This window comes from Bacteroides fluxus YIT 12057 (assembly GCF_000195635.1).
Lineage (GTDB): Bacteria > Bacteroidota > Bacteroidia > Bacteroidales > Bacteroidaceae > Bacteroides > Bacteroides fluxus.
In genome coordinates this window covers 38,015-94,310 of record NZ_GL882619.1, presented here as the reverse complement: position 1 = coordinate 94,310, position 56,296 = coordinate 38,015, and the positions used below count along the sequence as shown (strand labels likewise).

At 45.2% G+C, this 56,296-nt stretch carries 56 protein-coding genes, 2 tRNA genes, 3 pseudogenes and 1 riboswitch (1 of these 62 only partly in view); of the genes and pseudogenes, 30 read left to right on the top strand and 31 right to left on the bottom strand.

Annotated features, from left to right (window positions below; translation table 11 throughout):
• The 5 genes from HMPREF9446_RS04935 to HMPREF9446_RS04915 all read left to right on the top strand — a co-directional run.
• Positions 1-798, top strand: partial view of a LysR substrate-binding domain-containing protein gene (locus HMPREF9446_RS04935; RefSeq protein WP_009124331.1) — the 3' portion only. Its footprint begins 99 nt before the window's first position; 798 of the gene's 897 nt are visible here — the last part of the coding sequence; its start codon lies off the left edge, out of view; the stop codon is at positions 796-798.
• An 88-nt stretch (positions 799-886) separates the two neighbouring features.
• Positions 887-1,909: a YeiH family protein gene (locus HMPREF9446_RS04930; protein WP_039968601.1), complete on the top strand. Its 1,023-nt coding sequence runs from the start codon at positions 887-889 to the stop codon at positions 1,907-1,909.
• A 129-nt stretch (positions 1,910-2,038) separates the two neighbouring features.
• Positions 2,039-2,554 (top strand): RNA polymerase sigma factor, encoded by a 516-nt coding sequence (locus HMPREF9446_RS04925; RefSeq protein ID WP_009124329.1) that lies wholly within the window; start codon positions 2,039-2,041, stop codon positions 2,552-2,554.
• Positions 2,535-3,062: a hypothetical protein gene (locus tag HMPREF9446_RS04920; protein WP_009124328.1), complete on the top strand. Its 528-nt coding sequence runs from the start codon at positions 2,535-2,537 to the stop codon at positions 3,060-3,062. Before HMPREF9446_RS04925 ends, HMPREF9446_RS04920 begins: the two co-directional genes overlap by 20 nt.
• A gap of 6 nt (positions 3,063-3,068) precedes the next feature.
• Positions 3,069-3,779, top strand: a complete 711-nt coding sequence (locus HMPREF9446_RS04915; protein ID WP_009124327.1) for a DUF4252 domain-containing protein — start codon at positions 3,069-3,071, stop codon at positions 3,777-3,779.
• A 91-nt stretch (positions 3,780-3,870) separates the two neighbouring features.
• Here HMPREF9446_RS04915 and recA read toward each other — a convergent pair whose 3' ends face one another.
• The 3 genes from recA to HMPREF9446_RS04900 all read right to left on the bottom strand — a co-directional run bounded on the left by recA (position 3,871) and on the right by HMPREF9446_RS04900 (position 6,731).
• The gene (gene recA, locus HMPREF9446_RS04910; protein WP_009124326.1) at positions 3,871-4,908 is read right to left on the bottom strand and encodes a recombinase RecA; all 1,038 of its coding nucleotides are present in this window, start codon (positions 4,906-4,908) and stop codon (positions 3,871-3,873) included.
• 108 nt (positions 4,909-5,016) lie between these two features.
• Positions 5,017-5,463, bottom strand: coding sequence for a thioredoxin-dependent thiol peroxidase (gene bcp / locus HMPREF9446_RS04905; protein ID WP_009124325.1), 447 nt, complete (start codon positions 5,461-5,463; stop codon positions 5,017-5,019).
• 74 nt (positions 5,464-5,537) lie between these two features.
• The gene (locus tag HMPREF9446_RS04900; RefSeq protein ID WP_009124324.1) at positions 5,538-6,731 is read right to left on the bottom strand and encodes a saccharopine dehydrogenase family protein; all 1,194 of its coding nucleotides are present in this window, start codon (positions 6,729-6,731) and stop codon (positions 5,538-5,540) included.
• A gap of 192 nt (positions 6,732-6,923) precedes the next feature.
• Between HMPREF9446_RS04900 and HMPREF9446_RS04895 the strand changes: the two genes are divergently transcribed.
• Positions 6,924-7,715: an META domain-containing protein gene (locus tag HMPREF9446_RS04895; RefSeq protein WP_009124323.1), complete on the top strand. Its 792-nt coding sequence runs from the start codon at positions 6,924-6,926 to the stop codon at positions 7,713-7,715.
• A 209-nt stretch (positions 7,716-7,924) separates the two neighbouring features.
• Here HMPREF9446_RS04895 and HMPREF9446_RS04890 read toward each other — a convergent pair whose 3' ends face one another.
• Together HMPREF9446_RS04890 and HMPREF9446_RS04885 are read right to left on the bottom strand one after the other, a co-directional pair.
• On the bottom strand, positions 7,925-8,500 hold the full coding sequence (locus HMPREF9446_RS04890; protein WP_039968580.1) for a Crp/Fnr family transcriptional regulator: 576 nt from the start codon (positions 8,498-8,500) through the stop codon (positions 7,925-7,927).
• Positions 8,463-9,878 carry an MATE family efflux transporter gene (locus HMPREF9446_RS04885; protein ID WP_009124321.1) on the bottom strand — a complete coding sequence of 472 codons (1,416 nt, stop codon included), beginning with the start codon at positions 9,876-9,878 and terminating at the stop codon, positions 8,463-8,465. The genes HMPREF9446_RS04890 and HMPREF9446_RS04885 overlap by 38 nt, the downstream gene beginning before the upstream one ends.
• 444 nt (positions 9,879-10,322) lie before the next feature.
• Between HMPREF9446_RS04885 and dnaK the strand changes: the two genes are divergently transcribed.
• Positions 10,323-12,242, top strand: a complete 1,920-nt coding sequence (gene dnaK, locus HMPREF9446_RS04880; RefSeq protein WP_009124320.1) for a molecular chaperone DnaK — start codon at positions 10,323-10,325, stop codon at positions 12,240-12,242.
• Positions 12,243-12,455: 213 nt separating this feature from the next.
• Positions 12,456-12,563 (top strand): annotated as a pseudogene (locus HMPREF9446_RS19045) (DNA-binding protein); the annotation flags it as partial.
• A gap of 6 nt (positions 12,564-12,569) precedes the next feature.
• On the opposite strand, the gene HMPREF9446_RS04875 reads toward HMPREF9446_RS19045, so the two are convergent.
• From HMPREF9446_RS04875 to HMPREF9446_RS04865, 3 genes are all read right to left on the bottom strand, one after another.
• Complete coding sequence (locus HMPREF9446_RS04875; protein WP_009124319.1) at positions 12,570-13,088, bottom strand: very short patch repair endonuclease; 519 nt, start codon at positions 13,086-13,088, stop codon at positions 12,570-12,572.
• Positions 13,089-13,307: 219 nt separating this feature from the next.
• On the bottom strand, positions 13,308-14,885 hold the full coding sequence (locus tag HMPREF9446_RS04870) for an ATP-binding protein (protein ID WP_009124317.1): 1,578 nt from the start codon (positions 14,883-14,885) through the stop codon (positions 13,308-13,310).
• 134 nt (positions 14,886-15,019) lie between these two features.
• The gene (locus HMPREF9446_RS04865) at positions 15,020-16,252 is read right to left on the bottom strand and encodes a Cof-type HAD-IIB family hydrolase (protein WP_009124316.1); all 1,233 of its coding nucleotides are present in this window, start codon (positions 16,250-16,252) and stop codon (positions 15,020-15,022) included.
• A 101-nt stretch (positions 16,253-16,353) separates the two neighbouring features.
• Positions 16,354-16,559, top strand: a riboswitch (cobalamin riboswitch).
• Positions 16,560-16,621: 62 nt separating this feature from the next.
• On the opposite strand from HMPREF9446_RS04865, the gene HMPREF9446_RS04860 reads away from it, so the two are divergent.
• The 6 genes from HMPREF9446_RS04860 (at position 16,622) to HMPREF9446_RS04835 (ending at position 23,960) form a co-directional block, all read left to right on the top strand.
• Positions 16,622-18,640 carry a TonB-dependent receptor plug domain-containing protein gene (locus tag HMPREF9446_RS04860; RefSeq protein WP_009124315.1) on the top strand — a complete coding sequence of 673 codons (2,019 nt, stop codon included), beginning with the start codon at positions 16,622-16,624 and terminating at the stop codon, positions 18,638-18,640.
• A gap of 13 nt (positions 18,641-18,653) precedes the next feature.
• On the top strand, positions 18,654-19,751 hold the full coding sequence (locus HMPREF9446_RS04855) for a YncE family protein (protein WP_009124314.1): 1,098 nt from the start codon (positions 18,654-18,656) through the stop codon (positions 19,749-19,751).
• A gap of 40 nt (positions 19,752-19,791) precedes the next feature.
• Positions 19,792-20,916: an ABC transporter substrate-binding protein gene (locus tag HMPREF9446_RS04850; RefSeq protein WP_009124313.1), complete on the top strand. Its 1,125-nt coding sequence runs from the start codon at positions 19,792-19,794 to the stop codon at positions 20,914-20,916.
• Between the two features lie 29 nt (positions 20,917-20,945).
• Positions 20,946-21,974: an iron ABC transporter permease gene (locus tag HMPREF9446_RS04845; RefSeq protein ID WP_039968599.1), complete on the top strand. Its 1,029-nt coding sequence runs from the start codon at positions 20,946-20,948 to the stop codon at positions 21,972-21,974.
• Between the two features lie 138 nt (positions 21,975-22,112).
• A complete protein-coding gene (locus HMPREF9446_RS04840; RefSeq protein WP_009124311.1) occupies positions 22,113-22,289 on the top strand; it encodes a DUF4250 domain-containing protein in 177 nt (58 codons plus the stop codon).
• Between the two features lie 72 nt (positions 22,290-22,361).
• Positions 22,362-23,960 (top strand): ClC family H(+)/Cl(-) exchange transporter, encoded by a 1,599-nt coding sequence (locus HMPREF9446_RS04835; RefSeq protein WP_009124310.1) that lies wholly within the window; start codon positions 22,362-22,364, stop codon positions 23,958-23,960.
• On the opposite strand, the gene HMPREF9446_RS04830 is transcribed toward HMPREF9446_RS04835, so the two are convergent.
• Positions 23,957-25,324, bottom strand: coding sequence for a TrpB-like pyridoxal phosphate-dependent enzyme (locus HMPREF9446_RS04830; protein WP_009124309.1), 1,368 nt, complete (start codon positions 25,322-25,324; stop codon positions 23,957-23,959). The genes HMPREF9446_RS04835 and HMPREF9446_RS04830 overlap by 4 nt on opposite strands.
• 133 nt (positions 25,325-25,457) lie before the next feature.
• Between HMPREF9446_RS04830 and HMPREF9446_RS04825 the strand changes: the two genes are divergently transcribed.
• The 13 genes from HMPREF9446_RS04825 to HMPREF9446_RS04770 all read left to right on the top strand — a co-directional run bounded on the left by HMPREF9446_RS04825 (position 25,458) and on the right by HMPREF9446_RS04770 (position 36,702).
• On the top strand, positions 25,458-27,287 hold the full coding sequence (locus tag HMPREF9446_RS04825) for a TrkH family potassium uptake protein (protein ID WP_009124308.1): 1,830 nt from the start codon (positions 25,458-25,460) through the stop codon (positions 27,285-27,287).
• A 6-nt stretch (positions 27,288-27,293) separates the two neighbouring features.
• A complete protein-coding gene (locus tag HMPREF9446_RS04820; protein WP_009124307.1) occupies positions 27,294-27,980 on the top strand; it encodes a potassium channel family protein in 687 nt (228 codons plus the stop codon).
• Positions 27,981-28,410: 430 nt separating this feature from the next.
• Positions 28,411-29,031, top strand: a complete 621-nt coding sequence (locus tag HMPREF9446_RS04815) for an HU family DNA-binding protein (RefSeq protein WP_039968597.1) — start codon at positions 28,411-28,413, stop codon at positions 29,029-29,031.
• An 84-nt stretch (positions 29,032-29,115) separates the two neighbouring features.
• The gene (locus tag HMPREF9446_RS04810) at positions 29,116-29,994 is read left to right on the top strand and encodes a formylglycine-generating enzyme family protein (RefSeq protein ID WP_009124304.1); all 879 of its coding nucleotides are present in this window, start codon (positions 29,116-29,118) and stop codon (positions 29,992-29,994) included.
• Between the two features lie 17 nt (positions 29,995-30,011).
• Complete coding sequence (locus HMPREF9446_RS04805) at positions 30,012-31,172, top strand: 6-bladed beta-propeller (RefSeq protein WP_009124303.1); 1,161 nt, start codon at positions 30,012-30,014, stop codon at positions 31,170-31,172.
• Positions 31,173-31,464: 292 nt separating this feature from the next.
• Positions 31,465-31,935: an HU family DNA-binding protein gene (locus HMPREF9446_RS04800; protein WP_009124301.1), complete on the top strand. Its 471-nt coding sequence runs from the start codon at positions 31,465-31,467 to the stop codon at positions 31,933-31,935.
• 122 nt (positions 31,936-32,057) lie between these two features.
• Positions 32,058-32,285: a DUF4248 domain-containing protein gene (locus HMPREF9446_RS18155; RefSeq protein WP_009124300.1), complete on the top strand. Its 228-nt coding sequence runs from the start codon at positions 32,058-32,060 to the stop codon at positions 32,283-32,285.
• A 137-nt stretch (positions 32,286-32,422) separates the two neighbouring features.
• Complete coding sequence (locus HMPREF9446_RS04795; protein WP_039968577.1) at positions 32,423-32,890, top strand: DUF4890 domain-containing protein; 468 nt, start codon at positions 32,423-32,425, stop codon at positions 32,888-32,890.
• Between the two features lie 160 nt (positions 32,891-33,050).
• Positions 33,051-33,596, top strand: a complete 546-nt coding sequence (locus HMPREF9446_RS04790; protein ID WP_039968596.1) for a DUF4738 domain-containing protein — start codon at positions 33,051-33,053, stop codon at positions 33,594-33,596.
• 60 nt (positions 33,597-33,656) lie between these two features.
• Positions 33,657-34,334 carry a response regulator transcription factor gene (locus HMPREF9446_RS04785; protein ID WP_009124297.1) on the top strand — a complete coding sequence of 226 codons (678 nt, stop codon included), beginning with the start codon at positions 33,657-33,659 and terminating at the stop codon, positions 34,332-34,334.
• Complete coding sequence (locus HMPREF9446_RS04780; protein ID WP_009124296.1) at positions 34,331-35,620, top strand: sensor histidine kinase; 1,290 nt, start codon at positions 34,331-34,333, stop codon at positions 35,618-35,620. Before HMPREF9446_RS04785 ends, HMPREF9446_RS04780 begins: the two co-directional genes overlap by 4 nt.
• A 96-nt stretch (positions 35,621-35,716) precedes the next feature.
• Complete coding sequence (locus HMPREF9446_RS04775) at positions 35,717-36,157, top strand: PepSY-like domain-containing protein (RefSeq protein ID WP_039968594.1); 441 nt, start codon at positions 35,717-35,719, stop codon at positions 36,155-36,157.
• Between the two features lie 47 nt (positions 36,158-36,204).
• On the top strand, positions 36,205-36,702 hold the full coding sequence (locus tag HMPREF9446_RS04770) for a PepSY-like domain-containing protein (RefSeq protein ID WP_009124294.1): 498 nt from the start codon (positions 36,205-36,207) through the stop codon (positions 36,700-36,702).
• Positions 36,703-36,811: 109 nt separating this feature from the next.
• On the opposite strand, the gene HMPREF9446_RS04765 is transcribed toward HMPREF9446_RS04770, so the two are convergent.
• Positions 36,812-38,023, bottom strand: a complete 1,212-nt coding sequence (locus HMPREF9446_RS04765) for an L-serine ammonia-lyase (protein ID WP_039968575.1) — start codon at positions 38,021-38,023, stop codon at positions 36,812-36,814.
• 78 nt (positions 38,024-38,101) lie between these two features.
• Positions 38,102-40,633 carry an endonuclease MutS2 gene (locus HMPREF9446_RS04760; protein WP_009124292.1) on the bottom strand — a complete coding sequence of 844 codons (2,532 nt, stop codon included), beginning with the start codon at positions 40,631-40,633 and terminating at the stop codon, positions 38,102-38,104.
• Positions 40,634-40,767: 134 nt separating this feature from the next.
• Here HMPREF9446_RS04760 and HMPREF9446_RS04755 point away from each other — a divergent pair.
• From HMPREF9446_RS04755 to HMPREF9446_RS04745, 3 genes are all read left to right on the top strand, one after another.
• Positions 40,768-40,852 (top strand) — tRNA-Ser (locus HMPREF9446_RS04755).
• 305 nt (positions 40,853-41,157) lie between these two features.
• A complete protein-coding gene (locus HMPREF9446_RS04750) occupies positions 41,158-41,481 on the top strand; it encodes a thioredoxin family protein (protein ID WP_009124291.1) in 324 nt (107 codons plus the stop codon).
• A 157-nt stretch (positions 41,482-41,638) separates the two neighbouring features.
• A tRNA-Ser gene (locus HMPREF9446_RS04745) sits at positions 41,639-41,726 on the top strand.
• Between the two features lie 138 nt (positions 41,727-41,864).
• Here HMPREF9446_RS04745 and HMPREF9446_RS18950 read toward each other — a convergent pair.
• From HMPREF9446_RS18950 to HMPREF9446_RS04655, 20 genes and pseudogenes are all read right to left on the bottom strand, one after another.
• On the bottom strand, positions 41,865-42,011 hold the full coding sequence (locus HMPREF9446_RS18950; RefSeq protein WP_164511711.1) for a hypothetical protein: 147 nt from the start codon (positions 42,009-42,011) through the stop codon (positions 41,865-41,867).
• Positions 42,012-42,029: 18 nt separating this feature from the next.
• Positions 42,030-42,230, bottom strand: coding sequence for a 4-oxalocrotonate tautomerase DmpI (gene dmpI, locus HMPREF9446_RS04740; protein ID WP_009124289.1), 201 nt, complete (start codon positions 42,228-42,230; stop codon positions 42,030-42,032).
• A 29-nt stretch (positions 42,231-42,259) separates the two neighbouring features.
• On the bottom strand, positions 42,260-42,613 hold the full coding sequence (locus HMPREF9446_RS04735; RefSeq protein WP_009124288.1) for a nuclear transport factor 2 family protein: 354 nt from the start codon (positions 42,611-42,613) through the stop codon (positions 42,260-42,262).
• A gap of 14 nt (positions 42,614-42,627) precedes the next feature.
• Positions 42,628-43,485, bottom strand: coding sequence for a GNAT family N-acetyltransferase (locus HMPREF9446_RS04730; protein ID WP_009124287.1), 858 nt, complete (start codon positions 43,483-43,485; stop codon positions 42,628-42,630).
• A gap of 28 nt (positions 43,486-43,513) precedes the next feature.
• Entirely contained in the window at positions 43,514-44,080 is a 567-nt protein-coding gene (locus HMPREF9446_RS04725; protein ID WP_009124286.1) for a flavodoxin family protein, read from the bottom strand.
• Entirely contained in the window at positions 44,077-44,589 is a 513-nt protein-coding gene (locus HMPREF9446_RS04720; RefSeq protein ID WP_117596893.1) for a GNAT family N-acetyltransferase, read from the bottom strand. Before HMPREF9446_RS04720 ends, HMPREF9446_RS04725 begins: the two co-directional genes overlap by 4 nt.
• Positions 44,590-44,591: 2 nt before the next feature.
• The gene (locus HMPREF9446_RS18625) at positions 44,592-44,879 is read right to left on the bottom strand and encodes a YciI family protein (RefSeq protein ID WP_035457600.1); all 288 of its coding nucleotides are present in this window, start codon (positions 44,877-44,879) and stop codon (positions 44,592-44,594) included.
• A 24-nt stretch (positions 44,880-44,903) separates the two neighbouring features.
• Positions 44,904-45,155: pseudogene (locus tag HMPREF9446_RS19040) on the bottom strand (zinc ribbon domain-containing protein); the annotation flags it as partial.
• Between the two features lie 303 nt (positions 45,156-45,458).
• A complete protein-coding gene (locus HMPREF9446_RS04705; RefSeq protein ID WP_009124283.1) occupies positions 45,459-46,862 on the bottom strand; it encodes a hypothetical protein in 1,404 nt (467 codons plus the stop codon).
• Positions 46,863-47,068: 206 nt separating this feature from the next.
• The gene (locus HMPREF9446_RS04700) at positions 47,069-48,025 is read right to left on the bottom strand and encodes a toprim domain-containing protein (RefSeq protein WP_039968574.1); all 957 of its coding nucleotides are present in this window, start codon (positions 48,023-48,025) and stop codon (positions 47,069-47,071) included.
• Between the two features lie 212 nt (positions 48,026-48,237).
• Positions 48,238-49,320, bottom strand: a complete 1,083-nt coding sequence (locus HMPREF9446_RS04695) for an AAA family ATPase (RefSeq protein WP_009124281.1) — start codon at positions 49,318-49,320, stop codon at positions 48,238-48,240.
• Between the two features lie 8 nt (positions 49,321-49,328).
• Complete coding sequence (locus HMPREF9446_RS04690; RefSeq protein WP_008664960.1) at positions 49,329-49,637, bottom strand: DUF3853 family protein; 309 nt, start codon at positions 49,635-49,637, stop codon at positions 49,329-49,331.
• Positions 49,638-49,860: 223 nt separating this feature from the next.
• On the bottom strand, positions 49,861-50,886 hold the full coding sequence (locus tag HMPREF9446_RS04685) for a hypothetical protein (RefSeq protein WP_009124280.1): 1,026 nt from the start codon (positions 50,884-50,886) through the stop codon (positions 49,861-49,863).
• Between the two features lie 11 nt (positions 50,887-50,897).
• Positions 50,898-52,187 carry a PDDEXK nuclease domain-containing protein gene (locus HMPREF9446_RS04680; RefSeq protein WP_009124279.1) on the bottom strand — a complete coding sequence of 430 codons (1,290 nt, stop codon included), beginning with the start codon at positions 52,185-52,187 and terminating at the stop codon, positions 50,898-50,900.
• 65 nt (positions 52,188-52,252) lie between these two features.
• Positions 52,253-53,536 carry a site-specific integrase gene (locus tag HMPREF9446_RS04675; protein ID WP_009124278.1) on the bottom strand — a complete coding sequence of 428 codons (1,284 nt, stop codon included), beginning with the start codon at positions 53,534-53,536 and terminating at the stop codon, positions 52,253-52,255.
• A 270-nt stretch (positions 53,537-53,806) separates the two neighbouring features.
• The gene (arsB, locus tag HMPREF9446_RS04670; protein ID WP_009124277.1) at positions 53,807-54,853 is read right to left on the bottom strand and encodes an ACR3 family arsenite efflux transporter; all 1,047 of its coding nucleotides are present in this window, start codon (positions 54,851-54,853) and stop codon (positions 53,807-53,809) included.
• A 12-nt stretch (positions 54,854-54,865) separates the two neighbouring features.
• Positions 54,866-55,294, bottom strand: coding sequence for an arsenate reductase ArsC (locus HMPREF9446_RS04665; RefSeq protein ID WP_039968570.1), 429 nt, complete (start codon positions 55,292-55,294; stop codon positions 54,866-54,868).
• Between the two features lie 4 nt (positions 55,295-55,298).
• Complete coding sequence (locus HMPREF9446_RS04660) at positions 55,299-55,607, bottom strand: arsenic metallochaperone ArsD family protein (protein ID WP_009124275.1); 309 nt, start codon at positions 55,605-55,607, stop codon at positions 55,299-55,301.
• 34 nt (positions 55,608-55,641) lie between these two features.
• A pseudogene (locus HMPREF9446_RS18140) lies at positions 55,642-55,782 on the bottom strand (aromatic aminobenezylarsenical efflux permease ArsG family transporter); the annotation flags it as partial.
• Positions 55,783-55,846: 64 nt separating this feature from the next.
• On the bottom strand, positions 55,847-56,173 hold the full coding sequence (locus tag HMPREF9446_RS04655; protein ID WP_005800946.1) for an ArsR/SmtB family transcription factor: 327 nt from the start codon (positions 56,171-56,173) through the stop codon (positions 55,847-55,849).
• Positions 56,174-56,296 lie beyond the last annotated feature (123 nt).

Genomic DNA, 56,296 nt, shown 5'->3' with positions numbered 1-56,296 from the left:
AAGCATGTACAGGAATTGGAGACTGCCTATCAGACGCGTCTGTTCGACCGCCAGGGAAGTAAAATCAGCCTGACGGAATCGGGCAAGCTGCTGTTGGAACATTGTGAACGGATTTTGGAAGACTATAAACGGTTGGAGTATGAGATGCACCTGCTGCACAATGAATATACCGGTGAACTGAAATTGGGTGCCAGTACAACCATTGCGCAGTATGTGCTTCCTGCGATGTTGGGCGGTTTCATAGGAAAGTTTCCGGAAGTCAGCCTGTCATTGATGAACGGCAACTCGCGCGAGATAGAAGTTGCCCTGCAGGAACACCGCATAGATTTGGGATTGGTGGAAGGCGTATTCCGCTTGCCGAATCTTAAATATACCACTTTTCTTGAAGATGAGCTTGTGGCTGTAATCCGTACTAATTCCAAGTTGCCGGTGGGAGAAGAAATCACACCGGAGGAGTTGTTGGATTTGCCTTTGGTGCTCCGTGAAAGAGGGTCCGGTACGCTGGATGTTTTTGAAAGAGCGTTGCAACAGCATAATATAAAGTTATCGTCATTGAAGGTCTTGATGTATCTGGGCAGTACGGAAAGCATAAAGCTCTTTTTGGAACATACGGATTGTCTGGGAATCGTTTCTGTGCGCTCTATCGGCCGTGAGCTCTATTCAGGGCAACTGCGTGTTGTCGAAATAAAAAGCATGCCCATGCAGCGCGAGTTTAGTTTTGCACAACCGCAAGGACAGGAGAGTGGTTTGGCGCAGGTATTCATGCAGTTTGCCATACATCATAATCATAAGTTATAGCTTATAAGTAGAAACGATTGGTGTGTTTGGGAAAAGAAGCCTAACTTTGCACCCGGAAAAATAAGAACAAACTTAAAAAATGAAAAGTATGGCTTCAAATCGAGTATTGGCAAAGAGTATCAACTTGCCTTTTCTGCAGGACAATAAAAAGATTATCTATGTTTCTCTCCTCACTCTTCTCTCATTCTTCTTGTTTCTGGACTACATTCCCGGCATGCATGCCTATTCTGCATGGGTTACCCCTCCGGTAGCTTTGTTTTTAGGACTGGCTTTTGCGTTGCTGTGCGGGCAGGCCCATCCCAAATTCAATAAAAAGACTTCCAAATATCTGTTGCAGTATTCTGTTGTGGGCTTGGGGTTCGGCATGAATCTGCAGGCTTCTTTGGCTTCCGGTAAGGAAGGGATGGAATTTACTGTTATTTCCGTGGTAGGCACATTGCTTGTCGGTTGGGTGATTGGCCGTAAGTTCTTGAAAGTAGATCGTGATACATCTTACCTCATCAGTTCCGGTACTGCCATTTGCGGGGGGAGTGCCATTGCAGCCGTCGGACCGGTATTGAAGGCAAAGGACAGTGAAATGTCAGTGGCATTGGGCACTATCTTCATCTTGAATGCCATTGCACTGTTCATCTTCCCGATGATCGGGCACGCCTTGAACATGAGCCAGCATGAGTTCGGGACATGGGCGGCCATTGCCATCCATGATACCAGTTCGGTGGTAGGCGCAGGTGCCGCTTACGGGGAAGAAGCGCTGAAGGTGGCAACCACCATCAAACTGACGCGTGCGTTATGGATCATACCTTTGGCATTTATTACTTCGTTCATATTCAAGAGCAAGGGACAGAAGATTAGCATTCCCTGGTTCATTTTCTTCTTTGTATTGGCCATGATTTTCAACACTTATGTATTGAGTACAACCGAAATGGGCATGCAAGTCGGGGCGGGTATCAATGACTTTGCACGCAAGACACTGACTATTACGTTGTTCTTTATCGGTGCTTCCTTGTCGCGCGATGTGTTGAAAGCAGTGGGCATCAAACCTTTGGTGCAAGGTGTGCTGCTGTGGGTGGTAATCAGCCTGAGTACATTGGCCTATATTTATTGGTTCTAAAGCAAGTACACACCCCGTGATTGCCGGGGTGTTTTTTTATATCTCCATTTTTCTTTCCGTACTGTAACAAAATCCTTCCGGTTTACGTCTAAGGGTATAAAAGAATCATTGAGTATCATTTAAAAGCCCATGGATGCTGAAAGTTTTAAAAAAGAGTTTCTACCCTATCATCATAAGCTGTATTGCATAGCCTATAGGTTATTGGAGAATGCCGCTGATGCTGAAGACTTGGTGCAGGAGGCTTATCTGAAGCTATGGGATAAAAGGGAAGGACTGGCAGTGATCAGCAATCCGGAAGCTTTCAGTGTTATTCTGGTGAAAAATATGTGCTTTGATTTGCTCCGTTCCGGAAAATATGCTTTGAGCAAGCAGCTTGTGGAACTGACGGAAGTGCATACGGTTTCTCCGGCAGATAATCTGGAGATACGTGATGAGGTACAACAAGTGAAGAACATCATTGCCCGCTTGCCCGAACAGCAACAACGTATTGTAACACTAAGGGACGTGAAAGGGTGTTCTTATGAAGAAATAGAACATGCCACCGGATTGAATGCCACCAATGTCCGTGTGTTGTTGTCCCGGGCTAGAAAGAGAATACGTGAGGAATTTAATAAATGGAGTAACTATGAAAGTCGAAGAATTTGAAAAATTGCTTGCCGGTTTTTATGAAGGAAATACGGATGAGCAGGAAGAAGAGCTGTTGAAGGAAGCTTTCAGGACAGATGAAGTGCCCGGACACTTGCTGACGGACAAGAGACTTTTCCAGAGTCTTTTGGAGCAGGAAGTGAATGTGGAGAATGCTCCTGCCGGATTGGAAAGTAAACTGAGTCGGCTGATTGATGAAAAGGCCGCAGAGGAGCAGATGTTTTTTCATCGCAATAAAGTGAAACGCAACTGGCACTGGATAGGAGGGATTGCAGCTACTGTCTTGCTTCTGATAGGAATCGGCTATGCCATTCCAAATATAGGAGAAGATAAGTGCCCGCCTGCGCTGCAGGATACCTTTTCTGACCCGGAGGCTGCTTATAGGGCATTACAGGCCACATTGATAGAAGTTTCTACCCATCTTAACAAGGGAATTGAGCAGGTAGAGGCAACCAGGTTGGATGTGTTGACGGTGAATCGGGAAATTAGGAATGAAATTCAAAGATAATCTGATATGAAGACAAGTAGAATGATTTTAGCCGGCATATTATTGTTGTTGCCGTTACTCTGCCAGGCGCAGAAGAATTTGTTTAATAAGTACAATGATTTGAAGGGGGTATCTTCGGTGTATATATCCAAGGCAATGATTGAGACGAATCCTAACTTGTTTACAAAGGATATTTATATAGGCAAGGTATCGGGACAGTTGAACTCGGTCCAGGTACTATCTACAATGGATAATAATGTAAAGAAAGATATGCGCAAGGATCTCCGTTCTTTGGTGCAGTCTTCCAGATATGAACTGCTGATGAAGCAGAAAGGTACTGTGTCCAGCTCTGAGTTTTATATCAGCCGTAAAGGGGATAAGGTGAAAGAGCTGATTATGATTATTGACGGTGCCGCTACCTTGAAATTCGTATATCTGGAAGGTGAAATGACTTTGAAGGATATCCAGAGAATCATGATGTACCAGGATTCCAGCTGGAATGGGAACAATGTGAATATACAGTTTCCGGATATAAACTGGGCGGAGATAGAGAAGCTGAAAAACCGCGATTGGCTTGGAGAATTGAAGCATCCGCAAGAACTGGCATTGAAAGGACTGGAAAATGTAGCCAAGCTGAAAGACAACAAGTTCCTGAAAGAACAAATGGATGCCGATACATGGAAACGTTTTGAAAAAAGCATGGAGGCTTTGGAAGAACGTTTGGAAAAAATGGAATAGGAAGCACCTTTTAGGGAAACTTGAGGTGTCAAAACTCAAATTATAAGTTCATACTTTCAAAATTTGAGTTTTGACATCCTCAAGTTTTTTGTTACTTGTCTTTTCTCAATTCTTCAAAGATAAGTCCTTCCAGTTCTTCTGCCAACTCCGGATTGTCGAGAATTACTTGTTTGGCAGCATCGCGTCCCTGGGCTATTTTCGTGTCGTTGTAGCTGAACCATGAACCGCTTTTCTTGATGATGCCCAAATCTGCGCCCAGGTCAATGATTTCGCCTGCGCGGGAAATGCCTTCACCGAACATGATGTCAAATTCTGCTCTGCGGAAAGGAGGGGCCACTTTGTTTTTAACCACCTTCACTTTGGTTTGCTTGCCTATCACCTCATCACCGTTCTTGATGGCCTGGCTTCCACGGATATCAAGACGTACGGAAGCATAGAATTTCAGTGCATTACCTCCGGTGGTTGTTTCCGGATTGCCGAACATCACACCGATCTTCTCACGCAACTGGTTGATGAAGATGCAAGTAGTGCGGGTTTTGCTGACTGCGGAAGTTAGCTTACGCAGGGCTTGTGACATGAGTCGGGCCTGCAATCCCACCTTGTTGTCCCCCATATCACCTTCGATTTCCGCTTTCGGTGTCAAGGCTGCTACAGAGTCCACCACGATGATATCGATGGCCGAAGAACGTATCAGCTGTTCTGCAATTTCCAAGGCCTGCTCACCATTGTCCGGTTGTGAAATCAACAGGTTATCCACATCCACACCTAGTTTGGCTGCATAGAAGCGGTCGAAGGCGTGTTCGGCATCGATGAATGCGGCGATGCCGCCCGCTTTCTGCGCTTCGGCAATGGCATGGATTGCTAAAGTTGTTTTACCGGAAGATTCAGGACCGTAGATTTCGATGATACGGCCACGCGGGTAACCGCCTACGCCCAATGCCACATTCAGTCCGATAGAGCCGGTAGGGATCACTTCAACTTGTTCAACACTTTCGTCGCCCATCTTCATGATAGAACCCTTGCCAAAGCTCTTTTCTATCTTGTCCATGGCAGCTTGTAGAGCTTTCAGCTTTTCACTTGATGCCATGTTGGTTCCATTTTCAAAATTAAGTTCGTCTTTTTTTGCCATCCTTTTATTTACAATTTAAATTACTTTTTTTTGTCTTATGATGTCATTTACGGTTCTGATTCAGCAACCGTCCGTCGATTATCGAATCATAAAATCGTCCCATCGGCATCATAAGATTTGTGCGGCGTGGTCTTTGGTTTTTACCTCCTTAGGCGCGATGATACGTTCAATCATTCCTTCCTCGTTGATGATGAAGGTCGTGCGGAAAGTCCCCATATACTTACGTCCGTACATGCTTTTTTCGCCCCATACGCCAAACTGTTCGACCAGCTTCTTGTCCGTATCTGCAATCAAGGTAAAGGGCAGATTGTTTTTCTCAATAAATTTCTGGTGAGACTTCTCGTTATCCACGCTTACGCCGATCACTTCGTATCCGGCCTTACGCAATTCGGCATAGTTGTCACGCAGGTTACAAGCCTGTGCGGTACAACCGGAAGTCATGTCTTTGGGATAGAAGTATAGAACGATCTTCTTTCCTTTATAGTCACTCAGGCGTATTTCTTCCCCTTTCTCGTTGATACCCAAGACTTCGGGTGCTTTATCTCCTATATTCACTTTGTTAATGTTTAATGATTAATGCGAACTACTTTAACTACTGATTCGCATGATTAATGTTTAGTGATTAATCCCTAAACTTCCAGATCTCCGTCAATAACTTCATGCCAAGGCAGCCCCTGCTTGTTCAGTTGCTCCATGAACGGATCGGGATTGAATTCTTCCACATTCCATACGCCCGGTTTCTTCCACAGGCCTTTGAGGAACATCATGGCACCGATCATGGCAGGAACGCCGGTGGTATAACTAACTCCCTGCATGCCGGTTTCTTTATAGGCCTCCTGGTGGCTACAGTTATTATATACATAATAAGTACGTTCTTTTCCGTCTTTCAGTCCACGGATACGGCAGCCGATGGAAGTTTCTCCTTCGTAGTTTTCTCCGAGGTCTTGCGGATTGGGAAGCACAGCTTTCAAGAATTGCAGCGGAACGATCTTCATGCCGTTGTATTCCACTTCGTCAATGCGTGCCATACCGATATTCTGGATAACGCGCAAGTGGGTGAGATACTCCTGTCCGAATGTCATCCAGAAACGTGCACGCTTGATGGTGGGGAAATTCTTTACCAAAGACTCCAGCTCTTCATGATAAAGCAGGTAAGAATCACGGGGACCGATGTTGGGATAAGTCAAGTCTTTATGGATTTCCAACGGTTGGGTGGTGACCCATTGCCCATTTTCGTAATAACGTCCGTTCTGGGTGATTTCACGGATATTGATTTCCGGATTGAAGTTGGTGGCAAATGCTTTGTGGTGATTACCGGCATTGCAATCCACAATATCCAGATATTGTATCTCGTCAAAATGATGCTTGGCTGCGTATGCTGTGTAAATGCCGCTTACGCCCGGATCGAAACCGCAACCCAGAATGGCGGTAAGCCCCGCATCTTCGAAACGTTTTTTGTAAGCCCATTGCCAGCTGTATTCAAAATGAGCTACATCTTTGGGTTCATAATTTGCGGTATCCAGATAGTTCACGCCGGTCTTCAGGCAAGCCTCCATAATGGTGAGGTCCTGATAAGGCAGGGCTACGTTTATAACGATTTCGGGTTTGAAACTATTGAAGAGTGCCACCAGTTCGTCCACGCTGTCTGCATCTACCTGGGCGGTTTTGATGTTAGGGTTACCAATCGCTTTTACAACGGCGTCACATTTGGACTTTGTGCGGCTGGCAATCATGATTTCGGTAAATACGTCAGGATTTTGAGCCACTTTGTGCGCAACAACGGTACCTACACCGCCTGCACCGATAATAAGAACTTTACCCATTTCTTCTAATTACATTATTATATTAGGTTCATAAAAAATACGGAGAGCAAATATAAGGGTTAATTCTCAGATAAACATTAAAATCCTGCTAAATACTTTGGAGAAGTACTTCTATTTTTAAACAAACTCTTGACATTTGGGTTCTTTTGCCTATATTTGTCCCGAAAAAATTAACTTAAACAACAAAGGACAATGAAAAAAATGTTTGTTTCTCTTTGTATGGCAGGTACGTTGATGGGCTTGTCATCCTGTGGTTCAACTAAAAATGCCGCTACCCTTTCATCCATTGGCGGCGAGTGGAACATCATCGAAATAAATGGTACGGCTGTAGTTCCTGCACCGGGTCAGGAGTTCCCTTTTATCGGTTTTGACACAAAGAACGGGACGGTCTATGGCAATAGCGGATGCAACCGTATGACAGGTTCGTTTGACGTGAATGCCAAACCCGGCACAATCTCCCTCGGCGCTATAGGCAGCACGCGTATGGCATGTCCGGACATGACTGTGGAGCAGAATGTGTTGTCGGCTTTGGCGCAAGTAAAGAAGTATAAGAAGTTGGGGAAGGACAACATGGCTTTGTGCGGTTCTTCCAATCGTCCTGTCATTGTGCTGCAAAAGAAAGAGGCTACGGTTAAGTTGGCTGATCTGGCAGGAAAGTGGATGATAAGTGAAGCTGGCGGTGAAGCCATTCCCGAAGGAATGGAAAAGCAGCCGTTCATTGAATTCAACATTTCGGAAAAGAGATTGCATGGTAACGCCGGATGCAACATCATCAACGGTGCCGTGCAGGTGGATGATGAAAATCCGACGGCCGTTTCTTTCCCTCAAGTGATCAGCACGATGATGGCTTGCCCCGACATGGAAGTGGAAAGCCGCGTACTGAAGGCTTTGAACGCTGCCAAGTCTTTCGGTAAGCTGGCAGGTGGCGGCATCGGTTTCTATGATGCGGATAATAACCTGGTGATGGTATTGGTGAAGAAGTGACCGGGACGTGTTACAATAGTAAAAAGAGGGTGTCAAAACTGAAATGACCACTCCCCGAAGTTACAGCTTATAACTATAACACTTAAAAGGGTCGTATCAAGCTCTGTATTGAGTAATGATACGGCCCTTTCTTTGGTCTTTTAATATGCTCGGATTCCAAATGATAAGTTCATTGTTTCAAAATCTGGGTTTTGACACCGCCTTTTCTGTCACTTTTTCTTTAGTCCCGCCCTGATACGGCTCAAAGATTGCGGAGTGATGTATAAATAGGATGCCAAATGTTTGAGGGGCACATCTTGCAGCAGTTCCGGATTTTCCTCCATCAGTGTCAAATACCGTTCTTTGGCGGTAGGGGGAGTACCATAGGCCACCGAAGAAATGTCAACGGACAAAATCTCGCGCTCGAAAATCTTTCTGCCGAAATTGGCCATGTCTATAGATTGCGAATATAACATTTCCAAATCAGCTTTGGATATGCAGTAGGCCACGCTGTCGTTCACGGATTCAATGTTGATTTGTGAAGCTTCTCCGTCAACATACCCCCATGAAGAAAAGGCAACGTCCCCCGGGCCGGCAAACCATAGGGAATTCTCCGTACCGTCTTTCAGAAAATAAGCCCGCCATATACCTTTTTTCAGAAGATGGAAATTGGTGTTTCGTTCCCCTTCCTTAATGATAAGCTCTCCTTTAGAGAAGCGAACTTCTGTCATGTTCGACAGAAGTTCGAATAGATTTTTCTCCGGTAATTTATATTTCTTGCAGAAATTCCTGATCATCTTTTCCATGTTGCAAAGATAGGACTTTTTTGGGGCGCTTCTTTTTGCTGAAACAATAAATAATGCCTATAAGAAGTGTTGTTAACAGTTCCGCCAACGGCGTGGCAAGCCAGATTCCCGGATTTCCCAATAATAAAGGTAATCCGAAGAAACAGGCCGTCAGCAGGATGAAGCCGCGCAGCAGAGTAATGAAAGTGGCATACTTGGCACGTTCTACGCTTTGGAAGTATCCGATGGATACGATGTTGATGGCAAAGAACACGAAGCCGGTGGCATACAACGGCAGGCCTTTTGCGGCTATTTCATAGGCAGGATAACTGCGGTCTATGAACATGGCTACAATTTCCCGGCTGCAGAATATCGTGACCAGAGCGAAGCATACCCCGCAGCCGATGGCGGTCTTCAGTGCCAGCAGGTATGCGCGGCGGACGCGGAGGCTCTCGTTCAAACCGTAATTATAGCTGATGATCGGCTGTGCCGACTGTGCGATTGCGTTATATACCATAAATATGATAGGAAAGAAATAGCAAGCAATGCTGAATGCCGCCACTCCGTCTTCCTTCAGGTAATGGATGAACACCTGGTTGCCGACAAACATCATGCAGGCAATCGCCACCTCGCACAAGAAGGCCGACGAACCCAGGCGGCACATATAGCCGATGTTGCGGCGCATCAACTGCATGCTTCTCCGGCTCATCTTGATCGGATGGAGGCGCAGTGCGCACCGGCGGCGCATCAGGTAGAATACGATCATCAATGCGCCTACCGTAGTGCCTATGGCACTGGCAAACGCGGCGCCGAACATACCCCAGCCGAAGGGGAAGATGAACAGATAATCCAATATAATGTTCAGGACGGCAGCCACCACGTTGCACATCATGGCAAAGTTGGGCGAACCGTCCAGCCTCAGAAAGAACATGCCCGAATTGAGCAACGCCGTGAACAGAGAGAAAGGCACAAACCAGAGCATATATTCCACCGCCAATGGTGTGAGCCGTTCGGAGCCTCCGAGCAGTTTTACCACCTGCGGGGCAAATGAACAGAATAGGGCGGAGGTACACATCAGCAATAGGGAGGAGATGACTATGGATTGCGTGATATTGATCCGTGCCACCTTCACCTTCCCATGTGACAAGTGAATGGATGCTACTACAGATGCGCCGACACCGAACATCAGTCCGATGCCCGTGGAAAACAGCCATAGCGGTGCCACGATGTTGACAGCCGCCAAAGCGTCACTGCCGATTCCCTTCCCGACAAAGATACCGTCTGTGATGACGAATAGCGCCGAGAAAATCATCCCCAATACAGTAGGGAGCAATAATTTACGGAACAAAGTCTTGATGTCCGTGTTCTTGAAGTCGATACTGTCTCTCATCTTTTCCATACTCTTCTTGTTTATTCCTTTTATATGTGAAAACCAATCATTTCCGTTGCTATGATTAAGCCGAATGTTAACTAATCCTTAATCGTTCCACCATGGAGGAACGATATTTCCATCGTGATGGAACGATATTTCCCCCATGGTGGAACGATATTTCCTCCATGGAAGAACGATTAAAGGTATGCAAGGAAAATGATTAATGCTACCCATGCTTTGTTTTCTTTAATCGGGCGACAAAAGTAGGACTTTTGAATGGATTGGAAATTACCATTTGTTAATTTCCGACAGAAAAAACACATTTAATTCTGCCAAACTGACAGACAAACTGCCACAAGTATAAATCTGAAACTACTCTGAACAATTTGGCACAACGTTTGTCCTTTTATAGGCGTCTGCCATTGAGGCGGACGTTGAAACAGAATAATAACAAATAAAATAATAACGATCATGGGAAAAATTATTGGTATTGACTTAGGAACAACAAACTCTTGCGTTGCAGTATTCGAAGGTAACGAACCTGTAGTAATCGCAAACAGTGAAGGTAAGCGCACTACTCCTTCAGTAGTAGCGTTTGTTGATGGTGGCGAACGTAAAATCGGTGATCCCGCCAAGCGTCAGGCTATTACGAACCCGACACGTACGGTTTTCTCCATCAAACGTTTCATGGGTGAAAACTGGGACCAGGTACAGAAAGAAATCGGCCGTATGCCTTATAAAGTAGTAAAGGGTGACAACAATACTCCGCGTGTAGATATTGACGGCCGTCTTTATACTCCGCAGGAAATCTCTGCGATGATTCTGCAGAAAATGAAAAAGACCGCCGAGGACTATTTGGGACAGGAAGTGACGGAAGCTGTAATCACCGTTCCGGCATACTTCTCCGACTCTCAGCGCCAGGCTACGAAGGAAGCCGGTCAGATTGCAGGTCTTGAAGTAAAGCGTATCGTGAACGAACCGACTGCCGCAGCTCTTGCGTACGGTATCGACAAGTCTCATAAAGACATGAAAGTTGCCGTGTTCGACCTTGGTGGCGGTACATTCGATATCTCTATCCTCGAATTCGGTGGCGGTGTGTTCGAAGTATTGTCAACCAACGGTGACACTCACCTGGGTGGTGACGACTTCGACCAGGTAATCATCGACTGGCTGGTTCAGGAGTTCAAGAACGACGAAGGTGCCGACTTGACTCAAGACCCGATGGCCATGCAACGTCTGAAAGAGGCTGCTGAAAAGGCTAAGATTGAATTGTCTTCTTCTACAAGCACCGAAATCAACTTGCCGTACATCATGCCGGTAGGCGGTGTGCCCAAGCACTTGGTGAAGACGCTGACCCGTGCCAAGTTCGAGGCTCTGGCCCACAACTTGATTCAGGCTTGTCTGGAACCGTGCAAGAAAGCCATGAGCGATGCCGGTCTGAACAATGCGGACATTGACGAGGTAATCCTTGTAGGTGGTTCTTCACGTATTCCGGCTGTACAGAAGCTGGTAGAAGACTTCTTCGGTAAAGTTCCTTCCAAGGGCGTTAATCCGGATGAGGTAGTAGCCGTAGGTGCTGCCGTGCAGGGAGCCGTCTTGACGGACGAAATCAAGGGTGTTGTGTTGCTGGACGTTACTCCGCTGTCTATGGGTATCGAGACTATGGGTGGTGTGATGACTAAGTTGATTGATGCCAACACGACCATTCCGTGCAAGAAGAGCGAGACATTCTCTACTGCCGCCGACAACCAGACGGAGGTTACCATCCACGTATTGCAGGGTGAGCGTCCGATGGCTGCACAGAACAAGTCAATCGGTCAGTTCAATCTGACAGGTATTGCTCCGGCACGTCGCGGTATTCCTCAGATTGAGGTGACATTCGATATTGATGCCAACGGTATCTTGAAGGTGTCTGCCAAAGACAAGGCTACCGGTAAGGAACAGGCTATCCGTATCGAAGCTTCCAGCGGCTTGAGCAAGGACGAGATTGAAAAGATGAAAGCCGAAGCTGAAGCCAATGCCGAAGCTGACAAGAAAGAGCGTGAGAAAGTTGACAAGCTGAACCAGGCCGACTCAATGATCTTCACTACTGAAAATCAGTTGAAGGAATTGGGCGACAAGTTGCCTGCCGACAAGAAGGCTCCGATTGAAGCTGCTTTGCAGAAACTGAAAGATGCCCACAAGGCTCAGGATTTGGCTGCCGTTGACTCCGCAATGGCTGAACTGAATACGGCATTCCAGGCTGCAAGTGCTGAGATGTATGCCCAAAGCGGTGCTCAGGGTGGCGCTCAGGCTGGTCCTGATATGAATGCAGGTCAACAAGGCGGTGCCCAGGATAACAGCAAGCATGGTGACAATGTGCAGGATGCTGACTTTGAGGAGGTCAAATGATTCCGATAAGGATACAGATAATAAACAATAAGCAAAAGCGTGCAGCTCAATGAGTTGCACGCTTTTTGCATTTATGGGGTTCATGGTTGCTATGTGTTTTCTATGGGCTTTTTTATCTCTTATTTGCGACATATTTGCGACAAGACAAAAAAGTAGATAATGTGGAACAAAATCCTACTAATCTCAACTAATACATACTTAAAAGTAGAAAATATGCCAACAATCGGATTTGAAATCAAAAGGAAGTGTAAAGTCTGCGGCAAAATTTTTGTCGCAAAAACACTTGACAGCTATTATTGTTCCCCAAAATGTGGTAAAGTGGTTTGTTTACTGTTGCCCCTTTCTTCCATAAGCTACTTCTGGTTCTGCTGCCATAAGTGTATTATTTATATCAGGTAAGTCGTATGTTTTTATTTTCCTGTCTTCAAGAAAAATGTGATTCAAAGTATAAGCCAATGATTCAAGTGTTTGTATGCGGACTTTAGGTTTTAGTTGACATTCCCAAACTGTAATACAATGCCAGCCCATAGCAGCAAGCTGGCATTGTTCTTTTTTGTCACGCTTTTTGTTTCGCTCTATTTTCTTTTGCCAAAAGTCAATGTTTGTTTTAGGTAGGCGAAAGTATCTGCAATTATCATGACCATGCCAAAAGCAACCATTCACAAAAATAACTGTTCGGTATTTGCGAAGTACCAAATCAGGATGGCCAGGCAGGCGTGGATGGTTTAGCCGATAGCGGAAGCCACGGCTAAAAAGGAACTTGCGAACCAGCAATTCAGGTTTTGTATTCCTCCCTTTTATGGCGGACATACAACGATGGCGTTGTTCTTTAGTTAATTTATCCATACTTGTAAAGTGTGGCAATGCTCATGTAACTGTCATTTTTTTGTGATGCGTTTTGAGATAATCTAATAAGGAATAACGGCAAATAGCATGATGATGGCTATTGCATAAAGCACTCTGTATCGCATTTTGTGGCTTACTTGTGGCAAGGAGGCAAACAAAAAGGCGATAATCAAAACGGCAATTATTGCACAAAGTGGAATGAAAGATGTTCCCATAGGTTTATTGCTCGGTTTGAGGATTAATTACAATGCGCCAATAGCCACCATGGTCTGCTCCTTCACGAGACAAAATTCCCATAGAACGAAGCTTTGAAATATGTTTTTCTACGGCTCGGGAGCTTATTCCTATTTTATAGGCCATTGTTTCTGCAGACATTGATGGGTCGGAAATGACGAAATCAATAATCTTTTGTGCGGTTTTCCCAATGCTTTTAGATTTGTTTTTCAAATCTCCGAACTTTTTCTCCGAACCTTTTTGCATTATCTCCGAACCTTTCTCCGAACTTTCTTGCGTACCACCAAAGGTTTTCACCGAACTTTTGCTGTTTTCACTGAACTTTTCGACCGAACTTTCTTCGTTTACAGGGTACTTTTCGAGGGTACTATTTACCCTGTTGGCTACTTCTTCGACAGGTATTCTTCCGTTTTCGTTCCAGTTCAGATTATAGAATGTGGTGTAGAAAGAGGTCGCTTCCGTTTGATATTGCGGTTCTTTTCCTTGCAGGAAATTAGGTAACTTCTCTGTAAGCTCTCGCATTTTACGTAAACCGGAACCACGTTTCTCCATATAATCCAACTGTGTAAACACATCTGCAATGACAGGATTACGACGCATGGAAGGCACTTTGAATATGTCACGGTCTTGAATTTGTGTACCGTCAAGCATAGCACCGGGTGATACCAGTTCTACGCGGTCATCATAAATGTCGATATGTACTTCACCGCCCATTACAGTATAATCTCTATGGATAAGGTGGTTTACCAGTCCTTCAAAGATGGCACGGTCGGAATAGTCGGGAAGATTTAGGCGATAATTGGGCATCTTTACCCATCCGCTCATAGTGTAGTTCTTGATGAAGTCCATGCCATATTTCAATAGCAATACAAGGTTATCCCGATGCTCTACGGAACTGATAGCATCATCCTTATAGAGTCCAGTCCAACGGGTGCAGAAAATACGCGATTGAAATACCGTGCAATTATCAACAAACAGCAATCCGGCATTGGTCAGTTTTCCATCAGGAGTAACCAGTCCGAATGATTCCAAATACTTATCGTTCCATTCCTGATGGGTTTGCTCACGGAAGGTATTGGCAAGGATGATGAAAGAGTGCTTGCTGGCATCCACTTGGGTAGGAAGAGAATCCCATGTCATGTGTGTACCTTTCAACACCAATGAAAGAAGTTGTTGCGAATTACACTCCACGCTTTCATTGCCAATTCGCATATATGCAGTACGTGTTCCATCCTGATAGTAATAATAAGGTGTAAGCGTTCCTGCCTTTACTTTCACTTCAAGCAGGGTATGCCTTTCGTGTTCTATCGGAATAAGTTGAACTTCCGGCACTGGGTCAAGTCGTGCCTTTATCGTTTCACTGATAAAGTCGGCATCGGCTTGCGGATTTTCTAACCCCACAATCACTCCGTCATCGTTCACTCCATAGAACAAACTGCCACCATCGGTATTGGCAAAAGCCGACACCGATTTAAGCCATGACTTCACTTTTTTGCGTTCCAACATTTCCTTGAAATCGTAAGTCGGGCATTCCGCTATCAATGTATTGTTATGTATCTGCATAGTTCCCTTATTGTTGTTTGGGTATAACACCCCAATGTCATACACAAAGGTAAGGATAAAACTGAAGAATCTGTTAAAATTGCCACAGACTTTTGATTATTATGCATTTATGGGGTTCATGGTTGCTATGTGTTTTATCTTTTTTTCATCACACTATTTACTACCCGTACGGAAGACACTAATTTGTTGGTTGAAGTAAATACATCTACATTCCATACATGGGATGAATGCCCTTTATGCACAATGGTACCGACTGCACGTACCGTGTCACCTTCGTGTGCAGAGGAAATATGATTTCCACTGACCTGCATTCCTACGACAATCTCGTCCGGTTGGCAGATGATCATGGAGCCGAGCCCGGCAACGGTTTCTGCCAAGGCGAGGGTGGCGCCGCCATGTAGTATGCCGAAAGGTTGGCGGGTCCGGTAATCTACGGGCATGGTTGCCTCTATGCGCTCCTTGGATGCATAAGTGTACTGGATACCCAAGTTTCCCATCAAGGCATGACGTGCCCGTTCATTCAGTAAGTCAAGGGGAATTTCGGCGGCGTGAACTTCAGCCAGAATCATTTTCTCGACAGCCTGGGCAACGCCGTCTTCTTCGTTTGAGGCTGTCACATAGTCCGCGCAGACTTTTACGGAGTCTTGTGAATGTCCCATGGCTATCCCTAAACCGGCCAACTGGAGCATGGTCACATCGCAGACGCCGTCTCCGATGGCGATGACTTCCTCGCGTGCCACACCCAGTTGCTCCATCAAGACCCCCAAGGTATTGGCTTTGTCAACTCCGGGAGGGACTACTTCCAGAAAATAAGACTCGGAGCGGAATGCATCCAAGGTACCATCCAAACGTTTCTTCCAGTGATTTTCCAGATCTATCAAGGCTTCCTCGTCATCACTGACAAGCACGCATTTGCAAGGCGTAAAGTCAATGGAAGTCGAGAATTCTTCTTCGTCAATGATTATCAAATCGTTCAACTTGGCTTCCTTCCGGATAAAATCATTTTCGGGAGCATTGGTGATGAGCGTATTATCCTGATAGGTGACCAGGTCGAATCCGTTTTTTTGAGCTTTCTTTTCCAGGTAAGGCAGCATTTCTGGATTGATGCGTCGTTCAAAGAGGATTTTTCCGTCCTGTGCATTGATAATCTGGCAACCGTTATAAGAAACGATAAAACCGCCAAAGTTGCCTAATTCAAGAGTTTTGGCTATCGACAAGAGGCCGTAGGTTGGTCTGCCGGATGCTAAAACGATGCGCACCCCCATGTGTTGTACCTTTAATAAGGCAGCCAGAGTGCGTTTGCTGATTTCTTTTGCTTCGTTGAGTAGAGTTCCATCTACGTCAAGAACTAATAGTTTATATTTCATGGTTATACTGATTTGTTTACACTTCCTGTTGAAATTGTCTGCAAGTTACTTTATTTTGAGGATATAGTATGAAAAACTATTCATTTTTTTATCTATTTTCCCTATCTTTGCCGATGTTTTGTTCCGCATCCTTCTGTTCGGAGGGGTTGGATGAAAAGGGAATCGGGTGAAAGTCCCGGACAGTCCCGCTGCTGTGAGTTTCAAAATTGGGTGCATCCTGTATCTTTATGCCACTGTTCATTAAGAAGAACGGGAAGGCGATGTACCGGAAACGAGTCAGAAGACCTGCAAAACAAAGTCGAAAAATTATCCATTCGAGGAAAGTGGGTAGTGCGCAATGTGATTTTACGATAATCTTTACTTGTTTCTATGATGGGAAGAATTAAGGTATGGCTGGGCTGTATCGGTTTCTTTGGCGTGGGGGTATTCCGGCTTTCTGCTCAGACGGTTAGTAATGATACCATTGTCAGTAAGGTACATAGGCTGGATGAGGTAACGGTCAGTGCTTCTTCTCCGGTGAGGAATGTAACGAGTACGGCACCGATACAGATGCTCTCGCGCAAGCAACTGGAGCAGCAGGGAGTGACGGATCTTGCCGATGCCTTGCGTCGCTTTTCGGGGGTGAACGTGAAAGATTACGGCGGGGCAGGAGGTATGAAAACTGTTTCTGTGCGAAGCCTGGGTTCACAGCATACGGCGGTGGCTTATGATGGGATTACCGTGACTGACTGCCAGAGCGGGCAGGTCGATCTTTCCCGCTTTTCGTTGGATAATATCCGCTCCCTCTCTTTGGCTATTGGTGATAATGATGATATTTTTCTGCCTGCCCGTACGGTTGCGTCTGCTGCTTCGCTTCGATTGCAGACCCTTATGCCCGACTTCTCGGAGAAGAGTGCCCGGCTGCAGGCGGAACTCAAAACCGGTTCATTCGGACTGGTAAATCCTTTCTTGCGCTATGACCGGCGTTTGGCAGAGAAAGTGTCTATGTCAGTTTCCGGTGACTTTATGCGTGCCGATAATCTTTATCCTTTTACATTGGTAAACGGAAAGTATGTAACCGAAGAACGCCGCGACAATAACTATATCGAGACCTACCGGGGCGAATGGAATATCTATGCAAAGCCCGGCGAACACTCCGTGCTCAATGGTAAGGTCTATTATTATGACTCTTTCAGAGAACTGCCCGGACCGGTAATCCTATATAATAATACTTCGGAAGAGGAGTTGAATGAACGGAACTTCTTCTCTCAACTGCACTACATGACTTACTGGGAAAACAATTTCTCTTTGCAAGTGAACGGAAAGTTCAATTGGGCCTACTCGCGCTATCACGATGAAGGAACTGAGTTTCCTGGCGGAGAGATGAACAACATCTACCATCAGCGCGAATATTATGGGTCTGCTGCCTTGCTGTATACTCCGTGGGATACTTGGGCTTTCTCGTATGCTGCCGATTATTCTTACAATAATCTAAGTACAAATGCCGCTTCGGGTGTAAAACCTTATCGTCATACGGTACTACAAACCTTGACTGCACGCTACCGCACTCCACAAATTACGGTTACTGCCTTGATGTTGGGTTCTATCTATATGAACGGTGCGAAAATCGGAGAAAGTGCCGGTGATGCCCGGCGGTTGTCTCCTTCCGTTTCTTTGTCATGGAAACCTTGGGGGAGTAAAGACTTGTATTTGCGTGCTTCCTATAAGGATATTTTCCGTGTGGCAACCTTTACCGAGAACTACTTCGATCGTTGGGGTAGCCGTGATTTGAAGCCGGAAGTGGCACGACAATATAATGTCGGCATCACCTTGGGACATACAGCTGCCTCTTCCTGGCTCACTGCTGCGCATTTCTCGGTAGATGGTTACTATAATTATGTAAAGAATAAGATTGTAGCCGTACCTTATAATATGTTTTTCTGGACCATGCTCAATTTGGGGCATGTAGATATCTTTGGTGTAGATGCCAATGCGGATATTACTTTCCGCCTTGCTTCCCGCCATCAGTTGCTGGCGTCGGCATCCTATACCTATCAATATGCGGTAGATAAGACCGATCCCTCTTCTGTGTATTATAAAGACCAGATTCCATATACACCCGCCCATTCGGGGGCATTTTCTTTGGCTTGGGAGAATCCTTATTGCAATGCATCTTTTCATGCTACAGGCGTCAGCAAGCGTTATTCATCGGTGCAGAATATAGTAGAGAATGAACTGGAAGGCTACATGGAGTGTGGCGTATCTCTCTACCGCTCTTTCCGTCTGAAAGGAATAGACTGTTCGTTGCGAGGTGATATACAGAATATAGGCAATAAGCAATATAGTATAGTGAAGAGTTATCCCATGCCGGGGCGCTCGTATAAACTGACACTTAAAATATCCATTTAAAAATTAACAAGAAATGAAACTGAAAGAACAATTGAGACTGTTAGCCTTTGTGCTGGCACTGCCGATGGCCTTTGTGGCTTGTGATAGTAATGATTATCAAGAGGAATACCCCATTTTCGTTGAGAAAGGAGTATATGTATTTAACTCCGGTAACCAAGGAAAAAGCATAGAAGGGTCTTTGTCCTTTATTGATGAGAAAACGGAAACGGTGACGAATGATGTGTTCAAAATTGCCAATAGCCGTAGTTTGGGCTCTACGGTTCAAGATGGTGTAGTATTGGGTAATAACTTGTTTGTTGCTGTATATGAATCTAATACCATTGAAGTTGTAAACAAGAATACTTTAGTGAGCATAGCTCAGATAAGACCGACGGCTGCACAAGGTAAAGGTCCTCGTGACATCGTGACAGACGGGAAGAACATCTATGTTTCCATGTTTTCGGGACATGTACTGCGCATTGACCCGTCAACCAATACAATCGATAAAACTATCCAAGTAGGCCCTAATCCGGAGGAGATGGTAGTTGCGAATGGCTTTTTATATGTAGTGAACTCTGACGGAATGAATTATAACGCCGGCTATGCCAATGGCAAAAGCGTTTCGAAGATTGCGTTATCTACTTTCACGGAAGAAAAGAAAATAGCAGTAGGAATGAATCCTACCAAGATAGCTGCAGATGCCTCAGGAAATGTTTTTGCGCTGTGTATGGGTGATTACGGTGCTGTTCCCTCTTCACTTTGGAAGATAAACAGTAAAGATGAGGCTGAAGAGTGGAAGGTTACCGGTACCTTGATGGCGACAAAAGGCAATTCTATCTACGTAATTGATTCTCCCTGGGGAGCTACAGCTACTGCCATGAAGTATGTGGTATATAATACCTTGACAGGCGAAATGGTTAAGGATAACTTTGTTTCCACTCCGGCCGATGCAGCTGTTGGCTTGGCAATTGATCCTGTTACTGAGCATATCTTTATCACTTCTTACAATTTGGTAGGCGGTTTTGCTTCTGCCGATACCCCGGGCTATGTAAACGAGTATTCGGCTGACGGAACCTTCATCAAGAAATTCGATGTAGGTGTAGGGGCTGTCTATATGGCATTTCTTAAATAAATAGGATGAACGGCAAGCTTTATTCAAACGACGAATCAGAATGAAACCTCTTTCATTGCTTTGCTTGGCCCTCCTTTTCCTCTCTGCCTGCCAGGGGGGGAAGCAGGGAATGGTGTCTTCGGAAACGGGAGACACCCTTTCTCTGCATTATGCCGAGAATCTGACATTAGTAACCTATCCCGATTATACCATTGCCACCCTGCGCAATCCTTGGGATACCTTGAAGACTCTGCATACCTATATATTAGTGCCCAAAGAGAAACCTTTGCCGGAGCAACTTCCCGAAGGCACTGTCGTTCGTACCCCGCTTTCCAAATCGGTCATCTACTCTTCCGTCCATTGCAGTCTGATTGATAAACTGGGTGCTTTCAAGAGTATCGGCGGTGTGTGTGACTTGAAGTATATCAAACTGCCTTCTGTGCAGGAAGCCTGTAAAAACGGAGTGATCGCCGATTGCGGTGACGGTATGAATCCCGATATGGAACGTATCATCGACCTGCATCCCGATGCCATCCTTCTGTCTCCGTTCGAGAACAGCGGCGGTTATGGCCGTATCGGGAAACTGAATATCCCCATCATCGAGTGTGCCGACTATATGGAAACTTCCGCTTTGGGACGTGCCGAGTGGATGCGTTTTTATGGAATGCTTTTCGGCGCCGCGTCACAAGCCGATAGCCTTTTTGCGGAGGTGGACAGTTGCTATCAGCAGCTTAAAAGGCGTGCTGCGCTTTCATCGGTTTCTTTGTCAATTGTCAGTGAACTGAAAAGTAGTTCGGCGTGGTACGTCCCGGGAGGGCGCAGTACCATAGGCAAGCTTTTTCGGGATGCCTGCGGACGTTATGCCTTTGCAGATGATGCTCATAGCGGTTCCATTCCTCTTTCCTTTGAAACCGTTTTCGACAAAGCAGGCGATTCGGATGTATGGACTATCAAGTATAATCGTGACCACGATATGACTTATTCGGACTTACAGGCGGACTATACAGGCTATACGGGTTTCAAGGCCTTTAAAGAACGTAACATATATGGTTGTAATACGGCAAAAGTACCTTTTTATGAAGAGACACCTTTCCGTCCCGACTATTTGTTGTCCGATCTCATACAGATTTTGCATCCCGAAATGGGAGATTTGGGTGGTTTGCGTTATTTTTGCAAGCTGAAATGAGAATTCTTAACCACTCATTTTTATTGAACGTGTGTAAAGGCTGGAAATATGGCATGGGCTTAGGAGCGGTAATCTTGTTGCTCTTCATGGCAAATTTGTTGGTGGGGTCGGTTGCGATTCCGCCGGCAGATGTCTTTGATATTCTTTTGGGAGGAGAAGGAGGAAAGTCCAGTTGGAATTTTATTATTTGGGAATCCCGGTTTCCACAGGCATTGACTGCTCTGCTTTGTGGCGGAGCATTGGCGGTTTGCGGCTTGATGTTGCAGACGGCATTCAAGAACCCGTTGGCGGGGCCGTCCATTCTGGGCATAAATTCCGGGGCAAGCCTGGGAGTGGCTTTCGTTATGTTGCTGTTTGGAGGTAGCATTACGGCAGGCACTTTCAGTCTGTCCGGTTTCTTCTCCATATTGGCAGGCGCTTTTATTGGAGCCATGCTGATAATGACACTCATTCTTTTCTTTTCCACATTGATAAAAAGTAATGTCATGTTGCTGATAACAGGCATTATGATTGGATATATAGCCTCTTCCGCCATTGCGTTGCTCAATTTCTTTGCTACTGCCGAAGGGGTGCAGTCTTATATGATTTGGGGAATGGGTAACTTTGGAGGTGTTTCCTTGCAGCAGATGCCCGCTTTTGCAGTAGTTACCATCATAGGACTTTTCGGCTCTCTGCTGTTGATAAAGCCTTTGAATGCTTTGTTGTTGGGCGAACGTTATGCCGAGAACTTAGGGGTGAACATCCGTCGTGTGCGTAATTGGCTTTTGGTGATAACAGGACTGCTGACAGCCATTACAACAGCGTTTTGCGGCCCGGTAGCTTTTATCGGCTTGGCTGTACCGCATGTAGCGCGGATGATTTTGGGGACATCCAATCATAACTCTTTGTTGCCGGTGACCATACTGAGCGGCGGTGCGGTGGCATTGCTGTGCAATTTAATCTGTGTTTTGCCGGGCGAGGCAGGCATCATCCCTCTGAATGCAGTTACACCTGTTATTGGGGCGCCGGTCATTATTTATGTGATCTTGAGTCAGAGAAAACCGCAGCATTTCAATTAATGGTCGAAGATAGAACAGATTTTTAATGCAAACGATGCCGGATGTGATTTAGTTTAATTTAGTGTAGTCCGGTTCAATATTTCATTTTTTATAGTAATTTTGCGCCGGTATTAGTTTTAATTTAAAAAGGCTGTAACTATGAAATTACCTGAAGATCCGGTGATGCTGTATAGCTTCATCAATATGAAACTGCGTGATTTTTATCCTTCTTTGGATGCCCTTTGCGAGGATATGGATGTAGAAAAGGAAGACATTGTACGAAAACTGAAAACAGTGGGATTTGAGTATAATCCGGCTAAAAACAGATTTTGGTAAATTAATGTTTCTACATAAAACAACTCCCGTTGCTTGTTGTTGTAAAGCGCAAGTAACGGGAGTTGTTTTTTTATGGAAGTACGGGATAAGGCAAAAAGGATTTGGACGAGGATAAAGAATTGGAAGACAGTCCGTGACTGGCACATCTGGAAGCTGAAGCTGGTGGATGCGAGGTTATATTTTGTCAGTATGATCGTAGGGCTGTTGACGGGGCTGGTCGCTGTGCCTTATCACTACCTGCTATATTATCTGTTGCACGTCCGTGGTGAATTTTATGCTTCCCGTCCGGCGTGGTACTGGCATGTTCCGTTATTCCTGTTGTTTTGGGGGATACTGGTTTTTGTGTCATGGATGGTTAAAAAGATGCCTCTTATCGGTGGTGGCGGAATTCCCCAGACACGTGGCGTCATCAATGGGCGCATCACTTACAGGCATCCTTTTCTGGAACTGGCATCCAAGTTCACCGGAGGTATTCTTGCCGTTTCGGCGGGACTTTCGTTGGGGCGTGAGGGGCCTTCCGTGCAGATAGGTTCGTATGTGGGCAACTTGGTTTCCCGGTGGACGCATGTCCTGCAGGGCGAACGGAAGCAATTGCTGGCAGCAGGGGCGGGAGCAGGGATTGCGGCCGCTTTTTCCGCGCCTTTGGCATCCTCGCTTATCGTCATCGAGTCTATCGAACGCTTTGATGCCCCCAAAACAGCCATTACTACTTTGTTGGCGGGCGTGGTGGCGGGTGCTGTGGCAAGTCTGGTCTTTACAGTCAATCCCTATCATCTGATACAGGTTGCCGAACCTGCCTTCGCCTTTTTCATCCAGATGAAATATTTTCTGATTCTGGCAGTCATCATTTCCGTCTGCGGAAAGATTTATTCGTCCATCATGATTGCCTTTAAGCGGGCTTATGCCCAAGCAGATACTCCCGGACACGTCAAGTTGTTTTATCTGATGCTGGTGGCCTATACCATCACGCTGATGCAGGTGAATCTGACGGGAGGCGGTGAGCAGTTTCTTTTGGGGCAGGCTCGGGGTGGCAGCACGGACGTGGCTTGGGTGGCGGCCGTCATGCTTCTTCATTTCGGCTTTTCGGTATTTTCGGAGTCATCGGGATTGCCGGGCGGAAATTTCATCCCTACTTTGGTCACGGGAGGCTTGCTGGGACAGGTCGTGGGTTTGCTTGGAGTGCGTTATGGCATTATCCAACACGAAAATGTAAGTTATGTGATGTTGATTTCCATGTCGGCCTTCTTAGTGGCCATTGAGCGTACACCACTCACTGCCATCGTGCTGATTACTGAGATTACGGGGCATTTTGAAGTTTTCTATCCTTCGGTGGTGGTAGGCGGACTGACGTACTATTTTACGGAACTTCTTCAGATGAAGCCGTTCAACGTCATTTTGTATGAAGACATGATACATGCTTCCGGCTTTGAGGAGGAAAAGCGCTATACGCTTTCGGTGGAGATTATGACCGATTCGTATCTGGACGGCAAACTGGTTGACGAATTATTGTTGCCGGAACGTTGCCTGATAATCAATGTGCAAAGGGATGGAAAGAATCTGGTCCCCCAAGGAACACGTTTGATTCCGGGAGACCAGGTACAGATTGAAATGGATTCGCAAGATATAGAGAAGCTCTACGAGCCGCTTGTCAGCATGGCCAACATCTATTAGGCCAGGCTGCCGATTTCGTCTAAATTCTTTTGGATGTCGTCGTCGGTCAGTTCATAGTTCACCAAGTCACCGGAGAGGTACTTGTCGTAAGATGCCATGTCGATCAGTCCGTGGCCGGAGAGATTGAACAGGATAACCTTTTCCTCACCCGTTTCCTTGCATTTGTTTGCTTCGCGTACGGCGGCTGCAATGGCGTGGCATGATTCCGGTGCGGGAATGATGCCTTCGGCCCGTGCGAACAGGACTCCTGCGTCAAAAGATTCCAGCTGTTTGATGTCCATGGCTTCCATCAACCCGTCCTTCAGCAGTTGTGAAACAATGACGCCGGCACCGTGATAGCGCAGTCCGCCCGCATGAATATTGGCGGGAGCGAAGTTATGCCCCAGTGTGAACATGGGAAGCAAGGGAGTGTAACCGGCCTCGTCACCAAAGTCATACTGGAACTTGCCGCGTGTCAGTTTGGGGCAGGAGGCGGGTTCGGCTGCCACGAAACGGGTTTTCTTCCCTTCAAGGATATTGTGGCGCATGAACGGGAAAGAGATACCGCCAAAGTTGGAACCTCCACCGAAGCAGCCTATCACGACATCGGGGTATTCGCCTGCCATAGCCATCTGCTTTTCCGCTTCCAGGCCTATGACGGTCTGGTGCAAAGTGACGTGGCTCAACACGGAGCCGAGGGTATATTTACAGTTCGGTGTGTTCTGCGCCAGTTCGATTGCTTCGGAAATGGCCGTGCCGAGCGAACCCTGGTGGTTGGGATGTGCCGTGAGGATATCTTTTCCGGCACGGGTGGACATGGAAGGGGAGGGAGTGACCTGCGCACCGAATGTCTGCATCACACTGCGGCGGTAGGGCTTCTGCTCATAGCTGATTTTCACCTGGTAAACGGCAGCCTCCAGCCCGAAAAGACGTGCGGCGTATGCAAGTGAAGCTCCCCATTGTCCGGCACCGGTTTCGGTGGTCACGTTGGTAACCCCTTCTTTCTTGCAATAATAAGCCTGCGGAATGGCTGAATTCAGCTTATGCGATCCCATCGGACTGACGCTTTCGTTCTTGAAGTAGATATGCGCCGGTGTGCCGAGCGCTTTTTCCAGTCCGTAAGCGCGCACCAAAGGAGTGCTGCGGTAGTATTTGTACATTTCTCGTACTTCCTCGGGTATTTCAATCCAGGCATCTGTCTGGTTTAATTCCTGCCGGCAGAGTTCCTCGGCAAAGATGGGATATAAATCTTCTGCTTTCAGCGGTTGCTTGGTGCCGGGGTGGAGCGGCGGCATGGGCTTGTTCACCATATCGGCCTGTATGTTGTACCAGTAATGCGGAATTTCCTCTTCAGGGAGGATAAATCTTTTTGTCTTGTTGCTCATAGTGGTTAAAAAAATTAATGATTCAATGCCCAAATGTAGCCATAATTTTTAAACCAATTTCTTTTTGCAGTTGTTTTTTGTACATGAAAGCATTTTTGGGTAAGTTTGCCGCGTCTCGTTAATTGATGTTTTTATGAAGATTTATCATAAATTCCTGCTCTATCAAAATAAATGGATTCATCCCTACGTCAGGATGATATTGGGGATCATGACTTCCCTTACTTATCTGGCTTCCCTCCTTTTGATTGTGGGGGTGGTTTACGAACATGGATTTACTATCTCGGCGGAGGAACTCCGGCAACTCCACCTGCTTTATCGCGGGGTCTGGACGGTATTCATGGCAGATGTGACGTTGCGTATCCTGCTTGAATATAAAGATACCCGCCGCACCTTCAGCAAACTGACCTGGATATTGACCGTATTGCTTTATCTTACGCTGGTGCCGGTCATTTTCCATCGTCCGGAAGAAGAAGGGGCTATCCTGCAGTTTTGGGATTTCCTGCACGGCAAGACTTACCAGGTGGTTCTATTGCTGTTATTCTCTTTTCTGAATATATCAAACGGACTGGTGAGGCTGTTGGGGCGGCGCACGAATCCTTCACTCATCCTGGCTGTCAGCTTCCTGATCATCATACTTGTCGGTACGGGGCTGCTGATGCTTCCGCGCTGCACCGTGAACGGAATCTCTTGGGTGGATTCCTTGTTTATATCTACCAGTGCGGTGTGTGTCACAGGGCTGACTTCGGTAGATGTGGCATCTACGTTTACTCCGGCAGGCTTTGTGGTGATTATCCTCCTTATCCAGATAGGAGGTTTGGGAGTGATGACGCTGACCAGTTTTTTTGCGATGTTCTTTATGGGGAACACTTCTTTATACAACCAGCTGGTGGTGCGTGACATGGTCAGTTCCAATTCTCTGAATTCACTGTTGAGCACTTTGGTCTATATTCTTGTTTTCACGTTGGCGATCGAGGGGGCAGGCATGCTTGCCATCTGGAGCGATATTCACGGCACGATGGGTATGGATTTGCAGGAGGAGCTGGCTTTTTCCGCTTTTCATGCCATTTCGGCATTCTGTAATGCGGGTTTTTCCACGCTGCCCGGCAACTTGGGCAACCCGTTGGTGATGACCGGGCATAATCCGTTCTATATCTATATCTCTTTGCTGATTATTCTGGGCGGTATCGGATTCCCCATCCTGGTGAATTTCAAGGATATTGCCGTCTATCATCTGCGCCGCGTATGGAATTTTCTCCGTACGTGGAACTGGGACGGACGCCGTTTTTATCATCTGTACGATTTGAATACCCGTATTGTCCTGATTGTCACTTTCCTGCTTTTATTGTTCGGTACGGCAGGGATTGCCCTGTTTGAATGGAACGCCTCCTTTGCGGGAATGTCGGTTGCCGACAAGTGGACACAGGCTTTCTTCAATGCGGCATGTCCCCGTACGGCCGGCTTTTCCAGTGTGGATCTGGCAGGTTTAGGTGTGCAGACATTGCTGGTCTATCTCTTCCTGATGTGGGTGGGCGGTGGTTCCCAATCCACGGCGGGCGGTATCAAGGTCAATGCCTTTGCTGTGGTCGTGTTGAACCTGGTGGCTGTGTTGCGGGGTACGGACCGTGTGGAGGTATTCGGCCGTGAGTTGTCGTACGATTCTATCCGCCGTTCCAATGCCACGGTGGTGATGTCGTTCGGAACCTTGTTCCTGTTTGTTTTTGTCATCAGTATCTTGGAGCCGGGAGTTTCACTGATGGCAATCACCTTCGAGTGTGTTTCGGCACTGAGTACGGTAGGGTCCAGCCTGAATCTTACCCCTTCACTGGGCAGTGACAGCAAGCTGCTGGTTGCCTTGCTGATGTTCATAGGCCGTGTAGGGTTGATAACGTTGATGCTTGGCATAATCAAGCAGAAGAAACATACGAAATACCAGTATCCGAGTGGGCAGATTATAATCAATTAAAAAAACATGAAGTATATTATTATCGGTTTAGGAAATTACGGTCATGTGCTTGCAGAAGAGCTTTCTGCTTTGGGGCACGAAGTGATAGGGGCGGATATCAGCCCGGCGCGTGTAGATAGTCTGAAGGATAAGATAGCTACCGCTTTTGTCATTAATGCGACGGATGAGCATGCGTTGGCCATTCTTCCTTTGAATACGGTAGACGTGGTGATTGTTGCCATCGGCGAGAATTTCGGCGCATCCATCCGTGTGGTTGCCTTGCTGAAGCAGTATAAGGTGAAGCACATCTACGCCCGTGCCATTGATGCGGTTCACCGTTCCGTGCTCGAGGCATTCGAACTGGAGCGCATTCTTACCCCGGAGGAGGATGCGGCACGTGGTCTGGTCCGCCGGCTGGAGTTCGGGGCCGATATGGAAACTTTCCGCATTGCTCCGGATTATTATGTCGTCAAGTTCACGGTTCCTGAAAAATTTGTGGGTTATTATGTCAACGAATTGAATCTGGATAAGGAGTTCGGACTGAAAATGCTTGCCTTGAAGCGTGCCGAAGTGCTGAAGAATTGCCTTGGCATCTCCTTTACAGAGCACAATGTCGTCAATGAGTTTACGGAGAACGACCAGATACAGGCAGGTGACCAGTTAGTGTGCTACGGACGCTACCGGGACTTCCGGAAGTTCTGGAAGGCGCTGTAAGAGGGAATGGATGTTTTTGTAGGGATGGAGTTTCAGCCATCCCTTGAGGTATATTCTTTTCATTACTTTAAAGTATATCGAGCCCGTATTTATAGCATAGCTGCAATTTTTCTGATATTGGCCAGTCTTTCCAAAAACGATTTATCGGCTTTGGCTATTAAATATGGGGATTCTTTTTTTTGTTCACAAAATAGTGAATAAAAAAGAATGTTTTCTTGCTTTCCCTCCCTTGGATGAGTATCTTTGTATCCTAAGATTAAATCGTTCCATCGTGTGAGAAAAATCGTTCCACCATGGTGGAACGATTTTTCTTCCGTGGTGGAATGATATTTTCTCCATGGTGGAATGATTAAAGAATAGCATTTCTTCTCCTTAATGCCGGGGAAGAAGAAAAAACGGAATGGCAGAACCCTTTAAAGACAGAATATATATGAGTGCGTATTACGACCTTTTTGAGAAACCCGACGTCCGCCAGACCGGAGAGCAACAATCCCTTTATGCCCGTTTTGTACCCAAGGGCACCATTGACCGCAAGGAATTTATCGAGCGTGTGCATCTTTTCACCGGCCTCAGCCGCAGCCTGCTGGAAGGAGCGATGGCAGGCTTTATGGACGAGTTGCGCGACTGCCTGGCCAATGGCTGGACGGTAGAGCTTGGCGAACTGGGTTACTTCACCCCCTCTTTGAGTTGCACCCGCCAGGCTACGGACAAGAAAGAGCTTCGTGCCGCTTCCATTGCTTTGCGTGGTTTAAATTTCCGTCTGGGCAGGGAGTTCTATAAAGATTTGAAAGGAAAGATGCAGTTGGAGCGCTGTCCGCGATCGGCATCGGCGCCTGCTTCATCTGCCGATGAGGCGTTGGGTGTGGAGCAGCGGTGGCAGTTGCTGGATGAGTATTTGCAGCAGTATCCCTGCATCAATCGTGCCCAGTATGCACGGCTGGCAGGGCGCAGCTATAAGCAGGCTGTTGTCGATTTGAACCGCTTTATAGAGGCAGGAATGCTGATGAGGCATGGGATGGGGCCGAGTGTGGTGTATGCAAGGCGAAAGTAAAATTTTCCTAACATGATTTTGAAATATTCTTTTTGTATATCAGAGAAAAAAGGTATATTTGAACCGTAAAAATAGTAAAAATGTATGCACGAAAATATTTCAAATACCAACCGAATAAACAGTCTGATACTTCTTTTTGTGCTGAGTTGTGCAATGGCATGTACCCCCGACAAATCCGAACAAGAACCAAATCTGACCAAAACTTTTACTGTAAACGGTGAAAACTTTGAAATGGTTCTGGTGGAAGGCGGAACCTTCATGATGGGAGGCACAAAGGAGCAGGGAAAGGATTGCGAAGAGAATGAAAAAACGGTACATGAAGAGAAAGTGGATTCTTTCTATATAGGAAAGTATGAAGTGACTCAAAGATTGTGGAATGCCGTAATCGGTAGCGAACACAACCCTTCCTTTAATACCGGATGCGATGATTGTCCGGTGGAAGGTGTAAGTTGGAACGATGCACAGGTATTTGTCACCAAATTGAGTATCCTCACGAAACTGCCTTTCCGTCTGCCCACCGAAACGGAATGGGAATATGCCGCCCGTGGCGGCAAGCGGAGCAAGGGATATAAATACAGTGGCAGCCATGACATAGACAAGGTTGCCTGGTATGTTGACAATTATCAGAAAAAAAAATCAGGAGACAAGGGTACTACACATCCGGTGGGCATGAAGCAGCCCAATGAATTGGGGCTGTACGACATGAGCGGAAATGTGTGGGAATGGTGTGAAGATTTATATACCAAGGAGTACCAGCAGAATGGCAAGTCCGTCCATTCGGGATGGCCGTTTAAGGGGACGCACCTTTATTTCCGCCGTGTGCTGCGTGGCGGAAGCTGGGGAGGAACGGCCAAAGGATGCCGTGTGTCCTACGTTGATTACGATATGGGGAGTTACAGTGATGAATATGGCGGTTTCCGCATAGTTCTTGGACTCATTCCCGTACAAAAGCTTGAAAATTAATAATGTAATTCTATATTATGAAAAAAAGAAAGACTATCGGAGTGCTTGCTCTGTCTCTTATGTTAGGGACAGGGATGACAGGATGCAAGTCCTCTGGAACAACCGACACGCTGGTAACCATTGACGTAAAAGCCGATTATCCGGAAAAAGAAATGATTCTTCAAGACTTTATGGATGTGGAATATATCCCGTTGGAGACGAATGAAGAGTTTATCACCCAAGGAAGCGTGATGGCAATCGGGAATGAATTCATCATAGTGAAAAACCATATTAACGATGGTAATATCTATATCTTTGATAGGAAAACAGGCAAGGGCCTGCGAAAGATAAACCGGATGGGGCAAGGTGCCGAAGAATATGCTTTCATCAACGGTATTGTCTTGGATGAAGACCGCGACGAAATGTTCGTCAACAGCATCTCGATGAAAAAAATATTTGTATATGACCTGCAAGGCAACTTCAAGCGAAGCTTCAACCATACGGAAGGTGCGGAATATATGGAGGTGTACAATTACGACAAAGACAATCTGATTCGCTACGACATGTCCGTATATTATAAGGAAGGTGAAAAAAGAGGGGATCAATCGTATCATGCACTCATTTCGAAAAAAGACGGAAGCGTCACCCGTAACATTCCGATTCCTTTTGACGTTGTCAAAGCCCCTTTCATACAAAATGGGGATGCGGTAGCCGTTGCATCGGTACGTTCGATAACTCCATGCCGGGATAGCTGGTTCCTTACAGAGACTTCTTCCGACACGGTGTATCGCTATGCGCCGGATAATAGCGAACCGATTCCATTCCTTGCCAAAAGGCCTACGGTAGATCCTGAAATGTTTCTCAGCATGGGAGTTGTGACCGACCGTTATTATTTTATGCAGGCCATAGAGAAAAAGTTTAATTTTGAAAAAAGAAGGGGATTTGCTTCTATAGGCTTGATGTATGACAAGCAGGAAAATGCCGTTTTCAACCCCGTAGTTCTTAATGCAGACAACAGCAAGAACGTGGATTTGTTTTCGAGAGCAGGAGACGGCGAAGTAGCCACGTTCCAGAACTTATCGGCTGACCGGCTTCTGGATGCTTATCAGAATGGTGAGTTAAAAGGCCGTTTGAAAGAAATCGCAGCCGGACTGAATGAAGAATCCAATCCGGTAATCATGGTGATAAAGTATAGATAAACCTTAGGAGGCTGTAATTTGAATTGTGTCATATAAATCATCAACTTTGACGGCACGGCTCAAATTGCAGTCTCGATTATTTTCAACTATTTTTTTACTTCCTGTCTATCAGTTCTTTTCTTTTCCTCCAATATCCTTTTTTATCCTGCGAAAATCCTCTTAATCTACCGTTAAAGCACACCCCCGGTTCGCCCTCATTATATCTTTGCATCGTGATCACAAACAAACAGGTTTTGCTGGCTGACGAGTGAACAAGACCGATTTTTATTAATCATTTAAAATTAAAAAAATTATGGCTTTAAATTACGAAGTAAAGAAGAGAGCGTTCGGTTTTGACAAGACAAAAACAGAAAAGTATGTTGCCCAGATGAAAACCTTGGGAGTGGTAGGGTTTAAAGATTTATGTGATGAGGTTTCTAAAATAGGCATGGCTCCCCGAGGGGTGGTGAAATTGGTGCTGGATGGCCTGATTGATACATTGAATATGGATCTCAACAAAGGATTCTCTGTACAGTTGGGGGAATTTGGCTGTTTTCGTCCGGGCATTAATGCCAAGAGTCAGGAAAAACTGGAGGAAGTGACGGCCAGTACCATTTATCGCCGGAAGATTATCTTTACTCCGGGAGTTTATTTCAAGGATATGTTGACCCGTGCCAGTGTTGAGAAATTGAATTTTACGGGTTCCGTTTCCGGAGAGGGCTCCAATTCTGACGGTGGAGGTTCCGGTTCGGATGGAGATGAAAATGAAAACCCATTAGGATAAACCTGTAGAAATAAGGAGAATATGAATTGTTTTCAGAAAAGGTTCATATTCTCCTTGAATTACTTGACTTCGCCTTCAGAATGTAGTATCTTTACATCAACAAATTAAAAATAAAACCAACTATGAAAACAAAAAATGGCTTTCGAATCACTACTTATAAGAAGAAAGAGCTGGCTTGCCTGTATTGCCCCGACTCGACCGCACGATGCGCCATCCGTACGCTTACCCGATGGATAAAAAGAAACACGGAACTATATAGAGCTTTGGTGAATACGGGATATAATGTCAGGACAAGAACCTTTATGCCGAAGCAAGTAAGTCTTATCGTTCAATATCTGGACGAACCTTAATAAAGTTTTCAAACTCATTTTTTTATGTTAAAAGCGGAAAGTTGCCATTAAACTTTCCGCTTTTATTTTTGTCCTATAATCGTTGCAACACAATAGGTATAATTATATAAAGTATTAATTAAAAAAGGAATATGATAATGAAAAAGATAGTTTTGATGTTGGTGGCAGCCTTCTTTATGGGAGGTGCGGTAATGGCGCAGCATGCTCGCCGTGGTGATAAGATGCCCGATCCGAAAGTTCGTGCCGAACGCATGACGGAACGGATGGCAAAGGAATACTCCCTGGATGATAACCAGAAGAAACAGTTGCTGGAAGCCAATCTGGCATTTGTGGAGAAGATGGGGAACCGGCCGGGCAAGCATCACCGGAAAGAGAACAGAGTGGCTAAAAAAGAGGGGAAAAGACCTCAGCTGACTGATGAGCAACGGGCTGAAAGAAAGGCTGAAATAGAAAAGAGACATGAAGAAATGAAAGCGGCCCGTACTGATTATGATGCACAGCTTCAGAAGATTATGACCAAAGAGCAGTATGCCGCCTACAGCAAGAAGATGCAAGAGAGAAAAACTAAAATGGAATCTAAGAGAAAAGAGGCCGTAAAGGCTTGAGTTTTCAGTGTGTTAGTATAAAAAGAGACTGATGGGAACATGGTAAAAGAGAAGGATTACCATGTTTCCGGTTCAGTCTCTTTATTGTTTTCAGCCTTTTCCTTGTGTTTTTGCCGCTCTTTTTGTTTCTTTGCGCTACTCAACTTACAAAAACGAAATGATGAAGAATATAGTCTATATGTTGGCATGTGTGTCGGTTCTCTTTCTTTCCGCCTGTTCGTCGAAGAGTAAAGACGGAAGTGATATGCAGGTATTGATGCAGGACAGTACAGAGGTTGCCGGTCCGCAACGTATGCAGGTATCTGATGTGAAAACTACTTTTACATATAAAGGGAAAGAGTACAGGTCATCCGTTGTGCGTCAGCCGGATGAAAGTCTTCCGGTCGTGACAGACGAACAGGGAGGGAAATTCATAGACAACCGTATTACGCTGCGTATAATGAGTGGTGGCAAACAGGTGGTGGACAAGGTGTTCACGAAGGAAAGTTTCGCCTCTCTGGTTGACGCCCGATTTATGAAATACGCCATTCTTGAAGGGTTGGTTTTTGACCAGACAACCCCCGGGGGAATGATTTATGCGGCCAGTGTGTGTTATCCGCAGTCGGATCTTTATGTTCCCATCCGGCTGACTATCACTGCCGACGGCAATATTTCCATGGCAAAAGAAGAGTTGATGGAAGATTATCAGCCTGACTCCATCCGTTGATGTTTTATTTATTTTTTCCTTTCCAGATTGTTTCCAGTTTTATGAACCATCTTTGCCGCTATGAAAATCCTGATTGTAGAAGATGAGCAAGGTTTACGGGAGACTATCCGTACTTCGCTGCTGAAAGAAAAGTTTGTCGTAGAAACCGCAGCTGACTATTTTGCGGCGTTGGACAAGATAAATGACTACGATTACGACTGCATCCTGCTGGATATCATGCTGCCCGGCGGGAGTGGTCTGGACCTGTTGCGTGAGTTGAAACGGCTTCACCGGAGTGATAGCGTGCTTATCATCTCTGCCAAAGACTCTTTGGATGACAAGGTGGACGGGCTGGAGTTGGGAGCCGATGACTACTTGACCAAACCATTCCACTTGGCGGAACTGAATGCCCGTGTAAAATCGTTGATACGCCGCCGGCAAACCCAGGGGGATGTATCTGTTACTATTGGAAACCTGCTGCTGTATCCTGATAAACGGCAGGCGGAGGTGAACGGTGCGCCTTTGCAGCTGAACCGCAAGGAATTTGATCTGCTGTACTATTTTGTGGTGAATCCTGACCGGGTAATCAATAAGATGAGCCTTGCCGAGTCTGTATGGGGAGATAACATCGACCAGGCGGATTCGCTGGATTTTATCTATTCACAGGTGAAGAATCTGCGGAAGAAACTGAAACTGGCGGATGCCACGGTAGAACTGAAGGCTGTGTATGGCTTCGGCTACAAACTGTCTGAAGTATGAAACTGCTGCACTATACTTACCGCAAACTTTCATTGTTGCTCTTTCTGCTGATGGCAGTATGGGGCGTGTTGTTTTATTATGCCATTCTTGACGAGGTGGTGGACGAAACGGATGATACCCTTGAGAATTATGCCCGGATATTGATAAAGAACGCTTTGCATGACCCTTCAGTCCTTGATACGGAAGGCACGTTGATGTCTTTCTATAAATTCCGGCCTATTTCAGAAGAGGTGGGCAAACATTATGCGGATGTGTTTTATGATTCCACCGTTTATGTAGAGATGGAAGATGAGGATGAGCCGGTGCGTGTCATGCGGACCGCTTTCCGTATGCCCGGCGGAGAATATTACGAACTGACGTTGATGATTTCCATTCTGGAACGGGATGATATGGTGGAAGCCATGCTGTGGTACTTGGGAGCTTTGTTCCTGCTTTTTCTGATATGTACATCTATCGGCATCAGGCTGGTGTTGAAAGGGGTGTTCCGCCCGTTGCACAAACTCCTGGACTGGCTGCACGGCATCCAGCCGGGCAAGGAGGTACCTCCTTTGGATAATCCGACTGCGATACGTGAATTCCGCCAATTGAGTGAGGCTGCGGTGGATATGGGAAATCGCAGTTATAAAGCGTATGTGGAGCAGAAGCAGTTCATAGAAAATGCATCTCATGAGTTGCAGACACCGCTTGCCATTGCCCGCGGTAAGGTGGAACTGCTGGCCGAGAATGAGGAACTGACGGAACAGCAGATGAAGGAACTGGATGCCATTTATTCTACTCTGGGGCGTGCCGTGAAGCTGAACAAGTCGTTGCTGTTGCTGTCCCGCATTGAAAACGGCCAATATACGGAGATGGAGGATGTATCGGTGGATGAGGTATTGGATGGCCTGTTGCCCGACTTGATGGATATTTATGAGCATAAGCAGGTGCGTCTGGTGCGTAAGCAAGGTGAGGAGCCTTTTATGATTCATTGCAACCATTCGTTGGCCCAGATACTGATTTCCAATCTGGTGAAAAACTCTCTGCTCCACAACCGGGAAGGGGGAGAGTTGCAGATTATTACCACTCCGGCTTCACTGGCCATCAGAAATACCGGTGACACTCCGCTGGATGGTGAGAAACTGTTCCGGCGTTTCTATCATAGCATGGACGGGAAGAAGGATTCTACAGGTTTGGGGCTTGCCATTGCACGTTCCATTGCATGTTCCGTCTCTTTAAGACTGACTTACAGCTGGCAGGACGGTATGCATTGTTTCTATCTTGTTAAAGAAACCAAAAACTATCGTTAACGCCTGTTATTCCCAAATCTTTCCCGTTTCTGTACCGTTATTTGCAGTGTGATTGATATAAGATTTATTTAATGACACTTTAAAACAATAACGATGATGAAGAAATTTTTATCTGTTCTGCTATTGGCTCTTGTAGCCGTACAATTAGCTTTTGCGGGTGATGTAATCACTCAGGATGCAAAACAGTTGCCTTTGACGGCACGCAATTTTATCAACCAGTATTTCAGCAAGCCGCAAATCTCCCATATTAAAATAGAAAGTGAGATTCTGCAGACCAAGAAGTATGAGGTGATATTGACAGACCGTACCGAGATCGATTTTGACAGCAAGGGAAATTGGATAGAGGTAGATTGCCAGAAATCTGCTGTTCCTGCTGCATTGGTCTCTGTTCCCGTAAAAGACTATGTAAAGAAGAACTTCCCGGGAGAAATCATTACCAAGATTGAACGCGGGCGCAGCGGTGTGGAAGTGGAACTGAGCAATGATTATTCTTTGAAATTCAATAAAAAAGGAAAATTTGTCAGTATGGATGATTGAGCTCATGCCGTCAGTAACTATTTAACCTGAACTTTAAAGACAGAAATATGAAAGTTGGCATTCAAATGTTGGCTGTGATGTTCATTGCCGCACTGGCATTCAGTGCTTGCAGTGACGATGATGACAAGGGTCGTATGACCGTTCCCGAGAATATCTCACAAGCCTTGAAAGAAAAATATGCTGCTGCTACCCACATCGAGTGGAAGCAAAAAGGCGCTTATTATGTAGCCGATTGCAGAATGGACGGCAGGGAGATGGATGTATGGTTCAATGTACAGGCCGAATGGCAATTGACAGAAACGGATATCCTCTGGACCGGACTTCCCGGTACTGTGCAGACTGCTTTCAATAGCAGTGAGTATGCCACTTGGGAACGGGAAGATATTGACCTGCTTGAATCTCCGTTGCAACCACTTCAATATGTTATTGAAGTGGAAAAGGGAAAGATCGAGTACCAGTTGTTCTACTCTGAGGAAGGTAATTTAATGCAGACGAGGGATGTTACGGGAAAAGATGATACGCATTGGCCGGTAACGAATGAATAGGAATCATTGAATCCGTGATAAGATGATAAAGTGGTAGAGAGGCGGTTGGGGGCTGCCGCTTACCACTTTATCATTTTTCTGTCACTGCCTGTTGCCTTCTGAGCAGTTCTTACATCGGTTTATAATCTTTTGCCAACCCTCCTTCGCTGGTTTCCTTATAGAGTGAAGGCAAGTCATTTCCGGTCTCTTTCATTACTTCGACCACTTTATCGAAGGATACGCGGTGCATGCCGTCGGTGAACGACGAGTAGAGGTTGGCATCCAGAGCGCGGGCGGCGGCATAGGCATTACGTTCGATACAGGGAATCTGTACCAGTCCGCATACGGGGTCGCAGGTCATGCCCAAATGATGTTCCAATCCCATTTCCGCTGCATATTCAATTTGGGCAGGGCTGCCTCCGAACAATTGGTTGGCGGCGGCCGAAGCCATGGAGCAAGCTACACCGACTTCTGCCTGGCATCCGGCTTCTGCACCGGAAATAGAAGCATTCTTCTTGACGATATTTCCTACCAATCCGGCTGTGGCGAGGGCGCGGAGAATACGTGTGTCACTGAAGTCGCGGCTTTTTGCCAAATGATAAAGCACGGCCGGCACCACTCCGCATGATCCGCAAGTGGGAGCGGTGACAATGACACCTCCCGAGGCGTTCTCTTCACTTACGGCAAGTGCGTACGAGAATACTAATCCGCGGGACTGAAGCGACTGTTTGTATCCGCTGGCGCGTATATAATAGGTGGAGGCCTTACGGCGCAGGTTCAATGGGCCGGGCAAGACGCCTTCCTGTTCCAGTCCGCGCTTTACGGCAGCCTGCATGGTTTTCCATACTTCCTGCAGGTAATCCCATATATCGTTGTCCTCACGTTCCTTGACATACTCCCAATAGCTTTTTCCGGTACGTTCGCACCACTCCAGAATTTCCGTCATGCGGTTCATTTCATACACGTCCGGAGTATTGATGGAAGTGTCCCCGTCATTTTCTTCCGCCAGGGCACCTCCGCCCACGCTGAACACCGTCCATTGGTCGGTTTCTTTTCCTTCACTGTCCAAGGAAACGAATTTCATGCCGTTAGGGTGGAAAGGGAGGAAAATCTTGGGTTCCCATATGATTTCTACAGGTGCGGCAGGCTGCAGTGTTTCGGTGATGGCTACATTGGTCATGTGACCTTTCCCGGTGGCGGCGAGGCTACCGTACAAGGTTACTTGGAATGCGGCAGCTTCAGGGTGTCGTCCCAAAAAGATTTCAGCGGCTTTTCGTGGCCCCATGGTATGGCTGCTTGACGGCCCTGTGCCAATTCGGTAAAGTTCTTTGATTGATTTCATATAATATATTTACGATTTAAAGATTTGTTATTTACGGTTGAAATTACTGTTTTATTCATTTTTATTATCGGCTGTCGGCTATTCCAGGTCCACTACCGTGATGCCTGCGCCGCCGAATTGGATGTGCTCGTCGGCAAAATGGCGCACTCCGGGAGTAGTCTGCAGATATTGGCGGATCAGGGTACGCAGGATACCTGTACCGGTGCCGTGCAGGATGCGCACCCGGGACATTCCCACGAGGATGGCATCGTCAATAAAATAGGTAATGGCTTGCAGTGCTTCATCCCCGCGCATGCCGCGGACATCAATGTCTTGTTTGAAGTTCAGCTTTTTTTCATACATGCTGTCCTGCGTCTGGGCGCTGATGTATGTACTTTTGGTAGATACGTCAGCTTGTTTGGGCTGGGCGTTGGTACGTTCCAGTTTATCCAGTTTGACGGTGGTCTTGATACTTCCGAAAGCGACCATGGCATTCTTGCCGTTTATTTCCATTACTTCACCGACAGAAGTTTGCCCTTTGATCCGGACATTACAGCCGGGCACGATGGCAGCCAGACGTTCGGCCTCTTTCCGTGCCTGCAATTCTGCCTGGCCTTGAGCCGACAAGGCTTCTTCCTGGCTCTTTCCTGCTTTTCTTTCCTTTTTCCGGTTCTGCTTTTCTTTCAGCTTCTCCATCTTGCGGGCTATTTTCTCTTCTTGCTCTTTGTCGGCAAAATTCTCCATAGACTTGCGGAAATCAGTCAGTTCTTGGCGCACTTGGCGGGTTTTCTCTTTTTCCGCTTGTGCTTCCTTGATGGTACGTATGGTGTTTTCGATGCGTGAATTGGCTTCCTGCATCAATTGTTCCGCTTCTTCCTTGGCTTTTCGCAGAATCTCCTTACGGGATTTCTGTAATTCTTCGATTTCTGCCTGGTAGCGCTCGATCGTCTCTTCCATGTGCTTCTCGCGCTGGCGGATGGTTTGGCGTTTGCCTTCCCAGTAGCGCTTGTCACGTACAATGTCTTGCAGGTATTTGTCTGCATTGATATATTCGTTGCCGACAATTTCGGAAGCGTCGGCAATGACATCTTCCGGCAGGCCGATTTTGCGGGCGATCTCCACGGCGAATGAACTTCCGGGATTGCCTATCTGAAGTTGGAATAAAGCCTGCATCAAGTGACGGTCATACAGCATGGCTCCGTTTACTACCCCTTCGTGGTCTTCGGCAAAATGCTTCAGATTCTGGTAATGTGTGGTGATGACACCGAAAGTAAGCTTCCGGTTGAAACGCTTCAGCACCGCTTCGGCAATGGCGCCTCCAATCTGGGGCTCCGTTCCGCCGCCGAATTCGTCAATCAGGATGAGGCTGCATTCATTGCAGTTTTTCATCATGATTTTCATGTTCGTAAGATGGGAGGAGTAGGTACTCAGGTCGTCTTCTATAGATTGTTCGTCGCCGATATCGATGAAGATGCTGCTGAATATCCCGGCATGGCTGCGCTCATGCATGGGGATGAGCAGTCCGCATTGCAGCATATATTGCAGCAGTCCCACTGTTTTCAGGCAAACGGACTTGCCACCGGCATTCGGCCCGGAGATGATGAGGATGCGTTGCTTCTCGTTCAATTCGATATCAAGAGGCACCACTTTCTTGTCATGTTTGGCAAGAGATAGTTGCAGTAACGGATGTACGGCCATAGTCCAATCCAATATCTGCCTGTTCTCAAGCGCAGGTTTCAGTCCGGCGGTTTGTTCGGCAAACAAGGCTTTGGCACGTATGAAGTCTATTTCGGCAAGAAATTCGTATGATAACAATACATCGGGGATAGAAGGACGCAGTTGATTGGAGAAATCCGTCAGGATGCGGATAATCTCACGCCGTTCATCTCCTTCCAGTTCACGGATGCGGTTGTTGGCTTCCACTACTTCGGCAGGTTCGATAAAAACCGTTTTTCCACTGGCAGACTCATCGTGTACAATACCTTTGATCTTCCGTTTCAGAGCTGGAGCTACGGGAATGACCAGACGGCCGTCGCGCATGGTGGGGGTAACGTCTTTGTCCACCACTCCCTCGGACTGCGCATTCCTCAGAATACTGTTTAAGGAACGGGAAATGCTTCCCATGGTGTTCGCCAGCTCCCGGCGGATGCGTGCCAGTTCTGTAGAGGCGTTGTCTTTTATCTTGCCGTATGGGGAAAGGATGCCGTTTATTTTTCCAATGAGTTGGGGGAACACGGTGATATCCCCGGCAAGTCGTTTCAGGCAAGGGTAGGGGGAGCCATTTTCTTCTTCATCGTCTTTTTGCAGAAAGCGTACAATGTCACGTATCGTTTCCAGCGAACGGCGTAAGTCGAAAAGTTCCTGTTCGTCTAAATACATACCTTCTACCCGTATTCTTTTTAGGGACGGACGGACATCAAAGAAATATTGTGCGGGGAAATTATCTTCTTCTTGTATGATACGGACAAATTCAGTGACTTGATTCAGACGTTCTTCCACTTCGCTGAAGCGGTCGGAGAATGCCATATCTGTCACTCGTTCTTCGCCTAAAGTACTGAGACATTTCTCTTTCAGTAATTGGCGGATTTGGTCAAAACCTATTTTTTGTTCAAAATTCTGTGGGTATATCATGATGGCGCAAAATTACTGAATAATTCGTTATTAATGCGGGTCTTGCATTTTTTTTATCATTTTGTTTGTAGTATTAAAAAAGGATTGTATCTTTGCACCGCTTTAAGAGAGAAGCATTCCTTAAATGAAGTTTTGGAGAGGTGGCAGAGTGGTCGATTGCGGCGGTCTTGAAAACCGTTGTGCTGCGAGGCACCCGGGGTTCGAATCCCTGTCTCTCCGCTGAACACTAAAGGCAAATGGTGGAAAAGCTAAGGAAAGTCCCGTAGAACTAAGGTTTTACGGGACTTTTTCTATTTTGTCGACAGGCAAGCGAAAGACAAGAAAATGCCCCGTTTGTACAAAGTAGCGTTACTAAATCGTTACTGAAAATCAGACGAAATAAAACAGTAACGATTTTGATGTTAAATTACTGATTGGAAACGGCACGTATAATGGAAAAAATATTGGACTGATTGTCTTGCGATGAAACATTTTCTCTCCGGGTATTGTTGAGAGTATAGTTATTTATTTAAAAGCATACCCATATGGAAGAAAAGAAAGAGACCCGTGAAGAACGGAATAGAGAGGAATTGACAAATGCCGATTGGATAATGGCTGAATTTTATGCTACGTGGTGTCCTCATTGCAAACGCATGCAGCCTATTGTAGAAGAATTCAAGAAATCGGTGGAAGGGGTTCTTGAGGTTGTACAGATTGATGTGGATCAGGAAAGTTCCCTTTCTGACTTCTATGCTATAGATACGGTCCCCACATTTGTATTGATGAGGAAAGGGGAGCAGCTCTGGCGGCAATCCGGAGAACTTACTCTAAAGAGACTGGAGAAAGCGGTGAGAGGTCTTAAGGCTTGAGTGTGAACTTTTCAATGAGGCTACTACCACCTTGCTGATGCCTTCTGTCAGGAATCTCGGGTCGCTCACGATAAAGTTATGTTTGGAGAAAATGATTTTATTTTCTCCAAACATTTGGTAATTCCGAAAACTTAACCTACTTTTGCGACCCGTAAGAGGAGAGATGCTCGAGTGGTTGAAGAGGCACGCCTGGAAAGCGTGTATACCCCTAAAGGGTATCCGGGGTTCGAATCCCCGTCTCTCCGCAATAAATGTTGGAAATCAGCAAATTACAAAACAAACACCCAATTTTACACCCAATAATGTAAAATTGGGTGTTTTTGTATTATTTAAGAAAACTGCCGAGCGACTATGCATTGATCAGTGATTCTTTCCATTTACAATTACCTTATGAAGTCATGAAACAAAATCATACACAACACCATGCCGCTACACTCCGATGCGAGCTGAGCCTCAACGAAAGGTAGCATGAACATGACGATAATTGTGGCGCATAGCCAATAGATATAGTTCTTATTTTCGAATTTCATTATCCATCTATTTGCAAATCAAGATTTATAATTTCGCTTGATTTCGTCAATCGACTTGCCGCCGATACCAAAGTTCTCATCCGGCAATTCCTTAATGGTTACGGTGAAGAACTGCGCCGGAATATGGATTATTTCGGCGGCTGTCGCTGTCAGCCGCTCAATAAGTTCTTTCTTTTGTTCGGCGGTCAATGCTCCGCTTTCAACTGATATGTATGGCATTGTAAAAGTGTTTTGGCATTACAAAACGTCTATTCGATTGGAAGATTGTGTTGCTTCAAGAAACTAAGTTTGTCCCAGTAGCCCCTCTGATATACAATAAGATTGTTTTTGATATGGAAGAAGCCGCAACCACGCAACCCCAATGGGTCTTTCCATTCCAATATAGCCCATTCTCCATCTTCAAAAATATTTTCAACAATACAAACCATTTTAGCCGTTGCGAACTCCCCGGCAAACATCCGGCGTATGGCTTCTTTTCCAGCCACGGGAGCGTTCGCCACCTGATGGTTTACGGCATCGTCCGCATATAGCGCGGCGATTCCCTCCACGTCGGACGCGTTGAAACAATCAATCCATTTCTCCAGTACTTCTTTCGGTGTCATTTGATGTTACATTTTTATAATGTCAAAACCATCTCAAATTGTTTACCGGCGAGGCAAACACCTTTGGACGCGAGAAATGCGTCCAAAGAAGGAGTTGGAGATTCGACATTGATTACTTTTACTATTTCAGATTCAGTCATCTCAATCATTTGTTTTAGCAAGGAAGATGCGACGCCTTTTCTGCGGAAAGTCGGATCAACAGCTATCTGGGTAATGTCACCGGACTTTGGAGAGAAAACACAGTATCCTGACAAAACAGAATCAACCATAGCTCCCAACGTCACCAAATCATCACCTGCTCTCTTAATAGATTCAATGTCATTCTGCCAGGATGGGGTAAAATCATGGAATGATTGGGCTGACAAAATATCTTCAGACTTCAGCGCGACGATGGAGCATTTGGCAGGTTTGTCAGATAGATGGTTAACAACCAGTTGCTTCTTTTGAGTGAAGAAATTAAATTCTCGTAAAATCTCGAAACCGAGACTTTCATATATTTTTAACGCTCTTTTATTATGTTGAAGCACCTCAAGCAAATAATTCTCTATACCGGCATTTTTCAGGAATGGCATAGAGTGCGTAAATATTCTTTTGGCAAGTCCTTGCCCTCTGAACTCTTTTCTTGTACCTGTTCCCGTATCGTATGCAGTAAGTTTGCCATTATAGTATTTACCAATACCATTAAACGTGAACGCCACGATATTGTCATCATAGAATGCACCGAATGATAAAGCCGGATTGAAGCCTCGCCGTTTCAGCATTGACTTCAATTCTGTCTTATCCACGCTGATTTCGTAATCCGAGAAAGCTGACTTGAAAGCCGTATATATTTGCTCGAATGAAATGCCTTCGAGGTTTTTTATTTCAATCATGGGTTACTTGCTATCGGATTCGTTACCATTAATTTAATTTGAACAGGATTGAAGCCATGTTCTGACCGAGATTGCGCATATTGGCAATTCCTTCATTATCTTTAAGAACATCGCCAATTTCTCGCCCATAAACCATGTTCCAGTATGTGGAACCAGCAACTATCATCTCCTTGTTTAAGAAAAAATGATTCATTGTATCGACCGCCGTCATACCTCCGGCACGACGAACGGCGGCAACTGCCACGCCCAGTTTGTGTTTCAATATTCCCGGATTGACAGCAGCGACAACGCCACCTCTGTCCAACAATGCTTTCATTCGAGAGGAAACATCTGCTGAATAAACCGGCGAACCGAGAATTATCCCGTCAGCTCCAACTATTTTGCTAAATACCTCGGCAAAACCGTCTTTGCGGAATACACAATTACCTTTACCTTTACAGGCAAAACAAGCACGGCATGGCTCTATATCGACATCGGCCAATTGGATAAACTCGGTTTCAATACCTCTCTTATTCAGTTCCTCAAATATCGTGCGGATTATGATAGCTGTATTACCATCTTTCCGTGAGCTGCCGTTAATTCCAATTACTTTCATAGTCCTTTGTATTGTTCCATTTCAATGCAATTCCAAGTTTCGCCCAAGCAAGAATAGCTTTCTGTTGTTGGAACAATCACGCGCCTGAATCCGGCAGACTTATAGCAATGGATGGCTGACGGATTATTTTCAAAGACACCGAGTGATACTTTCGTAGCACCAAGCGTCTCAAAAGCATATTTGACTGCCATTGAAACAAGAGTTTTACCAAAACCTTGACCACGTTTTGAATCATCGACAATGACGAATCCCAAGCGTTGTTCCGATGAATCATCTGCCGGAGTGCGCAGGGTGATATATCCCACAATGTTATTGCCATTCAACATTGTCAGGGCGCGTTGACTTTGTCCGTCAATATACCGCTCGTGATAGATATTCATATCTTCTGGTGTGACCGGGTAACACTCATATCTGTCAGCGCACCATTGGCGCATAAGATATTCGTTTTTTAGCCAAGTAGTAATTACATTGGCATCTGTGGGCTGATATGGTCTAAGACTAAGGCGCATCATTATAGAATTGTTTTCAACTCTTCATTGCAAAACATTGTCGGGGTAAATTCCACAATCTGATAGTTGGCAATGTCGTTGATGTGGAACGGATCTTCGGAAATAATAGCATCAACCGCTTCACGGTTGTTGGCTTTTATCATTATCACGCCACCAATGCGAGGGATCTGTGGCCCAGATGTTATGAAATCTCCGATGGCATAATGTTTGGCGAGATATTCACGGTGCGCACTCAGATAGTTATCAACCTCGCTCAACGGCTTTTTGTATGTGAGAATTGCAATAAACATAACGAGTCTATTTTTCCAGCGTTTAAGGTGAGGGAAGAATTGACGCATCATGTCTTTAGCCTGTTCCTGTGTCAAGTTCTGTCCTGACTGTTTGTTTATCTCATCAGTGAATTGGGCGCAGTGGTCAATCATCTGCTCCATAGTCATATCCTGCGCAAACTTGCCATCTTTGTAGCAGTAGATGCAATAATCTTCATTGAGTGTGCCATCGGTATTCGTACCGAGGATTTCGTTTGTTAGCGGCATTCCGCAGCTTTGACAGAATTTTTGTTCCATATCGTTTTCCTTTTCGCCCATCAGTCCAACAGGGTAGGTTATTAAATACAAAAGCGTGGACTACCTATGTCAATCTAACTTGACGGCCCTGAGAAAGCCTATGATGCAGATACAACGATAGCAGCCCACGCTATATGCGTGAGAACCACTATGCTATCTCTTGCATCAAATTTGAAAGGCTCTCAGGTTTTCAAGTTACAAGATGAGCATAACGCTTCTTTTTCTTATGTCTTGGAAAGAGTTGCCCCTATCCGAATGCAAAATTAGTTATTTTATTGATGTTTTGCATTATATAGAGTGGAATTATAGCTTGAATCCTCTACTTTTTCTTGGCTCTTCCGCTGATTGTCGTAAACCTTGCCGGAGTTTCTCCCATTGCTCTTTGAACCATTCGCCTATCGGTTGCCTGTTTATTGTAAGCACCAATTTATTATTATCAACCGAACTTTTCTCAATCTTGAAAATATCGTTCTTTATGTCAAACTTTCGTCTATGCTCTTCGGAATAGATTTTCCCATTGCATCTGATTGCTTCTTTTTTTGTCAAAAGATTGTTTACCATATCTTTGGTAAATCCGATGGCATAGCAGAATTTTTCCATTCTCAACATCTCTTTGAGTAAAGGGAACCAGTTGAACGCTTTTTCAAGAATGGTGTTCAATCGTGATATTTCCTTGTCTTTGATTTCAAGCTCTTGATTATGTATTCCTTGTAGGTTACGAATCTGCTTGCCGTGCTGTTCCTGCATTTGTTGCATCTTGGCTTTTAATTCATCAATACCCTTGTCACGCTTGGCAATTTCATGACGTAAATTCTCATTAGTTTGTTCCAAATCTTTCAATTTTCCGCTTCCGAAAAGAGAACCGACACCGCTTGCTATGGCTGTGGCTGCATCGGTAGCTGCGCTTTTGAGTTTGTCGGTGCGTATTTCCGATTTTACCTGTTTGAGTTCTTGCTCAGCAAGAGTTACCTGCTGCTTCTTGTGCCTTTGGGTTTCCTCTATACGTTGCAGTTCGGCTTTCTGTTTCTTTATGATGAAATCGTTACGTTCCAGATGTTCCTTGCCTGTTTCGGTTTTAGATTGTCCTCGTTCCATCAGGAGAATGTCAGAAGCCAAACTTTGCATTTCGGTCATATCCTCGTCATTGAGTTTACAGCTTTTTCCTGTATCGTGGTTCATCCAATCGAAAACGATATGAGCGTGATAATTCGGCTTGAACCACTTTCCATCAATTTGGAAACTCTCTCTGTCTTCAGCTTCGGGTTGTCCGCTCAGCCAATGTCCTTCATCTTTGTGCAGGAAGATTTGCAGCGGAGTAATACCCCAGCGTTGTTTGCACTCCTCGCCAAATTTATGCACATCTGCCAATGTGGTGTCCGCTCTGATGAGCAACACCCCCTCACGGATAGGTGAACACCCTGCCACCTTGATGATTTTTCCGTTCTTGCCTTTGCGTTCACGTTCTTTCTCCTGCATGGCACGTCCGGTCTTTTCCTTGACCATCCGTTTGATGTTGTCGTAATGTGTCCGCAATTCGGTAGTGCCGAAGTCAGGATTTACCCACTGCTCGTTATTGGTGGAAAGTTTGGAAACGACATAGATTCTGGACTCTCCGATGTTGCGTATGTACTCGGCAGTCCTTCGGTTGTGTGCCTCGCTCGATGCGATGTTGCAAGGCTTGATATGTATGCTTGATTTTGTTGCCATAGTTTTTTTGTTTACATTAGATTACTTTGTTCGCTTCCGCAGTGGGGTTCTTAGGGGTGCAACCCATAAGCGGTGATTGCAAAGAGAGGGTCACTCTTTGCTCGGGGTTCTCAGGGGTGAACGCCCTGAGTGGGTTATTAGGGCAAAGCCCTAATCCCCTCGGGAGAGCCCACAACTACGAAAGCGGAGCGTGTAGTTATAGTGGGCTATAACCGAAAACCGTTCTTCTTTTTCGGTGGCTGGGTGTGCGTCTCTCTTACGGACTGGACTTGCCTGTTTCTTTCAGCCTGTTTCTGTAAGTATTCGTTCAAGTCCTTGCATCCGCTGTAGGTTTGCGAAGCGTCACGGATGTATAAATCCCTGCCGTATTCCATACGAATTTGCCGGAGTGCTTCCATCCCTGCACGGTCATTGTCAAAGAAACAATGTATGCGCTCGTAGCTACCCAACGGATAGAGAGCCTTGCTCACATTCGATACAGAGTTCAATACCATATAATCTTGTCTGTCCAGTTCGGGAAATTTCGGGCAATTTTCCAATCTCAAAGTAAGAAATGAAAGATAGTCCATAAATCCCTCGAACACATAACACGTTTCCCTCGCTTTTCCCGCCTGTCTGATGTGGGAGATTTCCTTAGGGGCAATACAGCCCTTGAAATAACGGTTGCGAATCTCATAGCCGCCCGATATGTTTGGAAAGGCAATGGCGAAATACCGTTTGCCGTTGTTGGTGAAATGAGCTTCGCGGCATTCTCTTTTCGCCAGTTCCGTGTTTATTCCCCTTTCCTGCAAATATGAGAGTAGGGCAGGCGAAGAAAGCGGTACAATCTCCAGTTGTTGAAAACGTGGCTCGGAAGATGACTGCTTGCCAAAAGAGAAAGAATCAGGACGGATATGTGGTGTCTGTTCCGCTATGCGTTCCAATATATAAGGTATATGGTCGGTAGCATATAAGTGTGACGCCAGTTCGATGGTGCCGCCGCCTTTGCCGAGTGCAAAATCATACCATTGGTTACGCTCGATATTTACCTTGAACGAGGCTTCAGTTTCTTCCCTTAACGGTGATTTATACCATAGGTTGATACCCTGTTGTTTGACGGGAGAATATCCCAAACTGTGCAGATAATCTGCTATCCTGATTTGCTTGGCTGTCTGTATATCCATAAGATAATTGTTTGAGTAGTTGGTGAATTGATTTATTTTTCTTTTCGCCCGTACCATTTTAAGAAGTACGGTCTATATAACCACTTCACTAAATTGTCGTATATATAGAATACGGCAATAAAGTGAAGCGGTTTATCCATTCCTTGCATCACTTCGCTTTATCCTTAATATATAGACCCACAGAATGAAGTGAAGCGATTGCAGGTAACGGGTTAATAGTGGAAGTCGGGCATGAATGTGTATTTTCTGCCGTTCTCTTGCACTATCATCCGTTTGTTGCGAAGCATGGTGATGAGCGGTACTGCCTTTTGATGGTTCAGTTTTACACCTATTGACGTATAGCTTTTGATTAAAGCATCTTCCAGTTCCTTGTAACCGTATTCCTCTTTCAGCCCGAAAACGGCTTCCAATGCGATGCGGTGCTGCTGTTCGGTGATATGCCTGTAAGGGTCGAACTTTTCTTCCTCGGGTCTTCCCGGTTTCTTGCTTTCTGTTTTGTAACCCTCTATGAGTTCGGGCAAGGCATTGTCGTTGATGCGAAAGGCAAAAGGCTCGAAATCCATTGCCCGGATGTGCATGGCTGAAACACTGCTTATATCCCCGTTGCTCTTGTCCTTTTCCACCAGCAATACGGTTTCCGCCTTATTGTTTAACTCCGTGCCGATATGCCCTCTCGCATTCTCATCCCCTTTGTTCTGATGCAGTATCGTATGGATGTGTATCTGCCTGTCGTCCGTCCACTGCATCAGTTTGGATATGATGCGTGTGGATTCGCCGGGGCTGTTGATGTCATATACCATGTCACGGATGCCGTCTATGATTACAAGACCAATGTCGGGCGTATTATAGATAGCCTGTTCGACAATCCTGATACGCTGTTCAGGCGTGTATTTCCTCAAAGCGAGAAATTCAAGGTTTTCGCTGTCCCTGTCATCGGGCAAGCCAGCCATCCGTAAAATGCGTTTCATGACTTTCAGGCAATGATAAGGGCTTTGCTCCGTATCAACATAAAGCACTTTCCGCTTCCCGTCGGAGAGCTCTGCCACATACCGCAACACAGTGCCATTCTTCAATGTAGCGGCTACGATAGCCGATACATTGAATGTCTTTTTACTTTTGGCTTTGCCGATGGATGCGCTGAAGTTGCCCAATGTCCCAATGACAGAACCATGCACTTTGAGGATTTCGGGTGCTTTCTCATAACTTTTCGACAGGCTCAAACGTGAGGCTTGCCAAAGGATTACGGCTTCTTCTGCCGATATGTCCTTAATCTCTTTCATATAGTCCATAGCCATACCACCCGTTATTTCCGTCCTCCGGTTTTCTTTCCTGCCAGTTCAAGGGCAAGTTCCGCATCAACGATAATCTTGCGCCCTATTTGCGTAATAGCTTTGTCTATCTTACCGCTTTTCTTTATACGGTTGGCGGTGGGCAGACTACACCCGAACAGTTTGGCAATGCCCAGTATTCCGTACACATATTTTCTTTCTGTGTCCGTAACGGGTCGTGGTTGCGTTTCCGTTTGACCGGAAGCGTGCTTGCTCAGGAATATGAACTCTTCGCCTGTCATCTGCCAGACGGGTTTTAATAATAACTCTTGAAGATTTGTCATCGTTCAATCTATTTAGCCGTTAAACAATCAGCCCTGCGCACTGGCTGTTATCTCTGTTCTCGAACGATGCAAAATTAGGTAGGGGCGTGAGTGGTAAGGATGTGGTTGGTGTAAATGGAATATCCTGTTATTTCTCTGAATATCAAATAATAAAAATACCACTCAAAAATTAATTTGAGTGGTAAAAGTGGTGATTTCGTAAAATGTCAGGACATATCACGGATTATCGGAATATTGCGTCCATTTCTTTAGCGAACTTTTGGTTACTGTCACTTGGAAAATCCGACACCGGTTCCTTGTACTTTGACTTGTAGTAGTTCTCGTCAATATCCAACTGTTTCAGGATTATATTCTTCCATTTATCCCTGTCTTGTTTGGGCAGTCTTTCACTCATCAGGAATATCAGGTAACACACCCGTATTTTTTCTCGTGCCTTGATTTTTAATTCCTTTTTACAGGAGTAGAGGTTCATGTTGGCATAAAAGTCCTGCGTTGCAATATCTTCAAACTGTTCCCCCACACAGACTTTATGAATAAGCGAAAGTAATTCTGCATCGAAATATTCGGGTTGCTCCTTTGGCGCATCCTGCTGTTTCTCTTGCTTGCTCGGTTCATCCGGCTTGTCTTTTGCTACGGGAATATATTTTGCCAATATTTCCATAAAATGAAAACTCAGTTTATAAATATCTCCGCAACAGTTCTCAATGTATTGGAAAGCTTCCTTTCTTGCCTGCCTTTCCAATTCATAAAGCCTTTCCAGTTCTTTTTTTTCCTTCTCATATTCAGCCTTGCAGCGTTCATACTCCTTTTCGGCTTGCTTTTCTTCTGCTGCCGTATGTACCCTATAGCCAATGGAATCATACCTGTTGTATGCTTCATTCAAAGGCTTGCTTAATTTTTGTGTAACCTCCAATTGTGCCTTTATATCAGCGTCATATCTGCCTGCGAAGTTGTAGCATACACGAGAAATTACCTCGTTATCAAACAATGGATGTTTTTCGTAAATCAGTATGTTTTTCTCTATTTCGGTTCTCAGGCTGTTGAGAACTAGAGTATATTGTTCCTTCGGTTTGTCAAGCACCAGTTCAAGGATGGCGGCTTCGAAAGCTTTTGTGTTATTGTATTGCTTGTAGAAGTCCGTGATGAATTTCTGCCTGTCAAAAGAGAAAGTATGGCTGATTAAAAAGTCGTTGTATATCCGATTGAGTTCACCATATTGGGGAATCATAATCTGTATTTCTCCTGCCATATACGCTTGGTTTATGGGTTCTTATCTTTATCAAGAAAGGAAGTCAGTTCTTCCTCCACTTCCTCTATACTTGGCAGAGCCGATTTTAAGTTTTCAGGTATAGCCTTGCTCAACTGGTAATCGCTGATGCCTATCGGCTGGTCGTAGCCTGTCAATGCGTATTGCGCTACAACTTCGTCTTTCCCCTTGCACAGCAACAATCCGATAGTCTTGTTGTCATTCTCTCCCCTCAGTTTGTCGTCCACCACATTGATGTAGAAGTTCAGTTGCCCTGCATACTCCGGTTTGAATGGGGTTGCTTTCAATTCCACTACGATGTATGCGTGCAGGGGGATTGAATACAGAATCAGGTCGGCAAAGAAATCGCTGTTGCCAATTTGAAAGTGTTTTTGTCGGGCAACGAAAGCAAAGCCATTTCCCATTTCCAGCAAGTAACGGGTGACGTGCTTAACCAGTTGTTCTTCTATGTCCCTTTCGTCTGCCTTTTCCTTAGTTCCAGCCAAGTCAAAGATGTATGGGTCTTTCAGAAGGTAATTGGCAAGGTCGCTTTGCGGTGCAGGAAGCGTGACTGTGAAATTATTAACCTTGTTGTTGCTGATTTGTCTGCTATACAGATTGGTTTCAATTTGTATTTTAAGAACATTGCTGCTCCAGCCCATTTCTACGGACTGTTTCATGTACCAATAGCTTACACCCAATGGAAGCGAACTGTTAAGCATAATCACATGGCTCGCCCAATTGGTTTTTGCAACAGGTGATGCCATAAATACGTTTTCTATATCCTTAATTTCCATACGGTAAATGTCGGATACGGTTTTAGCAACATTATGAATTTGTGCAAGAGGTTCTTGCGTGATTGTAATTTCCTTGTTACCAGTAGATTGAATTTGCGCAAGAGGTTCTTGCGTAAATTGCGAATCGTTTAAGTAGTGTACTTCATCTTCAATTTTCTTCACACTTGGAGCTATTAGTTTTGCATCCGTTTCAATGAAATTCTGCAATACTCTCAATGGATATGTTCTTGCAAACTGACACATATAGGTAAGGTTGCGTTCCGAATAGCCTTTCTTTTCAGGGAAATTCAGCCGGATAGCCTTTGCCAACTGTTTGATGGTTTTGCTTCCCCATCCATGCAGTTGCTGATGATAAAGAATATAGTTGCCCATTTTCCAGTAGTGGAACAGCATTTGCGCATTGGCTGCGGTAATCAGCCGTACTTGCGCCTGTTGTATTTCCGAACCGACAGCATTTATAAATGCGTCAAAGTTCGTCTTTTCTATGTTATGTCCGTTGTTGCTCATCTTATGATATTTTCAGAATACAAATATACTTCAATGGTGGTAATCTATGAAACTAATTGATACTTTTATAGTTGATTAAACTTGTTCATGGCGTTTGCCCTGATGTCATCCGCTATGTCAATGTAGGGCTTCATGGCTTTGTAATCACTGTGTCCAGTCCATTTCATAACCACCGGTGCCGGAATTCCGAGTGCCAACGCATTACAGATGAAAGTCTTTCTTCCGGCATGGGTACTTAACAATGCGTATTTGGGTGTGACTTCATCTATGCGCTCATTTCCCTTGTAGTAGGTTTCCCGTACAGGTTCGTTGATTTCTGCCAGTTCACCCAGTTCTTTCAGATAATCGTTCATCTTCTGATTGCTTATGACAGGCAATGCCATGTGGTTCTCGAAATGAACATCCTTGTATTTTTCAAGAATGGCTTTGCTGTGGTCGTTCAGTTCGATTATCAGGCTGTCCGCAGTCTTGACTGTGGTGACTTCAATGTGGTCGGGTTTAATATCACTTCTTTTAAGGTTACGAACATCCGAATATCGTAAACTCGTGAAGCAGCAGAACAGAAAGACATCCCTGACACGTTCCAAATACTGTTTGTCATGCGGTATATGATAATCTTTCAGTTTGTTCAGTTCATCCCATGTCAGGAATATTACCTTTTTAGGGGTTGTTTTCAATTTGGGTTTGAATGCGTCGTATGCAATGTTCTGATGATGTCCTTTTTTGAAGCTCCAACGCAGGAACCATTTGAGAAATCCCATTTGTTTACCGATGGTGCTGTTTCTCATGTCCTTTTTGTCACGCAAGAAATTGACATACTCATTTAGCCCGAATTCGTTGAAGTATTCAAAGGTTACATCCTCCTTGAACTCTTTGATGTGATTTCTCACCGCTGCAAATTTCTCGTATGTGGATGCCGTCCAATTATTCTGGTTGCCACACTCTTTTACAAACTCATCAAACACTTCCCAAAAACTAATCGGTGCTTCTTCCTGTTGTTCTTCACTGCTCTCTTTCATCCGCAGATTGAACGCATCCTTTAGCTGTTGGGTGGTGGGCATGGTTTCCTGCACCTCAAACTCCTTGAACACGTTTTGCATTTCGGCATAGTATTTCAGCAAGTCTGCATTGATTTCGGATGCGCTTTGTTTCAGCTTGTTGGTGCATCCGTTCTTTACCCGTTGTTTGTCGGCATCCCATTTGGCTACGTCAATCCGGTAGCCTGTTGTAAACTCGATGCGTTGGCTTGCGTATATGACACGCATACGGATAGGCACGTTCTCTACGATTGGCACACCGTTCTTCTTCCGGCTCTCCAATGCAAAAATGATGTTACGTTTGATATTCATAATTGGGTGCGTTTGAAATTCTACACCCAAATATACACCCAAAAATTGAAATAGCAAAAGGCATTTAGAAAGATTTAGATTTACTCTGCATTGTAGATAATATATGATTATCAATGATTTGCAATTTTATGATATTTTCTGAAAGCGTAGGTTCGGGAGCCCGTCTCTCCGCAAAGCCGGGAGTTCTGCAAGAAAGATATTTGCAAAACTTCCGGCTTTTTTATTTAGTTGTCTGAAATGGTTAAATCCATAGCTTGCATAACTCTTAATTTATTTTGTAGCCGGAAACCAACTTCGTGTGTTATTGGCAATCCTTACTAACATCAACATCACCGGGACTTCGACCAATACACCCACTACCGTAGCTAAAGCGGCTCCGGATTGTAAACCGAAAAGGGAAATAGCTACAGCAACCGCCAATTCAAAGAAATTACTTGCCCCGATCATTCCGGCAGGTGCGGCAACATCATGGGGTAATTTCCACCATTTCGCCCAACCGTAAGCAATGAAGAATATCAGAACCGTTTGCAATACAAGCGGAACAGCAATCAGTAAGATATGCAGAGGATTGTTCAGTATCGTTTCTCCTTGAAATGAAAACAGGATAATAAGCGTCAATAGCAACCCACCTACCGTATAATTATTAAATTTCTTAATAAATACATTATTGAAATATTCCACCCCTTTGCGGCGGATAACCATCATGCGGGTAATGACTCCGGCAGCAAGTGGTATCACAACAAACAGCCCTACGGACAGCAACAGAGTGTCCCACGGGATAGATACGCCGCCAACTCCCAGCAGGAAAGCGACGATAGGGGCAAATGCTACCAATATGATTAAATCGTTCACTGCCACTTGTACCAGCGTATAAGCGGCATCCCCTTTAGTAAGGTAACTCCACACGAACACCATAGCTGTACAAGGTGCAGCCCCTAATAATACCGCCCCGGCTAAATATTCTTCGGCTAATCCGGCAGGTATAAAGGCTTTGAAAACCACATAGAAGAATAAATAAGCTATTCCGAACATGGTAAATGGCTTTATCAGCCAATTGGTAACGCAAGTGACTATTATTCCTTTCGGACGCTTGCCGACATTCTTGACACTTTGAAAATCCACTTTTAGCATCATCGGATAAATCATTAACCAAATCAAGATTGCCACGGGTATAGACACGTTGGCATATTCAAATTTGCTTAATGTTTGCGGAATTGCCGGAAGCCATTGTCCCACAGCGATTCCAATAATGATGCACAAGGCAACCCAGATAGTCAGGTATTTTTCAAAAAATCCAATTCCTTGTTTCTTTTCCATAACAACAACTATTTAGCTTAATTGCGGTTTTAATTCGTTCTGGTAGAAATCATAGAAGCGGGCTTTTATTTCATCCCGTACCCGATGAAATTCACTGTTTATAAACTCCGGCGTTCCGGTTGCTTCCGAGGGGTCGTCAAATCCTATATGCAGCCTGTTTCTTACTTCACCCGTAAACATCGGGCAGCTTTCGTTTGCCCCACCGCAGACCGTAATAACATAGTCCCATTCCTGCCCTATATATAGGTTTACACTTTTAGGGGTATGGCGGGTTAAATCTATACCCATTTCATCCATAACCTTTACTGCCATCGGATTAACCTTTTCAGCGGGTTTGGTTCCTGCTGAATAGACATCCAGTTTATTGTCAAATGATTGTAAAAAGCCGTGTGCCATTTGGCTGCGGCAGCTATTTCCTGTACAAAGAATTAAAATCTTCATGTTTTTAGTTATTTTTCCAAGTTATCAGGGCGGCATTGCCCTTTGACAATTCTTCTACTTTCTTAATCCAAACCAATTCATTTTGCGCCTTTGCCCGCAAGAAAGAATTTTCGGTGTCAGTTAATGACAAGCAAGCATTCACGACCCACCATTTATTATTAATCCCGGCACGTTGTAAATCCATTTGCAAGCGTTCGGCTTCAAATACAGTTTCAATAACAACCGCAATACGCATTAATTCCGGGTCGATATTGGTCCCACAAAGATCCGTAGGGCAACACATTGCCGGGTCGAAAATTTCTATCTTTTTCATGCTGTTTTTATTTTAAATGATACTCTGTTTTTATTTATAGATAAAAGACTACTGCATAATAAATACCTACCGCAATAAAGAGGATGGCAACTATTTTACGAAACCATTTCTCGAATATTTGCATCCGGTTGTAAAATTTACCCAGTCCGGCAACACTGTACGCTAGAATCCATGTTAAAGTTAATATGATAATCGTGATTCGTAGAACTACGAACAATTATATCAAAAAAAAGGTGCTGCTATTCACAGCACGATGTACCTTTACATTTGCAGTCTCCTAAAAAAGCAGCAAACAATTTTCGGGCAAGTTCCCAGTTCTCCCGGTTTATACAATACCGGACTTTTGGCGTTTCTATTTCACCTTGAATTAAGCCAGCTTCTTTCAGTTCTTTCAAATGCTGTGAAACAGTTGCTTTGGCGATAGGCAGTTCTTCGTGAATATCACCGAAGAAACAACTGTCTTGTTTTGCCAAAAAAGCAAGAATAGCCATCCGTGCCGGATGCCCCATTGCTTTGGCGAAACGAGCAATCTGTTCCTGTTCTGTTGTGTACTGTTTCTCTTTCATTTCAATATTCTTTTCTTATTTGTTGTTCGCAAAACTACGAACACTCTTTTTAATAACCAAATAATACGTGTGTTTTTTGGGGATGGGTGCAAGTATCTATCTATAATAGACAAGTATCTATCT

What these genes read in the sequence shown, in the direction of transcription:
- HMPREF9446_RS04895 (WP_009124323.1), top strand. Translation starts at nt 6,924, where the DNA reads ATGAAAAAAATGTTTGTTTCTCTTTGTATGGCAGGTACGTTGATGGGC.
- HMPREF9446_RS04690 (WP_008664960.1), bottom strand. Translation starts at nt 49,637, where the DNA reads ATGACAAATCTTCAAGAGTTATTATTAAAACCCGTCTGGCAGATGACA.
- HMPREF9446_RS04790 (WP_039968596.1), top strand. Translation starts at nt 33,051, where the DNA reads ATGAAGAATATAGTCTATATGTTGGCATGTGTGTCGGTTCTCTTTCTT.
- HMPREF9446_RS04765 (WP_039968575.1), bottom strand. Translation starts at nt 38,023, where the DNA reads ATGAAATCAATCAAAGAACTTTACCGAATTGGCACAGGGCCGTCAAGC.
- HMPREF9446_RS18950 (WP_164511711.1), bottom strand. Translation starts at nt 42,011, where the DNA reads ATGAAATTCGAAAATAAGAACTATATCTATTGGCTATGCGCCACAATT.
- HMPREF9446_RS04920 (WP_009124328.1), top strand. Translation starts at nt 2,535, where the DNA reads ATGAAAGTCGAAGAATTTGAAAAATTGCTTGCCGGTTTTTATGAAGGA.
- HMPREF9446_RS04680 (WP_009124279.1), bottom strand. Translation starts at nt 52,187, where the DNA reads ATGAGCAACAACGGACATAACATAGAAAAGACGAACTTTGACGCATTT.
- dmpI (WP_009124289.1), bottom strand. Translation starts at nt 42,230, where the DNA reads ATGCCATACATATCAGTTGAAAGCGGAGCATTGACCGCCGAACAAAAG.
- HMPREF9446_RS04700 (WP_039968574.1), bottom strand. Translation starts at nt 48,025, where the DNA reads ATGGATATACAGACAGCCAAGCAAATCAGGATAGCAGATTATCTGCAC.
- HMPREF9446_RS04760 (WP_009124292.1), bottom strand. Translation starts at nt 40,633, where the DNA reads ATGATATACCCACAGAATTTTGAACAAAAAATAGGTTTTGACCAAATC.
- arsB (WP_009124277.1), bottom strand. Translation starts at nt 54,853, where the DNA reads ATGGAAAAGAAACAAGGAATTGGATTTTTTGAAAAATACCTGACTATC.
- HMPREF9446_RS04770 (WP_009124294.1), top strand. Translation starts at nt 36,205, where the DNA reads ATGAAAGTTGGCATTCAAATGTTGGCTGTGATGTTCATTGCCGCACTG.
- HMPREF9446_RS04660 (WP_009124275.1), bottom strand. Translation starts at nt 55,607, where the DNA reads ATGAAAAAGATAGAAATTTTCGACCCGGCAATGTGTTGCCCTACGGAT.
- HMPREF9446_RS04820 (WP_009124307.1), top strand. Translation starts at nt 27,294, where the DNA reads ATGAAGTATATTATTATCGGTTTAGGAAATTACGGTCATGTGCTTGCA.
- HMPREF9446_RS04855 (WP_009124314.1), top strand. Translation starts at nt 18,654, where the DNA reads ATGAAACTGAAAGAACAATTGAGACTGTTAGCCTTTGTGCTGGCACTG.
- HMPREF9446_RS04900 (WP_009124324.1), bottom strand. Translation starts at nt 6,731, where the DNA reads ATGGGTAAAGTTCTTATTATCGGTGCAGGCGGTGTAGGTACCGTTGTT.
- HMPREF9446_RS04835 (WP_009124310.1), top strand. Translation starts at nt 22,362, where the DNA reads ATGGAAGTACGGGATAAGGCAAAAAGGATTTGGACGAGGATAAAGAAT.
- HMPREF9446_RS04885 (WP_009124321.1), bottom strand. Translation starts at nt 9,878, where the DNA reads ATGGAAAAGATGAGAGACAGTATCGACTTCAAGAACACGGACATCAAG.
- HMPREF9446_RS04795 (WP_039968577.1), top strand. Translation starts at nt 32,423, where the DNA reads ATGAAAAAGATAGTTTTGATGTTGGTGGCAGCCTTCTTTATGGGAGGT.
- HMPREF9446_RS04815 (WP_039968597.1), top strand. Translation starts at nt 28,411, where the DNA reads ATGAGTGCGTATTACGACCTTTTTGAGAAACCCGACGTCCGCCAGACC.
- HMPREF9446_RS04785 (WP_009124297.1), top strand. Translation starts at nt 33,657, where the DNA reads ATGAAAATCCTGATTGTAGAAGATGAGCAAGGTTTACGGGAGACTATC.
- HMPREF9446_RS04730 (WP_009124287.1), bottom strand. Translation starts at nt 43,485, where the DNA reads ATGATTGAAATAAAAAACCTCGAAGGCATTTCATTCGAGCAAATATAT.
- HMPREF9446_RS04735 (WP_009124288.1), bottom strand. Translation starts at nt 42,613, where the DNA reads ATGACACCGAAAGAAGTACTGGAGAAATGGATTGATTGTTTCAACGCG.
- HMPREF9446_RS04840 (WP_009124311.1), top strand. Translation starts at nt 22,113, where the DNA reads ATGAAATTACCTGAAGATCCGGTGATGCTGTATAGCTTCATCAATATG.
- HMPREF9446_RS04780 (WP_009124296.1), top strand. Translation starts at nt 34,331, where the DNA reads ATGAAACTGCTGCACTATACTTACCGCAAACTTTCATTGTTGCTCTTT.
- HMPREF9446_RS04925 (WP_009124329.1), top strand. Translation starts at nt 2,039, where the DNA reads ATGGATGCTGAAAGTTTTAAAAAAGAGTTTCTACCCTATCATCATAAG.
- HMPREF9446_RS04805 (WP_009124303.1), top strand. Translation starts at nt 30,012, where the DNA reads ATGAAAAAAAGAAAGACTATCGGAGTGCTTGCTCTGTCTCTTATGTTA.
- HMPREF9446_RS04695 (WP_009124281.1), bottom strand. Translation starts at nt 49,320, where the DNA reads ATGGCTATGGACTATATGAAAGAGATTAAGGACATATCGGCAGAAGAA.
- HMPREF9446_RS04800 (WP_009124301.1), top strand. Translation starts at nt 31,465, where the DNA reads ATGGCTTTAAATTACGAAGTAAAGAAGAGAGCGTTCGGTTTTGACAAG.
- HMPREF9446_RS18625 (WP_035457600.1), bottom strand. Translation starts at nt 44,879, where the DNA reads ATGTTTATTGCAATTCTCACATACAAAAAGCCGTTGAGCGAGGTTGAT.
- HMPREF9446_RS04875 (WP_009124319.1), bottom strand. Translation starts at nt 13,088, where the DNA reads ATGGATAAATTAACTAAAGAACAACGCCATCGTTGTATGTCCGCCATA.
- HMPREF9446_RS04850 (WP_009124313.1), top strand. Translation starts at nt 19,792, where the DNA reads ATGAAACCTCTTTCATTGCTTTGCTTGGCCCTCCTTTTCCTCTCTGCC.
- HMPREF9446_RS04705 (WP_009124283.1), bottom strand. Translation starts at nt 46,862, where the DNA reads ATGGCAACAAAATCAAGCATACATATCAAGCCTTGCAACATCGCATCG.
- HMPREF9446_RS04810 (WP_009124304.1), top strand. Translation starts at nt 29,116, where the DNA reads ATGCACGAAAATATTTCAAATACCAACCGAATAAACAGTCTGATACTT.
- HMPREF9446_RS04915 (WP_009124327.1), top strand. Translation starts at nt 3,069, where the DNA reads ATGAAGACAAGTAGAATGATTTTAGCCGGCATATTATTGTTGTTGCCG.
- dnaK (WP_009124320.1), top strand. Translation starts at nt 10,323, where the DNA reads ATGGGAAAAATTATTGGTATTGACTTAGGAACAACAAACTCTTGCGTT.
- HMPREF9446_RS04720 (WP_117596893.1), bottom strand. Translation starts at nt 44,589, where the DNA reads ATGCGCCTTAGTCTTAGACCATATCAGCCCACAGATGCCAATGTAATT.
- HMPREF9446_RS04930 (WP_039968601.1), top strand. Translation starts at nt 887, where the DNA reads ATGGCTTCAAATCGAGTATTGGCAAAGAGTATCAACTTGCCTTTTCTG.
- HMPREF9446_RS04775 (WP_039968594.1), top strand. Translation starts at nt 35,717, where the DNA reads ATGAAGAAATTTTTATCTGTTCTGCTATTGGCTCTTGTAGCCGTACAA.
- HMPREF9446_RS04675 (WP_009124278.1), bottom strand. Translation starts at nt 53,536, where the DNA reads ATGAATATCAAACGTAACATCATTTTTGCATTGGAGAGCCGGAAGAAG.
- HMPREF9446_RS04890 (WP_039968580.1), bottom strand. Translation starts at nt 8,500, where the DNA reads ATGGAAAAGATGATCAGGAATTTCTGCAAGAAATATAAATTACCGGAG.
- HMPREF9446_RS04865 (WP_009124316.1), bottom strand. Translation starts at nt 16,252, where the DNA reads ATGAAATATAAACTATTAGTTCTTGACGTAGATGGAACTCTACTCAAC.
- HMPREF9446_RS04860 (WP_009124315.1), top strand. Translation starts at nt 16,622, where the DNA reads ATGATGGGAAGAATTAAGGTATGGCTGGGCTGTATCGGTTTCTTTGGC.
- HMPREF9446_RS04830 (WP_009124309.1), bottom strand. Translation starts at nt 25,324, where the DNA reads ATGAGCAACAAGACAAAAAGATTTATCCTCCCTGAAGAGGAAATTCCG.
- HMPREF9446_RS04725 (WP_009124286.1), bottom strand. Translation starts at nt 44,080, where the DNA reads ATGAAAGTAATTGGAATTAACGGCAGCTCACGGAAAGATGGTAATACA.
- HMPREF9446_RS18155 (WP_009124300.1), top strand. Translation starts at nt 32,058, where the DNA reads ATGAAAACAAAAAATGGCTTTCGAATCACTACTTATAAGAAGAAAGAG.
- HMPREF9446_RS04655 (WP_005800946.1), bottom strand. Translation starts at nt 56,173, where the DNA reads ATGAAAGAGAAACAGTACACAACAGAACAGGAACAGATTGCTCGTTTC.
- recA (WP_009124326.1), bottom strand. Translation starts at nt 4,908, where the DNA reads ATGGCAAAAAAAGACGAACTTAATTTTGAAAATGGAACCAACATGGCA.
- HMPREF9446_RS04665 (WP_039968570.1), bottom strand. Translation starts at nt 55,294, where the DNA reads ATGAAGATTTTAATTCTTTGTACAGGAAATAGCTGCCGCAGCCAAATG.
- HMPREF9446_RS04825 (WP_009124308.1), top strand. Translation starts at nt 25,458, where the DNA reads ATGAAGATTTATCATAAATTCCTGCTCTATCAAAATAAATGGATTCAT.
- HMPREF9446_RS04685 (WP_009124280.1), bottom strand. Translation starts at nt 50,886, where the DNA reads ATGGCAGGAGAAATACAGATTATGATTCCCCAATATGGTGAACTCAAT.
- HMPREF9446_RS04870 (WP_009124317.1), bottom strand. Translation starts at nt 14,885, where the DNA reads ATGCAGATACATAACAATACATTGATAGCGGAATGCCCGACTTACGAT.
- HMPREF9446_RS04750 (WP_009124291.1), top strand. Translation starts at nt 41,158, where the DNA reads ATGGAAGAAAAGAAAGAGACCCGTGAAGAACGGAATAGAGAGGAATTG.